Annotated in this window: 47 protein-coding genes (1 of these 47 running past the window's edge); 36 read left to right on the forward strand and 11 right to left on the reverse strand. The window is 38.6% G+C overall.

Annotated elements, in window-relative coordinates:
* The 3 genes from glsB to L2672_RS02295 form a co-directional block, all read left to right on the forward strand.
* Positions 1–441, forward strand: the 3' end of a protein-coding gene (gene glsB / locus L2672_RS02285; RefSeq protein ID WP_248994203.1) for a glutaminase B. It extends 474 nt beyond the left edge of the window; the window shows 441 of its 915 coding nt (coding positions 475–915); its start codon lies beyond the left edge, outside the window; its stop codon occupies positions 439–441.
* A gap of 272 nt (positions 442–713) precedes the next feature.
* The gene (locus tag L2672_RS02290; RefSeq protein WP_248994204.1) at positions 714–1,562 is read left to right on the forward strand and encodes a YggN family protein; all 849 of its coding nucleotides are present in this window, start codon (positions 714–716) and stop codon (positions 1,560–1,562) included.
* 437 nt (positions 1,563–1,999) lie between these two features.
* Complete coding sequence (locus L2672_RS02295; RefSeq protein ID WP_248994205.1) at positions 2,000–2,941, forward strand: LysR family transcriptional regulator; 942 nt, start codon at positions 2,000–2,002, stop codon at positions 2,939–2,941.
* Between the two features lie 428 nt (positions 2,942–3,369).
* Here the strand turns inward: L2672_RS02295 and L2672_RS02300 are convergent, their stop codons facing one another.
* From L2672_RS02300 to L2672_RS02330, 7 genes are all read right to left on the reverse strand, one after another.
* On the reverse strand, positions 3,370–5,223 hold the full coding sequence (locus L2672_RS02300; protein WP_248994206.1) for a DUF885 domain-containing protein: 1,854 nt from the start codon (positions 5,221–5,223) through the stop codon (positions 3,370–3,372).
* 167 nt (positions 5,224–5,390) lie between these two features.
* Positions 5,391–6,527 (reverse strand): radical SAM family heme chaperone HemW, encoded by a 1,137-nt coding sequence (gene hemW, locus L2672_RS02305; protein ID WP_248994207.1) that lies wholly within the window; start codon positions 6,525–6,527, stop codon positions 5,391–5,393.
* Positions 6,528–6,827: 300 nt separating this feature from the next.
* Positions 6,828–7,445 carry an RdgB/HAM1 family non-canonical purine NTP pyrophosphatase gene (rdgB, locus tag L2672_RS02310; protein ID WP_248994208.1) on the reverse strand — a complete coding sequence of 206 codons (618 nt, stop codon included), beginning with the start codon at positions 7,443–7,445 and terminating at the stop codon, positions 6,828–6,830.
* A 54-nt stretch (positions 7,446–7,499) separates the two neighbouring features.
* A complete protein-coding gene (locus tag L2672_RS02315; RefSeq protein ID WP_248994209.1) occupies positions 7,500–7,946 on the reverse strand; it encodes a DUF4426 domain-containing protein in 447 nt (148 codons plus the stop codon).
* A gap of 104 nt (positions 7,947–8,050) precedes the next feature.
* Complete coding sequence (locus tag L2672_RS02320; RefSeq protein ID WP_248994210.1) at positions 8,051–8,599, reverse strand: YggT family protein; 549 nt, start codon at positions 8,597–8,599, stop codon at positions 8,051–8,053.
* Between the two features lie 135 nt (positions 8,600–8,734).
* Positions 8,735–9,553: a pyrroline-5-carboxylate reductase gene (gene proC / locus L2672_RS02325; protein ID WP_248994211.1), complete on the reverse strand. Its 819-nt coding sequence runs from the start codon at positions 9,551–9,553 to the stop codon at positions 8,735–8,737.
* A 119-nt stretch (positions 9,554–9,672) separates the two neighbouring features.
* On the reverse strand, positions 9,673–10,362 hold the full coding sequence (locus tag L2672_RS02330; RefSeq protein ID WP_248994305.1) for a YggS family pyridoxal phosphate-dependent enzyme: 690 nt from the start codon (positions 10,360–10,362) through the stop codon (positions 9,673–9,675).
* Positions 10,363–10,389: 27 nt separating this feature from the next.
* On the opposite strand from L2672_RS02330, the gene L2672_RS02335 reads away from it, so the two are divergent.
* The 29 genes from L2672_RS02335 to galU all read left to right on the forward strand — a co-directional run bounded on the left by L2672_RS02335 (position 10,390) and on the right by galU (position 46,437).
* The gene (locus L2672_RS02335; protein ID WP_248994212.1) at positions 10,390–11,427 is read left to right on the forward strand and encodes a type IV pilus twitching motility protein PilT; all 1,038 of its coding nucleotides are present in this window, start codon (positions 10,390–10,392) and stop codon (positions 11,425–11,427) included.
* Between the two features lie 11 nt (positions 11,428–11,438).
* Positions 11,439–12,551 (forward strand): PilT/PilU family type 4a pilus ATPase, encoded by a 1,113-nt coding sequence (locus tag L2672_RS02340; RefSeq protein ID WP_248994213.1) that lies wholly within the window; start codon positions 11,439–11,441, stop codon positions 12,549–12,551.
* A 217-nt stretch (positions 12,552–12,768) separates the two neighbouring features.
* Positions 12,769–13,878 (forward strand): hypothetical protein, encoded by a 1,110-nt coding sequence (locus L2672_RS02345; protein WP_248994214.1) that lies wholly within the window; start codon positions 12,769–12,771, stop codon positions 13,876–13,878.
* A 69-nt stretch (positions 13,879–13,947) separates the two neighbouring features.
* The gene (locus tag L2672_RS02350) at positions 13,948–14,520 is read left to right on the forward strand and encodes a glutathione peroxidase (RefSeq protein ID WP_248994215.1); all 573 of its coding nucleotides are present in this window, start codon (positions 13,948–13,950) and stop codon (positions 14,518–14,520) included.
* Between the two features lie 274 nt (positions 14,521–14,794).
* Positions 14,795–15,808 carry a ferrochelatase gene (hemH, locus tag L2672_RS02355; protein WP_248994216.1) on the forward strand — a complete coding sequence of 338 codons (1,014 nt, stop codon included), beginning with the start codon at positions 14,795–14,797 and terminating at the stop codon, positions 15,806–15,808.
* 1,052 nt (positions 15,809–16,860) lie between these two features.
* On the forward strand, positions 16,861–17,190 hold the full coding sequence (gene yciH, locus L2672_RS02360; RefSeq protein WP_248994217.1) for a stress response translation initiation inhibitor YciH: 330 nt from the start codon (positions 16,861–16,863) through the stop codon (positions 17,188–17,190).
* Positions 17,191–17,247: 57 nt separating this feature from the next.
* Positions 17,248–17,868: a YqgE/AlgH family protein gene (locus L2672_RS02365; RefSeq protein WP_275974917.1), complete on the forward strand. Its 621-nt coding sequence runs from the start codon at positions 17,248–17,250 to the stop codon at positions 17,866–17,868.
* A gap of 149 nt (positions 17,869–18,017) precedes the next feature.
* Positions 18,018–18,443: a Holliday junction resolvase RuvX gene (gene ruvX / locus L2672_RS02370; protein ID WP_248994218.1), complete on the forward strand. Its 426-nt coding sequence runs from the start codon at positions 18,018–18,020 to the stop codon at positions 18,441–18,443.
* Between the two features lie 358 nt (positions 18,444–18,801).
* On the forward strand, positions 18,802–19,689 hold the full coding sequence (locus L2672_RS02375) for an HAD-IIB family hydrolase (RefSeq protein ID WP_248994219.1): 888 nt from the start codon (positions 18,802–18,804) through the stop codon (positions 19,687–19,689).
* Positions 19,690–19,691: 2 nt separating this feature from the next.
* The gene (locus tag L2672_RS02380) at positions 19,692–20,912 is read left to right on the forward strand and encodes a glycosyltransferase family protein (RefSeq protein WP_248994220.1); all 1,221 of its coding nucleotides are present in this window, start codon (positions 19,692–19,694) and stop codon (positions 20,910–20,912) included.
* A 116-nt stretch (positions 20,913–21,028) separates the two neighbouring features.
* Complete coding sequence (locus tag L2672_RS02385) at positions 21,029–22,771, forward strand: sugar phosphorylase (RefSeq protein ID WP_420833117.1); 1,743 nt, start codon at positions 21,029–21,031, stop codon at positions 22,769–22,771.
* Positions 22,772–22,902: 131 nt separating this feature from the next.
* Positions 22,903–23,460 (forward strand): DUF4136 domain-containing protein, encoded by a 558-nt coding sequence (locus L2672_RS02390; RefSeq protein ID WP_248994221.1) that lies wholly within the window; start codon positions 22,903–22,905, stop codon positions 23,458–23,460.
* A 320-nt stretch (positions 23,461–23,780) separates the two neighbouring features.
* Positions 23,781–24,284, forward strand: a complete 504-nt coding sequence (gene rfaH, locus L2672_RS02395) for a transcription/translation regulatory transformer protein RfaH (protein ID WP_248994222.1) — start codon at positions 23,781–23,783, stop codon at positions 24,282–24,284.
* A gap of 1,699 nt (positions 24,285–25,983) precedes the next feature.
* The gene (locus L2672_RS02400) at positions 25,984–28,719 is read left to right on the forward strand and encodes an SLBB domain-containing protein (RefSeq protein ID WP_248994223.1); all 2,736 of its coding nucleotides are present in this window, start codon (positions 25,984–25,986) and stop codon (positions 28,717–28,719) included.
* A 419-nt stretch (positions 28,720–29,138) separates the two neighbouring features.
* Positions 29,139–30,119 carry a Wzz/FepE/Etk N-terminal domain-containing protein gene (locus L2672_RS02405; protein WP_248994224.1) on the forward strand — a complete coding sequence of 327 codons (981 nt, stop codon included), beginning with the start codon at positions 29,139–29,141 and terminating at the stop codon, positions 30,117–30,119.
* Positions 30,120–30,333: 214 nt separating this feature from the next.
* Positions 30,334–31,464, forward strand: a complete 1,131-nt coding sequence (gene wecB, locus L2672_RS02410) for a non-hydrolyzing UDP-N-acetylglucosamine 2-epimerase (protein ID WP_248994225.1) — start codon at positions 30,334–30,336, stop codon at positions 31,462–31,464.
* Between the two features lie 9 nt (positions 31,465–31,473).
* Positions 31,474–32,739, forward strand: coding sequence for a UDP-N-acetyl-D-mannosamine dehydrogenase (gene wecC / locus L2672_RS02415; protein WP_248994226.1), 1,266 nt, complete (start codon positions 31,474–31,476; stop codon positions 32,737–32,739).
* The gene (locus tag L2672_RS02420; protein WP_248994227.1) at positions 32,736–33,584 is read left to right on the forward strand and encodes a dTDP-4-dehydrorhamnose reductase family protein; all 849 of its coding nucleotides are present in this window, start codon (positions 32,736–32,738) and stop codon (positions 33,582–33,584) included. Before wecC ends, L2672_RS02420 begins: the two co-directional genes overlap by 4 nt.
* On the forward strand, positions 33,577–34,575 hold the full coding sequence (locus L2672_RS02425; RefSeq protein WP_248994228.1) for a polysaccharide biosynthesis protein: 999 nt from the start codon (positions 33,577–33,579) through the stop codon (positions 34,573–34,575). The genes L2672_RS02420 and L2672_RS02425 overlap by 8 nt, the downstream gene beginning before the upstream one ends.
* Positions 34,576–34,623: 48 nt before the next feature.
* Positions 34,624–36,129, forward strand: coding sequence for an oligosaccharide flippase family protein (locus L2672_RS02430; protein WP_248994229.1), 1,506 nt, complete (start codon positions 34,624–34,626; stop codon positions 36,127–36,129).
* Positions 36,089–37,246: a glycosyltransferase family A protein gene (locus L2672_RS02435; RefSeq protein ID WP_248994230.1), complete on the forward strand. Its 1,158-nt coding sequence runs from the start codon at positions 36,089–36,091 to the stop codon at positions 37,244–37,246. The genes L2672_RS02430 and L2672_RS02435 overlap by 41 nt, the downstream gene beginning before the upstream one ends.
* Before the next feature lie 11 nt (positions 37,247–37,257).
* Positions 37,258–38,343, forward strand: coding sequence for a glycosyltransferase family 4 protein (locus L2672_RS02440; protein WP_248994231.1), 1,086 nt, complete (start codon positions 37,258–37,260; stop codon positions 38,341–38,343).
* A gap of 60 nt (positions 38,344–38,403) precedes the next feature.
* Complete coding sequence (locus L2672_RS02445) at positions 38,404–39,576, forward strand: O-antigen ligase family protein (protein WP_248994232.1); 1,173 nt, start codon at positions 38,404–38,406, stop codon at positions 39,574–39,576.
* The gene (locus tag L2672_RS02450) at positions 39,563–40,615 is read left to right on the forward strand and encodes a glycosyltransferase (protein WP_248994233.1); all 1,053 of its coding nucleotides are present in this window, start codon (positions 39,563–39,565) and stop codon (positions 40,613–40,615) included. The genes L2672_RS02445 and L2672_RS02450 overlap by 14 nt, the downstream gene beginning before the upstream one ends.
* A gap of 167 nt (positions 40,616–40,782) precedes the next feature.
* Positions 40,783–41,949 (forward strand): glycosyltransferase family 4 protein, encoded by a 1,167-nt coding sequence (locus L2672_RS02455; RefSeq protein ID WP_248994234.1) that lies wholly within the window; start codon positions 40,783–40,785, stop codon positions 41,947–41,949.
* Positions 41,942–42,892, forward strand: coding sequence for a UDP-glucose 4-epimerase family protein (locus tag L2672_RS02460; RefSeq protein ID WP_248994235.1), 951 nt, complete (start codon positions 41,942–41,944; stop codon positions 42,890–42,892). The genes L2672_RS02455 and L2672_RS02460 overlap by 8 nt, the downstream gene beginning before the upstream one ends.
* Positions 42,893–42,901: 9 nt before the next feature.
* Entirely contained in the window at positions 42,902–43,450 is a 549-nt protein-coding gene (locus tag L2672_RS02465; RefSeq protein ID WP_248994236.1) for a sugar transferase, read from the forward strand.
* A 123-nt stretch (positions 43,451–43,573) separates the two neighbouring features.
* Positions 43,574–45,505 (forward strand): nucleoside-diphosphate sugar epimerase/dehydratase, encoded by a 1,932-nt coding sequence (locus L2672_RS02470; RefSeq protein ID WP_248994237.1) that lies wholly within the window; start codon positions 43,574–43,576, stop codon positions 45,503–45,505.
* Between the two features lie 53 nt (positions 45,506–45,558).
* The gene (gene galU / locus L2672_RS02475) at positions 45,559–46,437 is read left to right on the forward strand and encodes a UTP--glucose-1-phosphate uridylyltransferase GalU (RefSeq protein WP_248994238.1); all 879 of its coding nucleotides are present in this window, start codon (positions 45,559–45,561) and stop codon (positions 46,435–46,437) included.
* On the opposite strand, the gene L2672_RS02480 is transcribed toward galU, so the two are convergent.
* The 3 genes from L2672_RS02480 to L2672_RS02490 all read right to left on the reverse strand — a co-directional run bounded on the left by L2672_RS02480 (position 46,409) and on the right by L2672_RS02490 (position 50,756).
* Positions 46,409–46,666 (reverse strand): hypothetical protein, encoded by a 258-nt coding sequence (locus L2672_RS02480; RefSeq protein WP_248994239.1) that lies wholly within the window; start codon positions 46,664–46,666, stop codon positions 46,409–46,411. The genes galU and L2672_RS02480 overlap by 29 nt on opposite strands.
* A 968-nt stretch (positions 46,667–47,634) precedes the next feature.
* Positions 47,635–50,187, reverse strand: coding sequence for a hypothetical protein (locus L2672_RS02485; protein ID WP_248994240.1), 2,553 nt, complete (start codon positions 50,185–50,187; stop codon positions 47,635–47,637).
* A gap of 2 nt (positions 50,188–50,189) precedes the next feature.
* Positions 50,190–50,756 (reverse strand): hypothetical protein, encoded by a 567-nt coding sequence (locus L2672_RS02490; protein ID WP_248994241.1) that lies wholly within the window; start codon positions 50,754–50,756, stop codon positions 50,190–50,192.
* Between the two features lie 494 nt (positions 50,757–51,250).
* Between L2672_RS02490 and rfbB the strand changes: the two genes are divergently transcribed.
* The 4 genes from rfbB (at position 51,251) to rfbC (ending at position 54,755) form a co-directional block, all read left to right on the forward strand.
* The gene (rfbB, locus tag L2672_RS02495; protein WP_248994242.1) at positions 51,251–52,303 is read left to right on the forward strand and encodes a dTDP-glucose 4,6-dehydratase; all 1,053 of its coding nucleotides are present in this window, start codon (positions 51,251–51,253) and stop codon (positions 52,301–52,303) included.
* Between the two features lie 81 nt (positions 52,304–52,384).
* Entirely contained in the window at positions 52,385–53,254 is an 870-nt protein-coding gene (rfbA, locus tag L2672_RS02500) for a glucose-1-phosphate thymidylyltransferase RfbA (RefSeq protein ID WP_248994243.1), read from the forward strand.
* A 2-nt stretch (positions 53,255–53,256) separates the two neighbouring features.
* Positions 53,257–54,210, forward strand: coding sequence for a dTDP-4-dehydrorhamnose reductase (rfbD, locus tag L2672_RS02505; RefSeq protein ID WP_338055582.1), 954 nt, complete (start codon positions 53,257–53,259; stop codon positions 54,208–54,210).
* Positions 54,207–54,755, forward strand: a complete 549-nt coding sequence (gene rfbC / locus L2672_RS02510) for a dTDP-4-dehydrorhamnose 3,5-epimerase (RefSeq protein WP_248994245.1) — start codon at positions 54,207–54,209, stop codon at positions 54,753–54,755. Before rfbD ends, rfbC begins: the two co-directional genes overlap by 4 nt.
* Positions 54,756–55,587: 832 nt before the next feature.
* Here the strand turns inward: rfbC and L2672_RS02515 are convergent.
* Positions 55,588–57,417 carry an ABC transporter ATP-binding protein gene (locus L2672_RS02515; protein ID WP_248994246.1) on the reverse strand — a complete coding sequence of 610 codons (1,830 nt, stop codon included), beginning with the start codon at positions 57,415–57,417 and terminating at the stop codon, positions 55,588–55,590.
* Positions 57,418–57,671: the final 254 nt, after the last annotated feature.

The following is a 57,671-nucleotide window of genomic DNA, read 5'->3' on the forward strand; positions in this document are numbered from 1 at the left end:
TTTGCCTTTAGTGCCCGCAATGCGGCAATTGCTTATTTGATGAAATCCTTTGGTAATTTTGAAGGGGAAGTTGAAAAGGTTTTACGCAACTACTTTCATTATTGTGCTTTAAAAATGAACTGTGCTGATTTATCAAAGGCAATGTTTTATTTGGCTAATCGTGGCAAAACGCTTACTGGAGAACAGTGGATATCACCTATTCAAACTCGACAGTTAAACGCATTATTGGCAACATCAGGCCTGTATGATGGAGCTGGGGAGTTTGCTTATCGAGTGGGAATGCCGGGTAAAAGTGGTGTTGGTGGGGGGATTATTGCCGTTATTCCTGGGGATATGTCTATTTGCGTATGGTCACCAGAGCTTGATAAAAATGGCAACTCATTAGCAGGCACTGCAATGTTAGAACATGTATGCCAGCAACTTGGCCGTTCGATTTTTTAATCAATTCTGCATATTAGTTAAAATCACTACTTACTTGTGATATTTACCAATTTTTAATTATTTGTAAGCCAAACTGATAAACGCCTTTCCTCCAATTTAGACTTTGGTTTTCATAAGTTATTTATAAGTAAGGTTTTTTTGTTTTTGGCACGCTTAGTGCTATTAAGCGTTAATGGTTAAGCATTCATGGTTTCGTAATAAACAGTTATTTATTGCGTATATAGTCACAGTGCTATTTAAGATTAATTAGTAAGTTTGAAAAGGATTTAAATATGACTCACCCTACCCACAACGCGCCGCAACTAAAAACAAGTAAAAAGTGGATCAATACCTTGGCTATTTCAACCGCCATTTTAGCCTTTAGTTCATTAACCCCTGCAATGGCTAAATTATCTTTAGAGGATGACCGCTGTAATTTCACACTTAATTATGATGTGACTGTTGAGCCAAAATCATTAAAAGTAAGTGACAAAGGCGAAGAAAAATATCGTGTTGAGTTAGGCCAACTATTTGTTGAAGGTAAGTCAATTCAATTAAATACACAGCAACAGCAAATACTCACAGAGTATTCTGATGAAGTGTCAAAGCAAGTCCCTGAAGTGATTGAACTTGTTGGCGAGGCGGTAACGATGGCAACTCAAGCGGTAAACATGGCGCTTACGCCATTGCTAGGCGACAGTGCGGGTAGCAAAATTGATGAGTTAATGGCAGGAATTCAAAAACGTGTTGACTCCATGGCATATCAACACGGGGATCAATTCTTTTTAGGTTCAACGGAAACATCACTTGAAGAAACCTTCAATGAAGAGTTTGAACAAGAAATGGAAGATATCATTTCAAGCTCAATTGGCAGTTTAATGATGAGTATGGGAAGCGAAATCATGTCTTCAGAAGGGGGTTCATTTGAAGAGAAAATGAATGCATTTGCCAGCAAAATGGAAAATGTGGGCAATGACATTGAACAACAAATGGAGTCAAAGGCTCAAGTACTAGAGTCACGTGCGAATAAAGTGTGTGATGACTTTGAGCGTCTAGTGGTTCTAGAGAGTAAGGTGAGAGAGGACATCCCGCAGCTTGCTTCTTTCAAATTAGTAAATCTTGAGCAGCCCTTAGCAGAATAACCTTTATTTTAAGGACAGATTACTACTATTGATGGCTAACTTTTACCTATCATTATGATTTAGATTGTTCGACATTATGCATGTCACCTGACCTTCCCCTGTATGTATTCTCGTACAGGGGCTTTTTGTTTGTGCTATTAAACGGTTTAATGACTTAAACTTTGTTCTGATAAAAAAATTGTCAATTATAAATATAGAGCAATGAAGGTTTTTTTTGTTATACTCATAAAAATTATAAGAAAAATGTACTTTATTTGAATTTTCGTGAGTTTTTCGGATAATTGGCGTAACTTTATAAATCAAGATGTTTCGATATTATTAATTCTATAAATCAAAATGTTAGTTGGTTTTGATATGACATTCATTACCAACCTAGTTTATAAAGAGATTGCCGAAAATCGATTTTTTAATGTCGTAAACAGCTTAAGGCGACTTTCATGTTAGAACTGTTAGAACCTATTGCCATTTTTACCCATGTCGCTCGAGCAGGTAGTTTCAGTGCTGCTGCTAGAAGATTAGGCATATCTAAGTCAAAAGTTAGCACTCAAGTTGCAGACTTAGAACACAAATTAGGCGTGCAACTGATTCAGCGAACCACCCGAAGTTTGAGCTTAACCGAAGCTGGTAACTTACTTTACCTTCAAGGTGAAGAATTGTTACGTGATGCAGAACAAGCCGTAGCCAGTGTTCATAATTTAAATGACGCTACTCGTGGGGTGCTTAAAGTGGGTATTTCACAGTCTTTCGGTACCATGCATATTATTCCTGCATTACCTGATTTTATGGCAAAGCATCCAGAGTTAGAACTGCAAGTGAGTTTGCTGGATCATAAAGTTGATGTTGTCAGCGAAGGGTTAGACTTACTGCTAACCATGTCTGAGCAATTGCCTTTAGGAATGGTTGCGAGACCATTAATGAAATGTCAGTTCTTACTAACCGCATCGCCAGAGTATATTGCTAAACATGGCAATATTTCTCGACCTGAACAATTGGTTGATCATAACTGCCTTGTGTATCAAGGTGAGTGGCATGAACACAGTATGTGGCAGTTTAGAAAAGGCGAAGATTATTGCGAAATTGGTGTAACAGGTAATTTCAGAGTCGATAATGCTCCTGCATTGAAGTCTGCAGCCGTAAGTGGCTTAGGCGTTGCTTATTTAGCGAGCTACCTATTTGAAGATGAAATAGAGAACGGAACTTTAGTGCCGCTTTTACCTGATTGGCAGTTGGCAAATAACTTACCTTTACAGGCAGTATATCCACGCCGTAAGCATTTAGCGCCTAAAGTTAGTGCGTTTATTGAATTCATAAAAGGTCATATTGGAACTACGCCATATTGGGACGCCAAATTTGATCATTTATATAAAATGCGTAAGTAAATTTGGAAACATTGTTTTCAAATAAGAATAAAGCCAAGCCTTAGAGCTTGGCTTTATTATTTGTTATTAATATCAGTATTTTATGTTTGTTTTGATTTGTTTCATTGTGTATCAGGTATCAACAGGTTAAGTAAATAGAAAGTTAATGTTGTTGAAGTCTGTTCTTATTTGAATACAATGATACACAGTTGATTCGAAATGATTTGAACTTGCATGTTATTGAGAAATGACCCCTTTTCATTAATGTGCTCAAATCAGCAACTTCGCAAGTTTTGAATCACGGTTGCTACTGTTTTCTATTTTACATTGTGGCAACTTTGAAACCATCATCCTAGTTTAATTGGTTTACCCCAGACTTTGTCTGGGGTTATTTTTTTGGGGTAGGCATAAAAAACAGACGCATTTCGCGTCTGTTTTGTTGGTAATCATTATTTAACCGAGTCTATCCATAGATGTACCTGCGCTTCCAATACATCTAATGGTAATGGGCCATTTTTCAAAATTAGAGTATGAAAGTCTCTGATATCGAACTTATCACCTAATTCATTTTTAGCGTGTTGGCGCAATTCAAGAATTTTTATCATTCCCACTTTGTATGCCGTAGCTTGAGATGGCATCACGATATGACGCTCTACCATTTTCACTGCATCTGACTTAGCATTTGGAGTATTTTCTAAATAAAAGTCTAGCCCTTGTTCTCTGGTCCACTTTTTAGTGTGAATACCTGTGTCGACAACCAAACGACAAGCACGCCATAACTCCATTGCTAGACGACCAAAATCTGAGTAAGGGTCAGCATACAAGCCCATTTCTTTCGGGAAGAATTCTGAATATAAACCCCAGCCTTCAATATAAGCGGTATAAGTACCAAACCTACGGAATTGAGGAATACCTTCAAGCTCTTGGGCGATGGCTATTTGCATGTGATGCCCCGGAATACCTTCGTGATAAGCCAAGGCTTCCATTTGGTACTTAGGCATAGCATTCATTTTATAGAGGTTAGCGTAATAAGTACCAGGACGTGAACCATCTGGAGCGGGTTGGTCATAAAAGGCTTTGCCTGCCGACTTCTCTCTAAATGCTTCAACAGGGCGAACAACCATGTTGGCTTTAGGTTTAATTTTAAACACTTCGTCTAAACGTGATTCCATATTATCAATTAACGCCGTTGCTTCTTTGATGTAAGCATCGCGGCCTGCTTGAGTGTCTGGATAGTAAAATTGTTTGTCGTCGCGCATAAAGTCAAAAAAGGCTTTTAAATCGCCTTTGAAGCCGACTTTTTTCATAATTTGACGCATTTCGTCTTGAATGCGAACCACTTCAGCAAGGCCAAGATCATGAATTTGATCTGAGGTCATATTGGTAGTGGTTGTGCGGGCGAGGGCGTTATTGTAAAAAGTATCACCGTCAGGTAGTTTCCAAGCACCGTCACGGGTATCGGCTTTTTTCTCTAAGGTATTTAAATAGCTAATTAAGCTAGTGTAGCCAGGTTGTACGCTATCAATTAATGCTGACTTAGCTTGGTCTAATAAAGCTTGTTTATCATTATCGCTAATCGTTAACTTCGCCACTTTTTTGTTAAAGTCGGCCCAAAGTGTGCTGTTTTTACCGCTATTATCAAATGGAGCACCGGTAATAATGTTTTTGCTATCAGAGATGATATATGGAAATACAAATTTAGGTGCAATAATGCCCTTGTCTGCACGAATAGTTAACTGTACTTCTAGTTCTTTGAGTAAGTCTTTCACACCCTGTAAGCGGCTAATATACGCTTTAGCATCATCAACACTGGTAATTTGATGTTGGTTAATTAAAAACGAGGCTACCATCGAGTGCAAACCGTACATTTGGTTTACCGGATAAGTATGGTAACGCCATTTGTCGTCTGCAATTGATTGCTCTAAGCGAGCTTTAAGTAACTGATAACTTAAGGTGGTTTGCTCGTCTAACTTTTTTACATCAAGTGTTAATAATTGTTTTAATTGTGACTTTGCTAACTCGAGCGTTTTATCTTGTCCAGCTTCAGAAATATCATTCCATTTGTCGTAATCTTGCTTTATACCCATATAAGTTTGGTTAACAGGGTTAGCCATAACACTTTGGATAAAAAACTCTTCAAACATGGCATTCGCTTTTGCTGATTCCGTTGCGTGCTTCTTTTCAACGTTGACACTTTCTTGAGCACTATACACAGGCATAGAGTGTGAATGGGCAATGGCTGAGCCATTGAACAGGCTTGAAAGAGTAAGGGCGAGTATGGTTATTTTCGTTGTTATTGTCATTACACATTCCGTCTGGTTTTTCAAAAGCGCTATCCTAATCAAGCCGGAACGAAAAGTGAAAATTGAAATGTTAGTAAGTGTGTCTAAATGAAGTGAATCTGTTAATTCATGGTGGAGCGTGAAAAAGCAGCATTGATATTGCTGCCTTATTTATCACTTTAGGTTAGTTACACAAATTGCGAAAGAAGATCATTAACAAACATATGGCCTTTTGGCGTGAGTTTCCAATGAGTGTCTGTTTCGGTCAGTAAGCCGCGCTGAATCGACTTATCCATGCCCGCTTTGACCACCGAAGCGCTTTTTCCTGTTCGCGCTTCAAATTCAGTCTTGGCAATGGGGGTCATTAACCTAAGACGGTTCATTAAGTATTCTAATGGACGATCTTCATCGGCAACCTCTGTGGTTTCAAAGGTATAGTCATTGGTGGCTAGATACCCCTTTGGATGTTTAATTTTAACCGTGCGAATAATCTGATTTGTTTCAGGTAAGGTGATCTTACCGTGAGCACCACAACCTATGCCTAGATAGTCGCCAAATTGCCAATAATTTAAATTATGACGGCATTGGAAACCGGGTTTGGCATAAGCGGATATTTCATATTGCTCATAGCCTAACTCCGCGAGCTTTTTCTGCCCTTGTTCATATATATGCCAAAGGTGCTCGTCATCCGGCAATTGAGGTGGCTTAGAATGAAATAGGGTGTTGGGCTCAATGGTTAATTGATACCAAGATAAATGGGGGGGCATTAGGGCCGCCGCGGTATCAATGTCGTTCATTGCTTCAGCAAAGCTTTGATTAGGCAAGCCGTGCATTAAGTCTAAGTTAAAACTTAAGTAGTTTGCTTCAACGGCTTTTTCAGCAGCGGTAACCGCTTCATGTTGGTCATGAATACGGCCTAATAGGTTAAGCTTTTCTTTAGAGAAACTTTGCACCCCCACCGACAACCGAGTGACTCCCGCTGCTCTGTAAGCGGCAAAATCATCATGTTCTAAGGTGCCAGGATTGGCTTCCATGGTGATTTCAATATCGTCTTCAAATGGAATTAATGCATTAACGCCATCAAGCAAGCGTTTGATTTGGCTGGCATCAAATAATGATGGAGTGCCGCCACCAATAAAAATGGTATGAACCCGCCTGTTTTGCACATATTTCAAATCATTGCGTAAATCATTTAATAATGCATCAACATATTCTTGTTGCGGTAAAACGCCATTTTGGCCATGTGAGTTGAAATCACAGTAGGGGCATTTTTGTACGCACCACGGAATATGGATATACAAACTAAGTGGTGGCAGTAACAACATGACGTTAAACCTTTCTGATACAAATATAAGTGTGGAACACTCGAAATAATAACTAACCTGAGCTGCGTATAAGAGATTAGCTAATATACTGACTCATATGATTTTTACTTTCAAATACATTTCTTGAGAGGTATTTTTGCTTAGAACAAGGCAAATTTGTGCGTCAATAGCTGGTCTCGGCTTTGGTTCCAACGTCGCCCTACCTCCCCCATCCATGGAGTCGTATTGCAAACAAATTTAACGCAGTTATCAGTACAAATAGCCTCTAGAAAGCAAGTTGTTATGCGCAGCTCAGGTTAATTAGCTTTGAATAATGCCTTTGGCTTTCATTGCTTCAACTAATAACGCTAATGCTTTACCACGGTGACTATGGGCATTTTTTTCATCACTCGTTAATTCAGATGCGGTTTTATCAAAGCCTTCAGGGATGAAAACTGGGTCGTAGCCATGGCCTTGAGTACCCTGTGGCGCATGGTTAATTGTACCTTCCCATGCCGCTTGGCAAATAATAGGAGTCGGGTCTTTAGCGTGACGCATATATACCAATACGCATTGAAAGCGTGCCTTACGGTCAGTGTGTAAAGTCATGGCATCAAGCAGCTTTTCATAGTTACTTTGCTCGGTGGCCGCTATTCCTGAATACCTTGCAGAATAAATACCGGGTTGGCCTTCTAAAGCATCGACTTCAATGCCAGAGTCATCAGCAATGGCAGGTAAGCCGGTTATTTGGGCTGCATGGCGAGCTTTAATGATCGCATTTTCAACAAAAGTCGTGCCAGTTTCAGGAACCTCAGGAACATCAAATTGGCTTTGTGCTAATACTTCAATGTTAAATTTTGCCAGCATTTGGTCAAACTCTTTCTGTTTTCCTTTATTGCCACTGGCTAATACAATTTGTTGATTTTTAGAGGTGCCCATAACATGTTCCCAAAGGTAAAATTGCCGCATTATAGCGCTAAAAAATATTGATATTTAATCGACGTAAAATTTCTGTTTGAATTTTAGTGACGTATTAAGTTTATTGCCACGTTTAATACCGATGTTGAAGTTGACCAATTGATCATCTCTATACGGCACTTGAGCAATATAATAAATGGCATTGCCTTCACGAATTTCTTTAAAGTTTAAGGTTTTCTTTGCATCTAAAAGGTTGTTAGCAATACCGGTAATTTCAACTGCTACCGGCGGATTGCCTGCTTGATTAGTATCTAAAACGGTGATGTTTACAATGCCGTTATAGCTACTGCGGTCAATCCCATAATTTTTGGCGACTTCAGGAGTAATAAAGGTGCTGTTTAACGCCATGTAATGAATTTCATAATGGCCCACTTGTTGTTTCTGTTCTGCATGTACTTGAGTGGTCACCAGTAATAAAGTGAGCGTTAATAATGCTAATGGTTTGAAAATGGCTTTAATCATAAGAAATTTCCATAGAGTAAGTGTTATTTGCTAAAGGTCGATAACAAAAGCGGGATAACAAAAAGGTAGGCGATAGGCCTACCTTAAATTAGCCAATCAATAACTTAAATCATTGCCCAGAATGGGATGTATTGTGAAAATAAAATATTGATAAAGTTCATCGCAATAAATAGCACCAGCACTGAAAGGTCAAGGCCACCAATCGCTGGAATAACGCGACGAATTGGCGCCAATAATGGCTCAGTTAATTGGGTCATGATCATTACAACAGGATTATAACCTTGGTTAAACCAGCTTAAAATTGCGCGAATCAATAACATCCAGAATAATAAGACACCGGCATTTTTAAAGACCGCTACCACTGAGAATAATAATAAGGTCACAATATCTATACCAGCACCTGCAATAAGAGTAAGTACTAACATTTTGACCAAGACTACAATAAATGCCAACACTAATGAGGCGGTATCAATACTGCCCATTGACGGTAAAATTCTTCTCATTGGGGCAATAATAGGTTGAGTGGCTTTAACAACAAATTGGCTGAATGGATTATAAAAATCGGCTCGAACCAGTTGTAGCCAAAAACGTAAAATGACCACCATTAAATAGAGATCGAACAGGGTATTTACTAAAAAACTAATCGCATTCATGATGTTGCCTTAATCACTTAATTCAATTTAACTGCCTTTGCTAATTGTTTTACCAAAGGCAGTGTTGTTCATTGGGGCAATTTTAGCACCCTAAACTGAGAAAACACTTAATTCATTGCTGAAATGAACCGTAAATTAAAATGTTTTCGCCATTTCTTCTGCTCTAGCAACACAGTTATGCATAGCGCTATCGACTAAACCTCGTAAGTTACCTTTTTCTAAGGTTTCAACAGCCTGTGCAGTCGTCCCTCCTTTAGAGGTAACATTATTACGTAAAGTTGATAATGATAAGTCTTGGTTTTGAATGACCATTTGCGCTGCGCCTAAGGCTGCTTGTTCAGCCAATGCGCGGGCTTTATCTTCAGCCATGCCCATTTTTATACCTGACTCAATCATTGACTCTATAAACAAGAAGAAATAAGCCGGTGAGCTACCTGCAAGCGCAATCACTTGATTAAGCTCGTCTTCTTGTTCTACCCATAATACTTTACCACCGGTTTCCATCAGCGTTTGGCATAGTGACTTCTGCTCATCGCTAATGCTGTCATCAGCATAAAGTCCGGTCATACCAACGCCTAACTGAGTTGGCGTATTTGGCATAGTACGAATAAGTTTGATGGGTTGGTTCAAGTACTCTTGATAACGTTTAGCAGGAATGCCTGCAGCGATAGTAATGACTAACTTATTGGAAAAATCCACATGTTGTAATTGCTCGCATACTTGTTGCATTAATTGTGGTTTTACACTGAGTACCACTACATCTGCGTGGGTCACACCGTCAATATTATTGTTAGTCACTTTAATGCCAAAGTCTGCCTGTAGTGCGTCTAGTTTTGGTTGACTAGGGTTGGTGGCACATACTTGCTCGCTTGGATAACCATTTTTAATGAGTCCACTGATAATACTGCGAGTCATATTGCCTGCACCGATAAAGCATACTTTTGCTTGTGGCATGTTTAATGTCCTTTGATTTTGTTTGCTAATTTATAATCAGATATAAGGGCTAAATATTAAAATTCAACGTGTATCCCTATCTGCTATTCAGATATTGACTAAACTGTCGCTTATTAGGATTAAGTTCTTGAGCCAAAAATAGCACTGCCCACTCTAACCATTGTTGAGCCGTTAGTTATCGCTATATCAAGATCACCGCTCATGCCCATTGATAATGTATCAACGGTGTCAAACTGCTGTTTTAATGTTTGGTACAGCGTATTTAAACGGCTAAATTCATCTTGTTGAAGATTTATGTCGTCAGTTGCGGTAGGAATTGCCATCAGGCCGCGTAATTTAAGCTTGGGCATTTGACTGATTTGTTGGGCAAGTTTAAACACCTCTTGCTCATCTACTCCAGATTTACTTTGCTCGTTACTGATATTAACTTGAATACAAACTTGTAAAGGCGGTAAGTGGGGAGGTCGTTGGTCATTTAACCTTTTGGCAACTTTCTCACGGCTTAATGTATGCATCCAGTCAAAATGCTCTGCAACAACTTTGGTTTTATTCGATTGTAACGGGCCAATAAAGTGCCATTCAATATCATTGAACTCTTCACCTAATTGGAGAATTTTTTGTTCGCCCTCTTGGACATAATTTTCGCCAAAAAGCCGCTGTCCCGCCAAATAAGCTTCTATAATATCATTAGCGGGCTTGGTTTTACTGACCGCCAGTAGTTTAACTTCATTTGGGTTACGTGCGCATTTTTGCGCCGCTTGGTTAATTCTGCTCTGGGCGATTGATAATCTGTCTGCTATTGTTGTAATCATGTTGATAAAATGGACATCTCTATAATGGAAATCACTGAGTTACTTGCCTTTAGTGTAAAGCATAAAGCGTCAGATCTACATCTTTCTGCAGGTGTATCACCTATGATCCGTGTTGACGGTGAAGTCAGAAAAATTAACTTACCTCCTTTAGATCATGCCGGCGTCCACAGTTTAGTGTACGACATCATGAATGATAAACAACGTAAAGACTATGAAGAACATCTAGAAATTGACTTTTCGTTTGAGGTGCCTAATTTAGCGCGTTTTCGTGTTAATGCTTTTAATCAGTCTCGTGGTGCGGGTGCAGTATTTCGTACTATTCCTTCTGATATTTTAACATTAGAGGAATTAGGTGCTCCGGAAATTTTCAAAAAAATATCGAGTTTCCCTCGTGGTTTGGTATTGGTTACAGGCCCAACTGGGTCGGGTAAATCAACCACTTTAGCGGCAATGGTCGATTACATTAACGAAAACCGCCATGACCACATTTTAACCATTGAAGACCCGATAGAATTTGTCCATCAAAACAAGCAGTGTTTGGTTAACCAACGTGAAGTGCATAAGCATACCCATAGCTTTAATGCGGCGCTTAGAAGCGCGTTACGTGAAGACCCTGACGTGATTCTAGTGGGTGAGATGCGTGACTTAGAAACCATTAGACTTGCGATGACCGCCGCCGAAACTGGTCACTTAGTCTTTGGTACCTTGCATACCACCTCAGCGGCCAAAACCATTGACCGTGTGGTTGACGTATTCCCAGCAGGTGAAAAAGACATGGTAAGAACCATGCTTTCAGAGTCACTTCAAGCGGTTATTTCGCAAACACTGATTAAAAAAGTGGGTGGTGGCCGAGTTGCTGCTCATGAAATTATGATGGGAACCCCTGCAATTCGTAACTTAATTCGTGAAGATAAAGTGGCGCAAATGTATTCAGCCATTCAAACGGGTATGGCCCACGGTATGCAAACACTTGAGCAGTGTTTACAAAATCTAGTCAACCGGGGCTTGATTACCCGTGATGATGCGATGTCGAAAAGCTCAAATAAACAAGCTAATTTCTAAGGAATAGTAAAATGGATGTACGCCCTTTTTTAGCCACAATGGTAGAGAAAAAAGCCTCTGATTTATTTATTACTGCTATGTTTCCGCCAAGTGCGAAAATTGATGGTGAGCTCAGGCCGCTAACGGAAACCAAGCTAACCCCAGCACAGTCATTAGAGTTTGTTGAAACATTAATGACCGATGTACAAAAAAAGGAATTTGCAGAAACGCGTGAATGTAACTTTGCTTATGCGGTTTCTGGCTTAGGGCGTTTTCGTGTTAGTGCATTTTGGCAGCGTGATTCAGCTGGTTGCGTTATGCGCCGAATTGAAACGACCATTCCTGAAGTTGATGACTTAAAGCTACCGCCTATTTTAAAAGATCTTGTAATGAGCAAGCGTGGACTTATCATTATGGTTGGGGGTACAGGTACGGGTAAGTCAACTTCGTTAGCGGCTCTGATTGGTTATCGTAATGCACATGCAAGAGGGCATATTCTTACTATTGAGGACCCTGTAGAGTTTGTTCATAATCACGGTAAAAGTATTATCACTCAACGCGAAGTGGGCATCGATACAGACTCATTTGATGCTGCGCTGAAAAGCTCTTTAAGGCAAGCGCCAGATGTGATTTTGATTGGTGAGATCCGTACTCAAGAAACCATGGAGTTTGCACTCTCATTTGCTGAAACAGGTCACTTATGTATGGCCACCTTGCATGCTAATAATGCTAACCAAGCACTTGATCGTATTATGCATTTAGTGCCAGAAAGTAAACATAATCAATTGCTGTTCGATTTATCGCTTAACTTACGTGGCATTGTTGCTCAGCAACTTGTTCCTAAATCTGATGGTTCTGGACGTCGTGCAGCGATTGAAGTGTTAATCAATACCCCGCGTGTTAGTAGCTTGATTGCTAAAAACGAGTTACACCTTTTAAAAGAAACCATGGCTAAGTCGAATGAGCAAGGGATGCAAACCTTCGACCAAGCTTTGTTAGGCCTATATACCGAGGGTGAAATTAGTTATGCCGATGCGCTTCACCACGCGGATTCGCCCAATGATTTACGTCTAATGATTAAGCTTAAATCGAATGATTCATCAAACTCAGGTTTCTTAGAAGGCGTCACATTAGATATGGATTAAGCCTGTTTGGTGTTGCTATTGTAATATCTTGTGTCAAACCCACCCTTATTGTAAGTAAGCCGTAACCAATGTTGCGGCTTTTTGTTATACTTCAGTTTCAATTTAAATCTACTGTGTTTTATCCCACATTTTAATCTTAGTGCTGCTTAAATATTTTTATCTACATATTAATTGCTTAGCAGTATTTATACGGACTCACTATTGTTAAGGATTTATCATGTCTTTTTGGCATAAACTACCATTTTTATTTATTCCTCTTGTTGGTTTTCAGACCCAGGCCGTTGAAGTTAGCGATGAACTAGATATAGGCGGGGCGGTGCGAGTTAATTATGGTTGGAAAGACTATGATGACAACGCCAAACTAGAATTCGAACTATTTAGGGCAGATGTAAATTATCAAGCCGATAATGGACTCTTTGCCTCAGCGCAGTATCGTTGGTATCAAGATATGGATGTGATTCATCATGCCTATATGGGGTACAAATTTGATGAGTCGAATTCAGTTCAAGTAGGGGTAACACAAGTGCCTTTTGGCTTATCACCCTATGCTTCTCATTCATTTTGGTTTGGTGCCACTTACTATATCGGTTTTGAAGATGACTATGATGCCGGTATTCATTACCAGTACCAACGTAACAATTTAACCATGGATTTAGCGTATTTTGTGAATGATGAATATGGTAATGGCAGCCGTTATGATCGCTATTCCTTTGATGTAGCCACAACCGAAGATTCTCCATACAAAGAAGCTGGGCAATTGAATGCCAGAGTGGAATATAAGGTTGAAGCGGGGAGCTTTAATCACCTCATTGGAGGCTCAATTCAATATGGTAATTTAGACTATGTTGCAGATGTGGTGAGCGACGAGACAATTCCTACCGACGACGTTAGTGCCATGGCCGCGGCAGCACATTGGCAAGCAGATTGGCAAACATGGCAGTTGCAATTACAGTACATTCATTATAATTATGACATAAAACATAGTAACCGTATTGCGTTGTCTGCTTTTTCATACCCATTTGAAATTGCAGCAAAAGCTGACGTAGTAACAGCTAATATTTCAAAGTCATTTGATGTTGACTGGGGGCCAGTAACTAATCTTAATTGTTATAACGACTACAGCACAGTTTTAGCCTCGGGTAACGGGTTAGCTGATTCTGCCCAAAATGTCACTGGCTGCGCCATTACAGCGGGTAAATTCTATTCTTATGTTGACTGGATTGCGGGTAACAACATGTACTTTATTAATGGTGATGGTGTTGGCATTGATAACGGCAATACCCAATGGCACTCGCGCTTAAATATTAATATTGGATTATATTTTTAGTCGTGATCAAATATTCAATACATTGCGTATAAAGCACCATTAAACCAAAAATAACAGTAAGGATTTTTTATGTTTTCCCTAAAACCATTATGCAAATTGTTCACTGCAACGGTCATTGGCTGTAGTGCTTTTTTGAGTGTGACTGCTAATGCTGCATCTTGCCCAGATTATTTGAATGTTGAAGCACGCAAATTGCATTCTGAAGAAAATGTTAATTTGTGCGAATTAACTCAAGGTAAGCCAGTGCTTATTGTTAATACCGCTTCAAATTGTGGGTTTACCCCTCAATTTGATGCGTTAGAGGCTGTTCATCAAGAGTATAAAGACAAAGGTTTAGTGGTCATTGGCTTTCCATCAGATGACTTTTTCCAAGAAGAGAAAGATGAAGCTAAAACTGCAGACGTTTGTTTTATTAATTATGGCGTTACTTTCACGATGATAGCGACTTCACCTGTTCGCGGCAGTGATGCAAACTCTGTCTTTGAACACTTAAATGCTAAAACCAGCGCGCCTAAGTGGAATTTTTATAAATATTTAGTGTCGGGTGATGGTGAAACTGTAACCCAATTTAATTCTAGAGTGAAACCAGACAGCAAAGAGATAAAACAGGCAATTGATAAGCAGTTGGCGAGCGAAATCTAACCAGTTAAAAATACCTTACTCAAGTTGAATAATGAGATTCAGACTGGTCTGAGTCTCATTTTTAATAAAAAAAGTAAGACAAATACAAATCGACAAAATATTATTAACATCAATAAAATGGATTCGAAAATATCTTGATAGAAGACATAGCTTTCTGAGTTGGTGATAGGTTATTTTTTAACTGCTTGTCGTTCGAGAGTCTATGGTCTTCGGTATTAGCTGTTCGGTATTCAAATAAGTAAAAACGATAATAATGGTTTTTTAGGAGTGAGTTTTGGCGCGATTCTCAGGGTTAGATAAAGAAACTGGTCATTCAGCACGAGGTAAGTCAGGCGTGTTATTGGTTAACTTAGGCACACCTGATGAGCCAACAGCACCAGCAGTGAGGCGTTATTTAGCCGAGTTTTTGGCAGACCCTCGTGTCGTCGAAATCCCTAAACTTGTATGGATGATTATTCTTCACGGTATTATTTTACGCGTTCGCCCAGCAAAATCGGCGGCATTGTATAAAGAGATTTGGACCGACGAAGGCTCGCCATTATTAGCTATTAGTGAGCAGCAAAGATCTAAATTGTCAGAGGTTTTAGCTGAGTCAGACAAAGAAGCCAGCGTACACCTTGCGATGCGCTATGGTAATCCGTCAGTCGCTTCAACTTTACAAGCTATGCACAAACAAGGTATTGATAACATTGTAGTGTTACCGCTTTATCCTCAATACGCTGCACCTACTACGGCTTCAGCATTTGACTCAATTGCTAAAGAACTATGTCAGTGGCGTTATATCCCAGCGTTACATTTTATCAATACTTATCATGATAACCCTGACTTTATCTCTGCTTTGGCGAATTCAATTGAGCAAGATTTTGCTAAAAATGGTAAGCCACAAAAATTAGTTTTGTCTTATCACGGCATGCCAGAGCGCAATTTGCATTTGGGCGACCCTTATTACTGTTTTTGTATGAAAACCAGTCGCTTACTTGTGGAAAAGTTGGGTTTACAGGAAGAGGATTACATAACCACTTTCCAATCTCGATTTGGTAAAGCCAAATGGTTACAGCCTTACACCGATGCCACCGTTGAAAGTTTACCTGCGCAAGGGGTAACAGATATTGCCGTTATTTGTCCTGCATTTAGCGCTGATTGCTTAGAAACCTTAGAAGAAATTCAAGGAGAGAATAGGCATATTTTTGAAGGCGCAGGCGGTAAAGACTTCCGTTATATTGCCGCGTTAAATGACAATGATGACCATATTCAAATGATGGCAAACTTAGTGAAGCCGTATTTATAAGGTTTCACTTTATGCTGTGGTTTAGGCAGATTAAAAAGCAGATCCCCGATAAGAGATCTCGGGGATGACGGCTCTTATCAACAAGTTTCGGGGATGACGACTCTTATCAATCGCTATCGTGGATGACGATAGTTATCAACCTCATTGCAACGATGCAGATTTTTTCACATCACTCCGCTAATTTCTTTTTCACGTCACTCCGTTAACTCCTTTTTCACGTCATTCCGGTAACGCTTTTGGGCCGGAATCTGCTTTTATTAATTAAAAAGCAGATCCCCGATAACAGATCTCGGGGATGACGGAAGTTATTAGCAGAGCGCTGGGATGACTGCTCTTATCAACAATTTTCGGGGATGACGACTCTTATCAATCGCTCTCGTGGATGACGATAGTTATCAACCTCATTGCAACGATGCAGATTTTTTCACATTACTCCGCTATTTTCTTTTTCATGTCACTCCGCTAACTCCAATTTTCACGTCACTCCGTTAACTCCAATTTTCACGTCACTCCGTTAATTCCTTTTTCACGTCATTCCGGTAACGCTTTTGGGCCGGAATCTGCTTTTATTAATTAAAAAGCAGATCCCCGATAACAGATCTCGGGGATGACGATAGTTATCAACCTCATTGCAACGATGCAGATTTTTTCACATCACTCCGCTAATTTCTTTTTCACGTCACTCCGCTAACTCCAATTTTCACATCACTCCGCTAATTCCTTTTTCAAGTCACTCCGTTAACTCCAATTTTCACGTCATTCCGGTAACGCTTTTGGGCCGGAATCTGCTTTTATTAATTAAAAAGCAGATCCCCGATAAGAGATCTCGGGGATGACGGAAGTTATTAGCAGAGCGCTGGGATGACTGCTCTTATCAATCGATCTCGAGGATGACGGAAGTTATTAGCAGAGCGCTGGGATGACGACTCTTATCAACCGCTCTCTGGGATGACGGTATTTATTCAACCTTAGTTGTCATGAGTCGTTTAGAGCCTAGCCTCGCTCTCAGGCATTTGATAAACTCAAACTATGTTAATTATTATTGAATCATTATGCGTATAGATCCCAATGTAGCTCTGGTATTTAGTACTGACAAAGGCCGAATTGAGCAAGAACAGCCGGTAGAAGTTGCCCCAGAAGGTGATGGCATTGTTAGAATACATAAAGACAGTAAAGGTCGAAAAGGCAAGGGCGTAAGTGTAATTAAAGGTTTAGGTTTAGATAAAGCCGAGCTTAAAACTCTTGCACAAAAGTTAAAAAAACAATGTGGTTGCGGCGGCACGGTAAAAGACTTTAATATTGAAGTACAAACCGACAATCGTGAACAGATTAAAACACTACTTGAAAAGCTTAATTACACCGTTAAGCTTGCGGGTGGATAACCTCAAACACAGTCTTAATTGATACTCTGCCGATTAGCATTCTTAAGGAGAGCTATTATGAAACAGTCTGATGCTATTATAGAAAATAAAGAATGCCAGCAAGACAACAACTTACAAGGTGATTGTTTACAAGGTCATTTATTGATTGCTATGCCATCTCTTGAAGAAACTTTTTTTGAGCGCAGTGTTATCTATATTTGCGAGCATGATGACAAGGGGGCTATGGGATTAATTATCAACCGCCCCATTGGACTAGAGTTGGAAGATTTATTAGATCAAATGGGCTTAAACCCTACTGAGGAAGTGGCTTTTAATATTAATTCACAAGTGTTAGTTGGTGGCCCTGTGGCCCCAGAGCGTGGTTTTGTATTACATAGCCCACAATCCAGTTGGATTAACAGTCATCAGGTGAGTGACTATTGTATGTTAACCACTTCAAGAGATGTTTTATCTTCAATAGGGACACCAAAATCTCCAGATGAATATTTGGTGGCTCTTGGCTATGCCGGTTGGGGGAAAGACCAACTTGAACAAGAACTTGCTGAAAATACTTGGCTTACAATCAAAGCCACTGCTGATTTACTCTACTCAAAATCTCCTGAAACACTTTGGGAACAGGCCACCAAACAATTGGGTTTTGATATGTGGCAGATTTCAACCCAAGTCGGTCATGCTTAATTGACTGTGGTGGTAGTGATGGCTGCTGACTCAATTAAGGCAGTAGTTAGTATTGCTGTTTTTAATCACCTAAAACCATTAAACATCTTTGATAAAAGTGGTTTTTGTCCCTTAGATCAATAATATCCTTAGTTAGGAATACGAAAAACATGCAGGCTCAAACAATTCTCGGCTTTGACTATGGAACCAAAAGTATTGGTATCGCCATAGGCCAAGCTATAACAGCAAGTGCTAGCCCGTTAATGTCGATAAAGGCTGTGGACGGTATTCCTAATTGGGATGAAATAGCTAAATTGCTGGCAGAATGGCAACCTGATCTTGTAGTGGTGGGCCTTCCATTAAATATGGATGGCACCGAACAAGACATTACTCAGCGAGCACGTAAGTTTGCTAATCGAATTAACGGTCGTTTTGGTGTGAAAGTGGCGACTCAAGACGAGCGCTTAACTACCGCAGATGCTAAAGCCAGGTTATTCGAATTGGGTGGGTTTAAAGCGTTAACTAAAGGCCAGGTTGACGCGGTTTCAGCGGTATTAATTGTCGAAAGCTACTTCGAAAACCAATTTGGCGATTAGCTCAATGCTAATTTTTTAGCTCCTATTATTGAACATTAATGCACCTATATGGTGCATTTTTTGTGCCTCAATTTGTATAGGGTTAACGATTAACGTGCTTGAAAACCCAGATGTAATATTTTCGTGCACAATGAACCTTGTTGGTAAGTGATTGTTATTTAATTAGTAAGTTTAAAATTACTGTTGGTATTGCACCATAACGATTAATTGTTTAATGCAGGTTGGCACATATAGTGAAACCTCCTCATAAATAGTGAAACAAACAAACCATTAGAGGGATGAAAGTGAGTGGTTAATTGATCTGATTAACTCTTGGTTCTCTTACTTTATCCATCACTAGGTTAATGAGGAATAAACGATGGCAGCTTTACCTGTGATTTTTACCGATATGGATGGCACTTTGCTTGACCATTTTGATTATAGTTTTTCAAGTGCTATCTCAGTAATTGAAGCATTAAATGAACGTAATATTCCTATTATTGCCAATACCAGTAAAACCTTTGCTGAAATGGAACGACACCAGCAAACCATTGGGTTTAATACCCCGTTTATTTGTGAAAATGGCGCAGCGATATATATACCAAAAGGGTATTTTGAAGCTCAGCCTACAGATACTGTTTCTCAAGGCTATTACTGGGTAAAAACTTTTTCACACCCCAGATCATACTGGTTAGATTTATTACAACAATCTGCCCAAAAATATGCAGAAGATTATGTCGGGTTTTCTTCGTTAACCGCTGAAGATTTATGTGAGTTAACCGATCTCTCTCCCGAAAAAGCTAAGCTAGCCTTAGTCAGACATTATTCTGAACCCCTTTTATGGCAGGGAAGCGATGAAGACAAGCAAGCTTTTATTAGTTTACTCACCCAAAAAGGAGCCACCATTTTGCAAGGTGGACGATTTATGCATGTGGGAGGTAAAACAGATAAAGGCTATGCCATGAAGTGGTTAGCGCAGCTGTATGCTAACGAGTATCAACAAGCCGTGCAAACCATTGCATTAGGCGACAGCGGTAATGATAACGCTATGCTAGAAGCGGCAGATATTGCCGTACAAATCAAATCGCCAGCGCATACATTCCCACAGCTAGAGCAAGCCAATTGTAAAATTAAAAGTACTCAGTTTGGTCCCAAAGGCTGGGCTGAGTGCTTACAAAACTTAATTCTATCGACCTCTTCAAACTTATCGAGCATGGCAGCTTCGATTTCCCCTTCAATCGTTCCAACAACTCAAAAGGAAGGTTAATCATGGCTGACTTTTATCAAAATGGCACAGTGACTACGTTACATAATCTAACTCGCAGAACTTATGACGAATTAGAAGATGATTTAATGAAATTTGCCAAAAAACGACCATTAGGCTTGATATTACCTTCGTTGTATTCAGAGCTTGAGGGCGAGGCGCTAAATCAAATAGTCGATAAATTAGTGGATGTGCCTTTTTTAAGCCAAATTGTCATTGGATTAGATAGAGCAGATAAAGCGCAATATCAAAAGGCGATGACATTTTTTAACCGCTTACCGCAACATCATCGAATTTTATGGAACGACGGCCCAAGATTACAAGCATTAGATAAAGAGCTTTCGGCACTTGGTTTAGCACCTAAAGAGTTAGGTAAAGGGCGAAATGTTTGGTACTGCATGGGCTATGTATTAGCTTCAAATAAAGCTGAGTCGGTCGCACTGCACGATTGCGACATTGTGACTTATGAGAAGTCATTACTGGCTCGTTTGTTATATCCGGTGGCTAACCCGCAATTCAACTATGAATTTGGTAAAGGCTATTACGCTCGTATTGCTGAAGGAAAGCTTAATGGTCGGGTATCACGATTATTAGTCACACCACTTATTAAAGCCCTAAAAAGAGTGGTTGGTTATAACGAATATTTAGAATACATGGACAGCTTTAGATACCCATTAGCAGGTGAGTTCTCGTTTAGACGTGACGTATTAAACGACCTAAGAATTCCCAGTGATTGGGGGCTCGAAATTGGCGTGCTGAGCGAGATGCAGCGTAACTATGCTCATAATCGAATTTGCCAAGTAGATATTGCAGATAATTATGATCATAAACATCAAGATTTATCGCTGCATGATTCGCAAGCGGGTTTGTCAAAAATGTCTATTGATATCACCAAGGCGTTTTATCGAAAGTTAGCCACCCAAGGCAACACATTTAGCACAGAAACATTCAGAACATTAAAAGCCACCTATTATCGTATCGCATTAGATTATGTTGAAACTTACCATAACGATGCATTAATGAACGGCCTGACAACTGACATTCATTTAGAAGAAAAAGCGGTGGAAATGTTTGCTCAAAATATTGTTACAGCCGGATGCAACTTTTTAGATAACCCGATGGAAACACCTTTTATGCCGACTTGGAGCCGAGTAGTGAGTGCAATGCCGGATGTATTAGAAAGATTAAAAGAGGCCGTAGAGGCCGATAACGCTGAGTTTGGTTAGTGTTCGCTAATTACTGTTAAGCACTTATTGTTAGGCGCAAAGTGATCAGTAGTTGCTTAAAAACGAAATCGAAATAGACACATAGACAGAGCTTAAATGGCTGCTTAGGGAGTACTATGGAAGGAATGACGGTATTAACGCAAAAAGTGATGGCTCACTTACAAGCGATTTATCACGAGGGACAAACTGAGCAGCAAATTGATCAATTAACTGCAACGCTGATTGAAACTATGCGCATTACTGAGTTTGCTGCCGATGTGGTTCCTTATCAGAATCATTGGTCGCAACAAGATGTCATTATGATCACCTATGGCGACAGTATTGTGTGTGATGATGAACGGCCTTTAGTGACATTATCAAAGTTTATTGATAGTTATTTTGCCGGTATCAATGGCGTACATATACTGCCTTTTTTCCCCTATAGCTCAGATGATGGCTTTGCTGTTATCGACTATTCCAGTGTCAATGAAGCATTAGGCAATTGGTCGGATATTAGCTCTATTGCTAGCAAACGTCGGTTAATGTCTGATTTGGTGATTAATCATTGTTCTAGTCGCAGTTTATGGTTTCAAAATTTTATTGAAGGTAAAGGTGTCGGCCACGATTATTTTTATACTGCAGAGCTAGATGATGATATTAGCAAAGTGGTGAGGCCTAGAACGTCACCATTACTTCGTGAAACGCCTACCGCAAATGGTATAAAACAAGTGTGGTGTACTTTTAGTCATGATCAAGTCGATTTTGACTTTAATAACCCACAAGTATTAATAGAGTTTGTAAAAATTATTCGCCATTACCTCGACGTTGGCGTGAATATATTTAGGCTAGATGCAGTGGCATTTTTGTGGAAAAAATTAGCCAGCCCTTCAATTAATTTACCGCAAACCCATGAAGTGGTTAGATTACTCAGAACCCTCATTGAACATGCGCAACATGATGCCATGTTAATCACTGAAACTAATATTCCCAACAGTCAAAACCTAACTTATTTTGGTAATGCTAATGAAGCTCATTGCATTTATAACTTTTCGTTACCCCCACTGTTAATCAATACCTTAATAACCGGCAGTTGCTTGTATTTAAAGCGCTGGTTGATGAGTATGCCGCCAGCCAGAGATGGAACAACCTACTTTAATTTTATTGCCTCGCATGATGGTGTGGGTTTAAGGCCTGCCGAAGGTTTGTTAGAACAAGATGAGTTAGCCACATTAATATCGACTATGGAGCAGTTTGGTGGGCAAATATCATGTCGAACAACAGATGATGGCCAACAAAAACCTTATGAAATGAACATTGCATTATTTGATGCTTTGCAAGGAACAACAGCAGGTAAAGATGAATTAGGTTTACAACGGTTTATTTGTGCCCACGCCATTATGTTAGGGTTAGAAGGCATTCCGGGGATTTATATTCATAGTCTATTAGGAACCAGAAACGATTATCTAAAGCTAGCAAATACTTCGCATAATCGAGCTATTAACCGTCATCGTTGGGACTATAACCAGCTGGTTGAGCAATTAGCTCACCCAGAGTCATTACATCATATCGTGCTTAAAAAGATGACCGAGTTAATCAATATTCGCACAGCTCAGAAAGCTTTTCATCCTAACGCAACCCAATTTACCTTACATTTAGGGTTAAAACTGTTTGGCTTTTGGAGACAAAGTCGAGATAGAAACCAAAGTATATTTTGCATCAGCAATATTAGTAACCAAGTGCAATTATTTAACGTGAATGAACTCAATTTGATTACTGATCAAACTTGGTTTGATTTATTAAGCCCACTTAAAATTGAAGACGTTAACCAAGAGATTACCCTAGAGCCTTATCAAACTGTTTGGATAACAAACCATGAATAAACCTAGAACCGTCTATTTCATAAAGCAGTAACGTCATGATAATAGCAAGCTTGTTAGCTTTGAATGAACTTGACAAACACCTTACTGTCTATAAGCTTGTGGTTAATTAATGAGACGTATTTGGAGTATTCATGAAACAGATTATTTTAGCGGTGGCCGTTTTAGCATTGAGTGCCTGCAGCACTTTAAAAACCAACTCTGATTTTGACCCAGAAGTATCTTTTGACCAATATAAAACCTTTGCATGGGTAGAGCCTAAAGCTAATGACGAAGGCTATCACTTAGATGGTTTACTTGATCAGCGTGTTCGTGACGCTGTAAGTAGTGAAATGGCAGCCAAAGGCCTAACCAAAGCTTCAATTGAAGAGGCTGACCTACTGGTAAACTATTTAACTAAAGTTGATAAAAAAATTAATGTAGACACGTTTAATAGTAACTTTGGCTACAACCCATACTATGGTCCACGTTGGGGGTGGGGTGGGTCTATGCAAACCCAAACGACAGTGCGTGAGTATGAAGTAGGGACGTTAATCATTGACTTAGTTGACAACAAAACAGACAAGCTAGTTTGGCGCGGAACGGTAGCCGATACCATTCGTGACAGAAATACCCCACAAGAGCGTGTAGAAGTGATTAATAATGCCATTAATCAAGTGATGGTTAATTTTCCACCACAAGCTGAAAAGTAATACATACGTAGTTTATATTCATTGGGGTTAAGGCGTGAGCCATAAACCAATGAGGGGCAAAAAGGCTCAAACTGATTACAGTTTGAGCCTTTTTTTGTATCCATGAATTATCAAAGTCTTTAAAAATGATTCTTATAGATATGGTCTGGTAGTAGATAGTTTTTAGGAATTCTTTTCTAATTAATAGGTTGTGTGCATAATTTTATAGCTAAAAGCTATTAAGAATTGATTTCAAGGTTAATTGCCTTTACCCGCTTTAGGGCATTTGGTAAAATTCGCGGCCGTGATAAGGACATTCGCCAGAGAGTAAGTGAGCATCAATGAAGTCTTGGTATCTTTTGTATTGTAAACCTCGTGAAGAGTTACGTGCGCAGCAAAACCTTGCGTTGCAAAATGTTGATAGCTATTTACCCATGATCAAAGAGTCAAAAGAATCTAAATCGACCACTAAACTGGTTGATGTCCCGCTTTTTCCCAACTATCTATTCATTCATTTCGATCCCGAAGTATTCAGTGTAAGCAAAATACATTCAACGCGTGGTGCAAGCCGTATTATTGGCTGCAAAGAAGTGATGACCCCCATTGACGATCGTCTAATTAATGAAATTAAACGCCGAGTGAATGAGTTTGTTCCTGAACCGGATAAAGGTTTAGAAAAGGGAGATAAGGTCAAATTTGTCGATGGCCCGTTTGTCGATTTAGAGGCGATTTTTGAAGAGCGAAACGCTGAAAAACGTTGTTATGTATTATTTAATATCATGGGACAACAAAAAAGAATTTTGGTTGATGAAGCAACAATAAAAAAGACACCCAAAGAAGACTAAAGGGTAATAGTTGCAATAAATAACCTGTTAGACATATAAAACCTGAAGAAAATAGAAATAAACCACAAAGCATGTAAGACATTTGCCATAGGGTGGTCTTGGTGTAGTACATTTGTTAATAAAAAGTGTTGCTTAAGCGCCTGCAAATCAAGTATTTGCATTTGCGAGGGTGAAGTTACTGATATTGCTCAGGCTATATGTGTAACAAATCTGCAATTTAAATTTAAACGGTGTATTTTTCTACATAATCGTTTAAAGGGTTAAGGTATAATACGCAACATTATTTTCAAGTGACGAAAGCTTAGGTTAATAATTTAACATCGACAAGCTATTAAGTCATACAAATCGCCAAGGCGATGGGCACTATAGAAGCCGAAATCTATGGGCGGTAGCGTGCCTGAAAGGCATCGAATGAACAATTTCATTCGTTAAGCGGACGCCGAAGGTCGTCTCGACTGCCACGCGGGTCGGTAGCGTGCCTGAAAGGCATTTTACTTTAGAAGTGTTCCTTAACTGTATCGCAGTATTTAACGTCATTATTTAGGTGTTGGCCCAAAACCACGTTAGTCCAGCGATAGCAAAAACCACGTCATTCCGGCAACGCTTTTGAGCCGGAATCTCGTTCGGTAAGGCGCTAATCGTGATAAAGCAGATTCCCGATAAAAGCACTCGGGAATGACGGTGGAATTAGAATTACGATGCTGTTGCAATAATTGGATTCACGTCATTCTGGTAACGCTTATGAGCCGGAATCTCGTTCGGTAAGGCGCTAATCGTGATAAAGCAGATTCCCGACAAAAGCACTCGGGAATGACGGTGGAATTAGAATTACAATGTTGTTGCAATAATTGGATTCACGTCATTCCGGTAACGCTTCTGAGCCGGAATCTCGTTCGGTAAAGCACTAATCGTGATAAAGCAGATTCCCGACAAAAACACTCGGGAATGACGGTGGAATTAGAATTACGATGTTATTGCAAAAACCACGTCATTCCGGTAACGCTTTTGAGCCGGAATCTAGAACGGTAAGGCACTAATCGTGATAAAGCAGGTTCCCGACAAAAGCACTCGGGAATGACGGTGGAATTTGAATTGCGATGTTGTAGCAATAGTTGGATTCACGTCATTCCGGTAACGCTTTTGGGCCGGAATCTCGAACGGTATAGCACTAACGTGATAAAGCAGATTCCCGATAAAAGCACTCGGGAATGACGGTGGAATTTGAATTACGATGTTGTAGCAATAGTTGGATTCACGTCATTCCGGCAACGCTTTTGGGCCGGAATCTCGATCGGTATAGCACTAACGTGATAAAGCAGATTCCCGATAAAAGCACTCGGGAATGACGGTGGAATTAGAATTACGATGTTGTTGCTATAATTGGATTCACGTCATTCCGGTAACGCTTTTGAGCCGGAATCTCGATCGGTATAGTACTAATCGTGATAAAGCAGATTCCCGATAAAAGCACTCGGGAATGACGGTGGAATTTGAATTACGATGTTGTAGCAATAGTTGGATTCACGTCATTCCGGTAACGCTTTTGGGCCGGAATCTTGCTCGGTAAAACAATAAAGCAATTAAAGCTGACAACATTCAGCAACTACGAATAAATATAAATTCCATAATTTCTGATAACCAAACTCAGAAATTTCAAACTATCAATAATAAAGTCAATCAATAATATCGGAGATAACTGGTGTTCCAGCAAATCAAAAAAATGTTCGTCGCAGGCTTATCTGCCTTTATTATCGTCAGCACGCCTGTTCAGGCGATTACCCCATCACCACAAATGATAGAGCAGTTTAAACAGCTGCCAAAATCTGAACAGCAACGTATAGCCAAACAATACGGTATCGACCCTTCAGTACTTTCTGGGGGAAGTGTGCAAAATGCTCCCGTTTCTTCTCCAGAAGTCGTCACTCAACGACAGGCCGAACAAGAAATTGAAGATGCGGATAAAAAAGCCAAGCAAGTCAACTTTACAGAAGACAACCAAAAGCATGAGTTAAAGCGTTTTGGTTACGATATGTTTGCCGGTGAACCTTCAACATTTGCCCCAGTTAGCGATGTACCTGTACCTAATGATTATCGCGTTGGCCCTGGGGATAGCATTAATGTACAACTTCACGGCAAAGAGAATAACGAGTTTACCCTAACAATTAACCGTGAAGGGGTTATTCAATTTCCTGAACTTGGCCCAATTACGACCAATGGTTTAAGTTTTTCTGAACTCCGTGAAGAAATACAGCAACGCGTTAAACAGCAAAAAATCGGCATTGAGGCCAGTGTCTCAATGGGAGAATTACGTTCAATTCGAATTTTTGTTGCGGGTGATGCTTATCGCTCAGGTTCTTACACTGTTTCTAGTTTATCTACAGTAACCCAAGCATTGTTTGTTGCTGGTGGTGTTAATGAAATTGGTAGTTTGCGCAATATTCAAGTTAAACGCAGCGGTAAATTAGTTGGCTCTTTTGACCTATATGATCTTCTTCTACGTGGCGATGCATCGGGTGACATCAGTTTACGCTCTGGTGATGTGGTATTTATTCCATCTGTCGGTGGCTTAGTAACCGTTTCTGGTGAAGTTCGTCGCCCCGCAATTTATGAGCTTAAAAAAGGTGAAACGATTGCCGATATGGTGCATATGGCCGCAGGTGTTACCAGTGATGCCTACGCCAAATCAACCAGTGTAGAACGCTATAACAAAAATGGCTTAAAATCGATTGTTAATGTTGACTTGACCAGTGCTAAAGGTAAACAGGTTGCTGCCAAGTCGGGTGACTTTATTCGTGTTAAAAATGCATCTATTCAATATGAAGATGCCATTACTGTTGTAGGTGCCGTAGTAAGACCAGGTCGATATCAATGGCAAGCTGGTCAAAAAGTGAGTGATATTGTCCCATCAATTTGGGGGGATTTATCAGCCTCTGCAGATTTAGATTATGCACTCCTAGTGCGTGAAAAAAATAAATATGGCGACATTGACGTTTATCAATTTGCAATAGGTAAAGCATTAACTGAACCTCACTCAGCAGAAAACCTCACCATTGAACCTCGCGATAAAATTGTAGTATTTAATTACAATGATAAAACTCAAAATAGATATGAATTAAACCGCTTGGTTAAAGACCGTGTGGCAAAAGTAGCTTCTTTAAAAGGCGAAGGGCTGGTATCAAATGATGCATTCGAATCAGGCTTTAACGCACTAAATGATTCGTTAGAAAATCGCTATAAAACTTCTATAGCTGGTGTAGCAATTACTGGCGCGCTCGAGCAAAAAGATAATTTAGTTAGAGATGAAGTTGAAAAAATGTTAGTTAACTTATTTCACGATAAAGAGTTAATTAAGCTTAGTACTTCTATGAAACGTAGCGAGTTACTTTATCCTATTTTAAATCGTTTAGCGGCACAAAAAGCCAGCATTGATGGGATTGACTTAGTCGCTATTGCGGGGAAGGTTCGCCACCCTGGTGTATACCCATTAACTCAAAATGCCAATATAGAAGACTTAATTAAAGCTGGCGGCGGATTACTGGAAGGGGCATATACAGAGCATGCCGAATTAACCCGCAGTAATAATACCTCCGAAATAGCAAGTATTATGCACGAACATGTAAACTTAAATGGTGTTTTACATGGTTTGCCTGAGCACAATATCAACTTAAAAAGCCGCGACATGCTTACCGTATTAACGACCCCTGAATGGCAAGAGCGTAAAATAGTTGAAATTCGAGGTGAAGTTAAATTTCCTGGCACTTATAACATTCGTCGAGGTGAGAAATTATCTGATGTTATTAAACGTGCAGGTGGCTTCACTGACTATGCCTTCCCGTCAGCATCTGTGTTTGTTCGTGATTCAATTAAAAACCAAGAACAGCTAGAAATTAAAAAGCTTGCCGACCAACTTCGACGAGATATTGCTACACGTGGTGTTTCAAAAGATGGCACTGTAGTGAATTACGCAGACGCTCAATTAATGTTAGATGATTTAGAAAACATTGAAGCAGTAGGGCGTTTAGTGGTTGACTTAAATGCCATTAATTTGGGAATTCCTGAAGCAGATATTCAGTTAGAACACAGTGATATTTTGTATGTTCCAACGCTTAAACAAACCGTTGCCGTTATGGGCGAAGTGCAGCATCAAGCCACCCATAGATACAAACAAGGCTTAACGTTAGATAATTACTTAGATATGTCTGGCGGCCCACGTGAGCGTGGTGATGATGGCCGAATTTATATCATCAAAGCTGATGGCTCTGTAGCGCTACCAACTGCAAGCTTGTGGTTTAATAGTAAAGTACAAATTGAAGCAGGCGATACCATCATCGTGCCGTTAGATACTGAGTACAAAGATAACTTAACCTTGTGGACTCAAGTGACACAAATTATCTATAACTCAGCAGTCGCACTAGCAACCATCTCAGGACTGTAAGTTAGCTTATAAAAAACATTGGAGTGACTTTATCAGTCACTCCAGCATAGATAATCTATCAATCACTCTGACAAAGCTTACCGACACGTCATTATGACAATATTAACTAGATCGTCATTTAGACAAAGCTAACTAGCACGTCCTTATTGCAATGTTTTTAAGTACGTCATTCTGGCAAAGCTTTTGGGGCAGAATCTAGGCTGTTAAAGCTTACCAAAGTGCAACTAAGACAATGCTAACTAACATGTCCTTATGACATATTTACTAGCACGTCATTATGACAATGTTGACAAGTACGTCATTCTGGCAACGTTTTTGAGCCAGAATCTAAAGATTCAAACATAACTCCGCTATAACTCAGCCGCGGCAGTAAAAAACAATTCGGTTATCTCTCATAAATAAATAGAGACAAGTATTCAATGTCTAACGAAATCAACAAATACCAGCAAGACGCTAATTTTCAAAACCAGCAATTTCCAAACCCAGCTCAAGATGATGAGATCGATTTACGTGAATTATTCTCGGTAATTTGGCAAGGGAAATGGCTCATCATTGCCATCACAGCTGTCTTCGCTTTCGGCTCAGTGATATTTGCTTTAAGCCAACCTAATATGTATAAATCAGAAGCCTTACTTGCACCCGCTGATGCAGAACAAAGCGGCGGTGGCCTTGCCGCTCTAGCAGGACAATTTGGTGGTTTAGCTTCAATGGCAGGTATCAATCTTGGTGGCAGTGCAGGAGTTGATAAAACTCAAATGGCTATAGAGGTATTAAAATCACGTCAATTCACCAGTGCATTTATTCAAAAGCATAATATCTTGCCAGATTTAATGGCTTTCGATAAATGGAATATGTCTGACAATACTGTCAGTTATGATGAAGAACTTTATGACGTTGCATTTAATAAATGGGTTCGCGAAGTTAAAGCACCTTTCAAGCCTGAACCGTCTATGCAAGAAGCTTACAAAGAGTTTAGTAAAATTATTTCTATAAATACCGATAAAGAAACGGGCATGGTTAAATTGTCTGTTGAACATCAGTCTCCTTATATCGCACAACAATGGGTTAATTTACTTGTTAAAGATATTAATGCAGAAATGAAGCTGCGTGATGTTGCTGAGGCCACCAAAAGCACCCAGTTTTTAGAGTCAAAAATTGCTGAAACCAATATTGCAGATATTAAAACTGTACTTTATAAGCTTATAGAAGAACAAGCCAAAACCATTATGTTTGCAGAAGTACGTGAAGAGTATGTTTTTAAAACAATAGACCCAGCATTAGTTTCAGAAGAAAAGTCTGGACCAAAGCGAGCATTAATTTGTGTACTTGGCACCATGTTAGGTGGGATGTTAGCAGTAATGTTAGTACTAATTAGGCACTTCGTCAGAAAAGAAGTTTAGTTGTTTTATGTAAATTTATAAGCTTATTGGGACTGTTTAAAGAAAAAAAAAACAGACAAACCCAGGGCTTACAAGGGATAGCGCTTACTTAGAAATAACAGCGATCGTCTCAAAATGGGTTAAAAGCGTCTCAGCTTAATTCTACAGGCCGAGACCGAAAGTATGATCATTTAATTCCTCTTTCAGAGGAAATACTCCAATCAGGTCGAATCTAATGACAAAAAAGAAAGTACTTACGGTATTTGGTACCAGACCGGAAGCTATAAAAATGGCTCCATTAGTTCATGCTTTAGCATCTGATGAGCGCTTTGAATCAAAATGTTGTGTGACGGCTCAGCATCGTGAAATGCTCGATCAAGTCCTTGAGCTGTTTGAGATCACACCTGATTATGACCTGAACTTGATGAAAGCTGGTCAGACATTAAATGACGTTACGGCTAAAATCATTCAGGAACTAAAACCTGTACTGGAAGATTTTAGACCAGATGTTGTACTTGTGCACGGTGATACAGCTACCACATTTGCGGCAAGTCTTGCTGCTTATTACGAGCAGGTCCCTGTAGGGCACGTAGAAGCAGGATTGCGTACTGGTAACATTTATTCGCCTTGGCCAGAAGAAGGCAATCGCCGCTTAACAGGTGCCTTAACAAAGTTTCACTTCGCTCCTACCGAAACATCTAAGCAAAATCTTTTAAAAGAAGACTTTAATCCTGTTGATATCACTGTCACAGGTAATACCGTTATCGACGCATTGTTAATGGTTAAAGATAAAATTGAAAGTGATGAAGACTTAAAGCGAACGCTTGCATCTCAGTTTCCATTCATAGATGAAGATAAGAAGTTGATTCTCGTTACAGGACATCGACGTGAGAGCTTTGGTGGCGGTTTCGAACGTATTTGCGAAGCTTTAGCGATAACAGCAAAAGAGCATCCAGATACGCAGATTTTATACCCAATGCACCTAAACCCAAATGTCCGCGAGCCAGTAAATCGCATTCTAGGTGCTATTTCAAACATTCATTTAATTGAACCTCAGCAGTATTTACCTTTCATTTATTTAATGAGTCGGGCGCACATTATTTTGACTGATTCCGGTGGTATTCAAGAAGAAGCACCATCACTGGGTAAACCAGTACTAGTTATGCGCGATACGACGGAAAGGCCAGAAGCGGTTGAAGCTGGCACTGTCAAGTTGGTTGGTACAGATATAGAAACGATTGTCTCTAATCTGAATGAGCTCCTTACAAGCGAAGCAGCTTATCAAGAAATGAGTTTTGCACATAATCCATATGGTGATGGTGAAGCTTGTCAAAGAATTTTAAACGAATTAGCGAAATCAAATTAGGGTTGAAAGATGTCATTTGAAACTATTTCAGTAATCGGTCTTGGTTATATTGGTTTACCAACAGCTGCAATGTTTGCTTCACGAAAAAAGAAAGTTATAGGTGTTGATGTTAACCAGCATGCAGTAGATACCATTAATCAAGGTAAGATTCATATTGTTGAACCGGACTTAGATATGATTGTGCATGCAGCAGTGGTAGAAGGTTACCTTAAGGCTGTAACTACCCCAGAAGCAGCTGATGCATTTTTAATCGCTGTACCTACGCCATTTAAGCCTTGTGATAAAGGTGCAGTACCAGAACCAGATTTGAGCTATATCGAATCTGCTTGCAATGGTATTGCTCCAGTACTAAAAAAAGGTGACTTAGTAATTCTTGAGTCAACATCTCCGGTAGGTGCTACGGAGCAGGTAGCAGAATGGTTAGCGACAGCTCGACCAGATCTGACATTTCCACAGGTAGCTGGGGAAAATGCAGATGTAAACGTTGCTCATTGTCCGGAGCGTGTTTTACCCGGTCACGTAGTACGTGAATTAGTTGAAAACGATCGTGTTATTGGTGGTATGTCTGCTGCATGTTCAGAACGTTCTGTCGAATTATATAAAACTTTTGTTCAGGGTGATTGTGTTATAACAAATGCACGTACTGCGGAAATGGCAAAGCTTACTGAAAATAGTTGTCGTGACGTTCAAATTGCATTCGCAAACGAGCTGTCAGTTATTTGTGACAAGTTAGATATCAATGTTTGGGAATTGATTTCATTAGCTAACCGCCATCCTCGTATTAATATATTGCAACCTGGACCTGGAGTAGGTGGGCATTGTATAGCCGTAGACCCATGGTTTATTGTCTCTAAAACTCCTGAACAAGCACAATTGATTCATACAGCTCGAAAAGTAAATGACGCTAAACCTGAGTGGGTTATTGATAAAGTTAAACTAGCTATAGCTGACTTCTTACAAGTTAATCCGAATAAGACAGCTAAAGATGTAACTATAACTTGTTATGGACTGGCTTTCAAACCTGATATTGATGATTTAAGAGAAAGTCCAGCTTTAGATATTACAAAGAAAATTGCTGAAATGCATTCAGGTAAAATTTTTGTAATTGAACCTAATATAGAAAAACTTCCTGAAAGTTTATCTAGCTATAATATAACATTATCCAAAGAAACTCTAAAATCAGACATTCACTTACTTCTTGTTAATCATAAAGAGTTTTATAAATTTAAACTATCAGATGAATTAGTTATTGATACAAAAGGTATTTGGCTATGAAAATATTGATATTAGGCTCTACTGGAATGCTTGGGTCCTCTTTATATAGAAACCTTAAATTGTATGGGCATGAGGTTTATGGGATACAGCGAAGTGTCTCGAATGATAACAATATTTATACAATAGAAAATGCAAATAACTTTCATCATTTAGAAGGCATTATTAAAAGCTTAGAGGCTCCTGTAGTTATAAACTGTATAGGGGTGATTAAACAAAAAGATGCATCGAAAAGTATTTTGTCCTCCTTGCCGCTAAATTCAATATTACCTCATCAGCTTGCGGAACTTGCAGATGTATTAAATTTCAAATTAATCCACTTTAGCACAGATTGTGTATTTGATGGTCTTAAGGGTAATTATATCGAATCCGATATACCTGATTCAAATGATGTTTATGGTTTATCCAAACGTTTAGGAGAAGTTAGTTATAGCCAAAATGTTTTGACCATCAGGACCTCAATTATTGGGCATGGTGTTAAACCAAACTCATCTCTGGTTGATTGGTTTTTAGCGCAAGATAGAAATGTTGAAGGATATAAAAATGCCATATTTTCAGGTATTCCTTGTTCAGAATTTGCATATATTTTAGATAAGTACATTTTAGAAACTCAAATAAGTGGTTTATACCATATATCTGCAAACGCAATAAGTAAGTTTGATTTGCTCACTATTATTAAAGAAGTTTACAATAAGGATATCGCAATCATCCCAAATACAGAATTCAAAATGGATAGAAGTTTGAATTGTGAATCATTTAAATCGAAAACTAATTTTATTTCTAAAGATTGGTTTGAGCTAATTGTTGATATGAAAAGAAAAGATTACACGGAGAATAAAAATGTTTAAAAATAAAACACTTTTGATTACTGGTGGGACAGGATCGTTTGGGAAAACAGTGTTAGATCGTTTTTTAAATTCAGATTTGAAAAAAATAATTATATTTAGTCGAGATGAAAAGAAACAAGAAGATTTAAGAATTAAATATAATTCAGAGAAACTACATTTTATTATTGGTGATGTCAGAGATTACAATTCTATTTATCAAGCTTTAAAAAATGTTAATTTTGTTTTTCATGCCGCGGCTTTAAAGCAAGTTCCTTCATGTGAATTCTATCCTTTAGAAGCAGTCAAAACTAATATTTTAGGAACTGAAAATTTATTACAGGCTGCAACTGAATGTAATGTAGAAAAAGTTATAGTACTTAGTACAGATAAAGCTGTGTATCCAATTAATGCCATGGGTATATCTAAAGCGATGGCTGAAAAAATTTCAATTGCAAAGGCAAGAGATAATGGAAATGAAAATACAGTTATTTGCTGTACTCGTTATGGCAATGTAATGGCTTCTAGAGGCTCAGTTATTCCATTATTTAAGCAACAAGCAATATCGGGAGAGGACTTAACAGTTACTGACCCGAATATGACACGTTTTTTAATGTCCTTAGACGAGTCTGTTGATTTGGTTATTCATGCATTTGCGCATGGAGTACAGGGTGATCTTTTTGTACAAAAAGCTCCTAGTTGTACTGTCAAAGATTTAGCCCAGGCAATAATAGAACTAGAAAATTCGAGTTCAAAATTAAAAGTAATTGGCTCTAGGCATGGAGAAAAATTATTTGAAACACTTATTTCGAGAGAAGAAATGTCCAAAGCTGTCGTGATGGATAGATATTATAGAATCCCATCTGACAATAGAGATTTGAATTATAATAAATTTGAAACTGAAGGTGATAAACAGATAAACACAAATGAAGACTATACTTCGCATAATACTCATTCATTAGGTGTTGCCGAGATAAAATCTCTGTTGAAAAACCTTACAAATATAAATTTTTGATTTAATGATATACGGCTATGAAAATGGCCGTATGTAAGAAGTTATTTTATGAAAAACATATTGGTAAATCTATTTGGAAAGGGATTATCTGCATTATTAAGTTTTGCTTTTATACCAATTTATATTAATTTACTAGGGAAAGAGTCTTTTGGTTTAATCGGCTTTCTAGCCACAATTCAAGCTGTGTTTGTGCTTTTAGACGGTGGTTTCTCTACTGGTTACATGAGGCAGGTCTCAAAGTACTCTGTAAATGTCAATGACAATTTAAAAAAGATTGTAGACTTAACTCGTGGTGTAGAGCTTATATTTTTTGTTTTATCATTGTGCATTCTAATTTTGATTTTTAATTTATCGAGTGTAATCGTTAATGATTGGTTAGATATACCATATTATTTAGTAAGTGAGTCTATAACGTGCATTAAAATTGCTGCTTTTATTATTTCTTTTCAGTTCTTAGTGCTATTTTACCAATCGGGAATGATCGGTTTTCAAAAGTTTATTTCAATAAATGTTGTTAATTTGTGTTGCAATGTTTCAAAACTGCTTTTAGCTTTGATTTTTATGTATTTTTTTGAAAAGAAAGTTATATATGTTTTTTATTCATATTTAACTATCACTGTTTTACAGACACTTATTTATGCATACATTTTAAAAAAAACAATAAGTTATAACAGAATTAAAATTAATTTTTCTGATTCTATTCTTGAAGTTAGTAACATTAAATCTTTTATTGGTGGTATGGCTTTTATTTCACTAACCTCTGCAGTAATATCTCAAATAGACAAATTATTAGTCAGTGGAATGTTAAGCATTTCTAGTTATGCTAATTATATAATAGCAGCAACGCTTTCAACAATTCTGCTCACCGTCTCCTCTCCAATAGCATCGGCAATATACCCTAAACTTATACAAAAAATTACAGATTCAGATATAGCAAAGTATTACCATGACTCATGTCAAACAGTCTCAATATTTATATATCCGCTATCTATGACAATGTTCATATTCGTTGATAAAATATTGGAAATATGGTTAAGCAGTACTTTTATTGAGCATGAGATTGTTATAGTTTCTAAAGTGTTAATATTAGGAACTACAATATTAGCTATTATGGCAATGCCTCATTTTCTCGCTCTTGCCAATGGTAATACAAGTATTTCAATAAAAGTCAACATCTTAAATATTATAATTATTATTCCGTTGATGATAGTTCTTGCTAAAAAGTTTGGTGTATTTGGTGTTGCTATATCTTGGTTGGTAATGAATGTAATATTTTTATTCATTTACATCGTATACGTTCATAAGTTATATCTGAAGGGGGAGATGTTTAAATGGTATGTGTATGATAATTTGAAGTTTCTTATTATATGCCTTGTTATTAGTTACTTTTTTTATTTTTCAATGAATAAATACAATGTAAATTCTTATTTTTGTATAATTATCTCGTTAATAATGTCTTTTATTGTAAGTGTTAAGTTTTCAAATTTGTTTATTTTATTAAAAGGAATATCTTATGCTTCTTTCTGTAGTAATACCAACAAAGGGAAGAACTGAATACGCTTTTAAATCAATTAAATATATACTGTCCCTTAAGCTATCTTCATTACAAATTGTTGTGCAAGATAATAATGAAACAGATGACTTGTATGGTTTGTTGAGTGAGTTCATTGAGTGTGAAAATATTATATATAATCATACAAAAACTCCTCTTTCATTTGTTGATAATTTCGAAGAAGCTATATCCCATGCAACAGGAGAGTATATAACTGTAATTGGTGATGATGATATTATTAATCCAGAAATAATTAATGTTTTAAGCGTTTTTTCTAAATTTAATATAGATTCTATAGTGCCGTCTACGAATTTATTTTTTTTATGGCCCGAATCTGGAGTTACTAACAAGGTAACATCCGGTAATGAGTTCTTTACTTTTAGTGTTAAGCCTTTCTCTGGTCAGTTGAAGTATGTGAATAGTAGAGTTGAATTACAGAAATTACTAAGTAATGGTGGTGTAGACTATCTATCTTATAATATTCCACGTTTATATCATGGGATAGTAAAGAAATCATTATTGGATAAAATAAAGTCTAAATATGGTAGGTTATTCGAAGGCTTAACACCAGATATCTACATTGCCTGTTTGATTGCTGCGGAATCAGAAACGTGTATAAGATTGGATTATCCTTTGACAATACCTGGTGCTTGTAAAAGTAGTGGTTCGGTAGCAAGTGACACAGGTGCACATACAGGTGAGCTTTCGCAAGCTCCTCATTTTAATTATCGTGGCACATATTCATGGAATAACTTAGTTCCTAAATTTTACTCTGTGCCAACTATTTGGTCTGACTCTGCTTTTGCTGCAGCACAAAAAACTCAATTGGAATGCTACATTAATAATAAATTGTTATTTGCAAAATGCTATTTTGAATATCCAAAATACAGGGCTGATTTTATTAACTTAAATCCTTTCAGTAATATGATTTCTTTATATTTAACCTATTTTAAATATAAAATTTTAGGCTTCAAAAGTAAGATCTACAATAAGTTTAAAGTAAGTACCTCAAGTTTTTATGGTATCTATCATTTAAACAATTTAGATGATATTGATAATAAGTTTAAAAAGGAAAACAAAATAGATATTCATAGTAAGGTAAGAGGGTTTTTATTATGAGGAAAGTGTTAATGTGTAGTGATGAGTTCCCACCAGAAATAGGAGGCTCTGGAAGCGTTGCATTTACATTGCTTAACTCAGGATGCTTAAAATATAATGATATTGATTTGTTAACTAAAAATAGAAAGTCGGTTGTTAATGGAGTTGGTAAAACGTATTTATATCCTAAAGCTTTTTTATCCAAAACAATTTGTTGTTTGTTTTTTTTTATTGCGTTAGTAAAGTATGATTATATTTTGATTAATGACCGTAGGTTTCATTTACTCAGTTGTTTTTTGCCACAAATAGCATTAAGAAAAATAATATATATATTTCACGGGCAAGAACTCGAAACTTTCTATTTTAATAACTCTTTTTTTATGAGGATTTTAAACGTAAAGAATAGATACTCAAGGAATATACGTCTTTCATCAGCTAATGTTTTTGTTAGTAAGTTCATAAAGGATAAAATCTCAAAACATATTGCAGTTTCTAAAAATATAGTTGTTATTAATCCATCAATTAGCCCTTTTATTTGGAGTAACCGAAAAATAAATGGTCAGAATTTATCTTATAAAACAGATATCGTTTTCTGTTCTGTTTGTAGACTGGTTGAAGAAAAAGGTCTATTTACTATGTTAGACTCCTTTCGTGACTTAGTGAGTCACTATCCGGAACGAAATTTTACCTGGAAAATAGCAGGTGATGGACCAGATTTAAAAAAGTTTTCTTCCAAGGTAAAAGACTATGGATTAGAAGACTCTGTTATTACGATGGGATCTCTGTCAAAACTCAAGCTTTCAAACTTCTACTGTTCTAGCGACATATTCTGGCTTTTATCCCATTTTGAAGAGTCGTTTGGTTTAGTTTTCATAGAGGCTGCTTCTTTTGGATTGTATACAGTTGGTTATAAAGGCGATGGAGTTAGTGAAGCTACTTTTGAAGATAATAGAACACTGTTTTCAAGAGGCAGTATACCGTCAGCAATACAGTTGAATGATGTTATATATTCCAGTATGAACAGTAGTAAAACTGATTTGAATAATTTTTTGTGTCAATTTTCACCTGAGACCTTCAAAGATAATCTTGACACATTCATACACGAATTGGTTAACTAGATTATGAGTTTTAGTTCCTTTCTATATGTATTTTTAATAAGCTTATCATTAGGTTCTTCTTTGTTTTTTATTCCTTTATTGGGAGTAAAAATACAAATAATAGATTTTTATGTGTTTATTTCAATTTTATTTAGCATTATTTTTGTAAGATCTTTTAGGCGTGTTAACTCTCTGTTATTCTCAGTTTGTTTATTATACTTTTTAGCTTTAATACTCTCAGCCTTTTATGGTTTTTTTAGGACGCTTAATATTGGTGATGCAGTTTTATCGTTTAGATTTATCCTTATATTTTTATTTGTATTATTTTTCACTTTAGAGAAATCAGATGTTAAATTTGATTTAGATTCTTTTTTTTTGAAAGTTTTGTGTTTTTGGTCCTTATTTTCAATTTTTTATGGGGTTCTTCAGTTAGCAGAGTTCTACTCATTTATCCCTTACGGGGATTTACCACATCATTATTTATTAACTCAGCATATGGAAGATTTCAAAGAGGACTGGGGTCGTGCTAGTGGATTTTTTAAGGGGCCTAATGAGTTGGGGTGGTTTGGAGTTCTAGCCACATGTTTTATCTTACCTAAAGTATTAAATGGCGACTTAAAATATCTTTTATTTTTTATTTCGTCAATATCATTACCATTCATATCTAATTCAAGGTCCGCTATAGCATCGTTAGTTATAGTTTTTTTCTATCTGTCTGTAAGTCAAGTTTTTACTGTTATGAAATTAAGAGTTAGTCATAGTAAATTAAGAAGCATATTAATATTTGTTATGCTAACAATAACTATAATATTTCTTTCTTTTTTATTCAGTGACTACCTGAAATTTGAACGAGTATTTTCTGCTGTCGAGGCTATACTATTTAGTACAAACGATTCTTCTTTAAGCGAAAGATATCGTCTATGGTCAGTAGCCTATTCTGTTTGGGTTCAATATCCTTTATTTGGGGTTGGAGGAGACCCTTCTCATTATGCTCCAGTAGTCGATTCTGGTTGGTTATCTTATTTACTACGTGGAGGGGTGGTACTTTTTTTAATTTATACTACCTTTTTGTTGATGTTGCTTTATTATTCGTTGAAGTTTTATTTACATTCAAATAAAGACAAGTATATATCTATCTTCTTATTTACACTTTGTATTATTTTTGCCAATTTTTTTGTTAGTATTCAACATTTCATTTTCATATTTATTTTCATTGCTTATGCTATAAGGAACTTGGTTTATGAACGTAACTAAATCTTTAGTTGTCGGGAATTTTGGTGGTACAGATGGTGCTAAATGTGGACAAACAATAAAAACACATAATTTTTATACTTTACTTAATCAAGACCCTGATAGGGATTTATTTAAATTTGATACATGTTGTTTAAGAAACAAACCCTGGTTAGTATTTTACCTTGTATATCTAATTTTTAAGGTTAATAAAGTTATTATTTTACCTGCACAAGGTTTTTTACCGTTGTTGACGTCATTATTGTTTATTCTTAGGGTTAAAAGTGACTATATTGTCATTGGTGGCTGGTTACCTGAATATATAAAGCATTCTAATATTTGCACCAGAAGTTATTTAAAGTCTCATTGTCGTATTTTCGTTGAAACAAATGATATGCTAAATATGTTATCAAACTTTTCGGATTATGTTTATTTATTTCCAAACTTTAAAGAAATAAAAAAGCTCTCAATTGAAGATGTCAACCTTGATTCTAGAGGGATATATGGAGGTGATATAAAGTTTGTTTTTATGAGTAGAGTAGAGAGAACAAAAGGGGTTTTAATAGCTATAGATGCAATCATAGCAATCGCTTCTAAACGTATCGAACGTAATTTTAGTTTAGATATTTACGGTAAAGTTGAACCAGATTTTGAAAACGAATTATTAAGTTATATTAACAATTCATGCTCTGGCAATTTAACAGTTGTATACAAAGGGTTTATTCATTCTGATGAGGTTCAATCTAAATTAACAGAATATTATGCTTTAATATTTCCTACTTATTATGCTGGAGAGGGGTTTCCTGGAGTTCTTGTCGATGCATTTAGTGCTGGGTTACCTGTTATTGCCAGCGATTGGAAGTATAACAGTGAACTAATAAAAAATAACCGTAATGGTTTTATTTTTAGTCCAATTAATGCTGAGTCCTTAGTCAATACCTTAGATTGTTTTTTAAGTATTGAAAAAAGTCTATACAAAGAAATTGCAATGAATAATTTAAATGTTTCAAAATGTTATAGTTTTGCGAATGCCAAACTCATTGTTTCTGAGTATGGGATTTAATTTTTATGTCGTTGTTTATAGTAAGTATAATTAATCCAGGTTTTTCTCAAATTTACAATGTCGAAATTTTTAATTTTTCTTTTAATTTAAATGTTTTAGTGAACTTTGTCGGATCATGTTAGATATTTGCATTCCATATTCATTTTTACTGTCTTACAGAGGTTTTTGTGAAAATTTTGTTTCTTTCATTTTATTATTCGCCTGACTTATGTGCAGGATCTTTTCGTTCGACTTCTTTAATTAAACAACTCAAGTCAATTAAGGGAGTCGAAGTAGATGTTATCACAACAATGCCTAACCGTTATGCTTCTTTTGATGTTGGTGCTTTATCCCAAGAGTCTGTAGGTAATGTTAAAATTAGACGAGTACAGTTACCACGCCATAAAAGTGGAATGCGTGATCAGATCCATGCATTCTACGCCTATTATAAAGCAGTTCAGAAGCTAGTTAGAAACGAAAATTATGATATGGTTTTTGCAACTAGTTCTCGTTTATTTACCGCTTTTTTAGGTGCAAGAATCGCTAAATCTAAACAAATACCTTTATATTTAGATATTAGAGATATCTTCGTTGATACAATTAAAGATGTGTTACCTTCAAAACTGGCAAAAGTAGCTAAACCTTTTTTAACATTTGTTGAAGATTATGCGTTTAAAAATGCATCTCATATAAATCTAGTCTCTAAAGGGTTTGAAGATTACTTTAGATGTAGATTTCGTCAGCCAAGTTATTCATGGTTCACAAACGGTATCGATAAAGAGTTTTTAGAGCTTGATAAATTGAGCGTAAAAGTAATAACTGGCAAGGTTAATATTCTTTATGCTGGAAATTGTGGTGAAGGGCAAGGATTGCACAATATTATTCCTGCACTTGCTGAGAGTCTTTGTTCGAAATACCAAATAACCATAATAGGTGATGGGGGAAGACACTTCCAGCTAAGAGATAGTGTTGCCGGAATGTCTAATGTGATATTGCTACCTCCTGTTAAGCGTCATGAATTGGTTGAAAAGTATTTAGCAGCAGATATTTTATTTTTACACCTTAATGACTATCCTGCGTTTGAAAAAGTGCTACCTTCGAAGATATTCGAATATGCAGCGGTAGGGAAACCTATTTTGGCTGGTGTTAGTGGTTATTCAGCGTCATTTATTCGTGATGAAGTTCCTAATGCTGAAGTGTTTTACCCAAACAATGCTATTGCTGCAGTTGAGGCGTTAAATCGACTTGATATGAAAAGTCATGATAGAAGTGAATTTATTAAAAAATATCAGCGTTCGAATATTATGTCTGAAATGGCCAAATCTATAATATCTGTAGGTAAAAAGCATGAATAAAATTCTACTTACTGGTTACACGGGGTTCGTAGGCTCAAATGTTTTAGACTTATTTAAGGACCAACCAGGCTCAATAAAATGCTTGGGTAGAAGGAAACCTCTATTTGGAACTTTCTACCAAGGTGAGTTAAGTCCGTCATCTGAATATAAAGATGCGCTCGATGGAGTAGATGTTGTTATTCATTGTGCAGCACGTGTCCATGTTATGAATGACTCGTCAATTGATCCTCTTGCGGAATTTAGAGAAGTAAATTCATTTGCTACGTTAAACCTAGCAAAGCAAGCTATAACATCAGGTGTTAAACGCTTCATATTTGTTAGTAGCATCAAAGTTAATGGCGAGTCTACCCTAAGTGGCATGCCTTTTACTGCGGCTGATACAAGAAAGCCTGAAGACTTTTACGGGATGTCTAAATCGGAAGCTGAAGAACAGTTGATACAACTTGCTAAAGAAACGGGGTTAGAGGTCGTTATTATACGACCAACATTGGTTTACGGACCTGGAGTTAAGGCTAATTTTGCTTCACTAATGAAATTAGTTTCAAAAGGTTTTCCGTTGCCTTTTGGTAGCATAAAACATAATAAGCGTAGTCTAGTTTCAGTGACAAACCTTGTTGATCTGATTAAAACCTGTATTGACCATCCAAAGGCCATAAATCAAGTATTCTTAGTTTCTGATGATCATGATGTATCTACAGCCTCGATGGTAGAGCATATGTCATATGCACTTGGAAAATCTATTAGATTATTACAGGTGCCTTTATGGTGCTATCGCTTAGTTGGTAAGTTAACTGGCAAGTCCGATGTAGTTGATAGGCTTGTTGGGTCTTTACAGGTAGATATATCACATACAAAAGATACGTTAGGCTGGGTTCCTCCACAAACGCTTGAGCAAGGCTTTAAAGAAACCGCAGATTATTTTCTTCTCAATAAAAATAAATAGAGTATTTACATGATTCGTTTTATCGATTTTTTTGCAGCCTTCTTTGGCCTGTTGTTACTTTGGCCAGTGCTATTTATTGTCACTATTATTGGTATGTTTGATACTGGTTCGCCTATTTTTGTTCAAACCCGTGTTGGCCGTAATAAAAAGCCATTTAAATTGATTAAGTTTCGCACTATGTCTATTGAAACAAAATCAGTAGCAAGCCATTTGGCAAGTAATACTTCAATTACTAAACTTGGTAATTTTTTGCGCAAAACTAAGATTGATGAGTTACCGCAACTAATTAATGTGATTAAAGGTGAAATGAGCTTGGTTGGTCCGCGTCCAAATTTATTTAACCAGGAGGAACTGATTAAAGAGCGTGATGCGTTAAGTGTATATGATGTTTTACCTGGTGTTACAGGTTTAGCGCAGGTTCAGAATATTGATATGTCTACGCCTGCTTTATTAGCTAAAACTGATAAGCAGATGATTGATAGCCTAACTGTTAAAGATTATTTTAAGTACATAATTATGACTGTATCAGGTAGTGGTTCGGGGGATGCTGTAAAGTAAGAAAGTTGAATGATCGCACTACAACAGTGCAAAGCTCACTTTGTGCTACTATGAGCTATGCTGCTAACCTACCTGTATTTTAAGATGTAATACACTATGAATTTTTTTAATTTGGAGCGGAAAATGGATTTTTTGCAAACTCTTTTTGGTTTAAAACGTACTCATAAACGTTTAGTTAGTTTAGTTATTGACTCTATTTTTTTATGCTTTGCATTTTGGGCTGCATTACTCGTTAGGGTTGATGATATTAGTGTGCTATCTGATAGCCGTCATTGGTCTTTAATACTAATGGTTATTCCATTTAGTTTATTTTTCTTTACTAAACTGGGTTTATATCGTGCAGTGCTTAGATATATGGGGCTTCAAGCATTAACGGCTATTTTATTAGGGGTGTTGGCTTCCACAATAACGTTAGTCATTATCGCATATTACACTGAAGCACTACTTCCTCGTACTGTTCCCGTTATTTATGCCGCGTTTGCTGTTGTTTTTATTGGTGGAACCCGCGCAATTATTCGTTCAATGGTGGGCTCTGGAGTCAAGCGTGTCGGTGAGCCAGTGATTATTTATGGTGCAGGGGTTAGCGGTCGTCAGTTACTCACATCTTTAGTATTAAGCCATGAATATCATCCATTTGCATTTGTTGATGATGATGAATCGTTACACGGAACAGTCATTCAAGGGGTGCATGTTCATTCTCCTTCCATTATTAGAAAGTTAATCAAACAAAAGTCGGCCACCAAAGTGTTGCTGGCTATACCTAGTGCCTCGCGAGTAAAACGCCAAGAAATTCTAAACCGACTCGAGCCACTGTCGGTTCAGATTTTGACCATTCCCGCTATGGCCGATTTAGTCAATGGAACAAAGCTTTATAGTGATATTAAAGAAGTTGAAATTGATGATTTATTAGGGCGTGATGCTGTTGCGCCTAGGCAGGATTTATTAACGGCAAATATTACCGGTAAAGTGGTCATGGTCACAGGTGCAGGTGGCTCAATTGGGTCTGAGCTGTGTCGTCAAATTTTAAAACAGTCACCTAAAAAGTTAGTTTTATTTGAACTTTCAGAATACTCACTTTATGCCATTGAACGAGAGTTGAATGCTACAGCCGCAGAGTTAGGTTTAAATGTTCGCATTTTACCAATGATGGGGTCAGTGCAACGTGAAAATCGTGTTCAAGCTATTATGGAGTCATTTGGTGTGCAAACGGTTTATCATGCCGCGGCTTATAAACATGTTCCTTTAGTTGAGCATAATGTTGTTGAGGGTGTCCGAAATAACGTATTTGGCACATTGTATACCGCAAGAGCTGCGATAGCGGCTAAGGTTGAAACCTTTGTATTGGTTTCAACTGATAAAGCGGTTCGTCCCACTAACGTAATGGGTACCACTAAGCGTATGGCTGAACTTGTTTTGCAAGCTTTTGCTAAAGAAAACAACAATACACGTTTTTGCATGGTGCGATTTGGTAATGTTTTAGGCTCTTCTGGTTCTGTTGTGCCATTATTTAGAAGCCAGATAGCCAATGGCGGCCCAGTTACTGTTACTCATCCCGAAATTACCCGTTTCTTTATGACCATTCCTGAAGCTTCACAACTTGTTATTCAAGCTGGTGCGATGGGTAAGGGCGGTGATGTATTTGTATTAGATATGGGTAAGTCAGTAAAGATTGTTGATTTAGCCAGCAAAATGATTCGTTTAAGCGGTTACGAAGTTCGTGATGAAAATAACCCTGACGGTGATATTGCAATTGAGTTTAGTGGCTTACGCCCTGGCGAAAAACTGTATGAAGAACTGCTGATTGGTGATGATGTTACAGGTACCGAACATGAGCGGATTATGACGGCTAATGAACTGCATTTATCATGGCAAGAATACGCAAAAATTTTAGAAAGATTAGATTTAGCATGTCATCAGTTTGACCATGAAACAATTCGTGAAATATTATTAACAACTCCTACAGGGTTTGCGCCAACAGACGGTATTTGCGATCTGTTGTATCAACAAACTGAAAAAAATTCTGACTCTGCAAAAAATGTTATCAAATTAGCGTAATAGAATACTTAGTAAACCTTAAAAATGTGGTTTATTTTATTAAAGGATTATAGATGAAAGTTGTTATCCCTGTTGCCGGGCTTGGCACGCGTATGTTACCAGCTACTAAAGCTATTCCTAAAGAGATGTTGCCGATAGTGGATAAGCCACTTATTCAATATATCGTTAATGAATGTGTTGCTGCGGGTGCTAAAGAGATTGTTTTAGTGACTCATGCCAGTAAAAATGCCATTGAAAACCACTTTGATAAATCTTATGAATTAGAGTCGACCCTTGAGCAACGTGTGAAGCGTCAACTGCTGGAAGAAGTGCAAAATATTTGTCCTAAAGATGTAACTATTTTGCATGTGCGTCAAGGTGAAGCTAAGGGCTTAGGGCATGCGGTATTGTGTGCAAAACCTTGTGTTGGTAATAACCCTTTTGCAGTGGTTTTACCTGATGTTATTTTAGATGAGTATACCGCTAACCAAAACACTGATAATTTAGCGGCAATGATTGCCCGTTATGAGCAAACTCAGGCTAGCCAAATTATGGTTGCACCGGTGCCAGATTCTGAAGTGCATAAATACGGTATTGCAGATTGTAACGGCGTTGATATTCAGCCAGGGGCATCGGCTAAAATTAACGCTATGGTTGAGAAACCTGAGTTGGGTAAGGCTCCATCAAACTTAGCGGTTGTTGGCCGTTATGTGTTATCTGACAAAATTTGGCCATTACTGGCGAAAACCCCTGCTGGTGCAGGGGATGAGATTCAGCTAACCGATGCTATTGATATGCTAATTGAGCAAGATACTGTTGAAGCTTTTAATATGACAGGTAAGTCCCATGACTGTGGCGATAAGCTGGGTTATATGGCAGCTTTTGTTGAGTATGGTTTGCGAGACAAAAAGCTTGGTGAGGACTTTAAGAAGCGTATTGCCAAGATGCTTTGATACGATTGGTTTTTATTGATGATGAAATGCCAGTAAATTTATTTTGCTGGCATTTTTGTTTTTTGGGATAGTGAGAGTAGATCCTGGCCCAAAAGCGTTGCCAGGATGACTGGTAGAGGGTGTTGCCAGGATTGCGGTTGAATAGAACATTGCCGGGATGACGGGTAAAGGGCGTTGCGACAACGTCGGTAGAATAGAACGTTGCAGGATGATGTTTAGGTTTTGTCATCCTCGAGTGCTTTTATCGAGGATCTGCTTTTTGTACTAAAGCAGGTCCCGGCTCACAAGCGTTGCCGGGATGACGAGTAGAGGGCGTTGCCGGGTGACGGGTATAGGGCGTTGTCGAGTGACGAGGATAGGGCGTCGTCGGGTGATGTTTTGGTTTTATCATCCTAGAGTGCTTTTATCGAGGATCTGTTTTTTGTATTAAAGCAGGTCCCGGCTCAGAAGCGTTGCCGGGATGACGGGTAGAGAGCGTTGTCGGGGGACGGTAGAATAAAGTGTTGCAAGGATGGCGGTTGAATAAAACATTGGCAGGGTGATGGTGTTTTGGTTTTGTCATCCTCGAGTGCTTTTATCGAGGATCTGTTTTTGTACTAAAGCAGGTCCCGGCTCAGAAGCGTTGCCGGGATGACGGGGAGAAGGCATTGCTGGGATGACGGGTAGAGGGCTTTGCCGGGATGACGGGGAGAGGGTATTGTCTGGTGATGTTTTGGTTTTGTCATCCTTGAGTGCTTTTATCGAGGATCTGGTTTTTGTACTAAAGCAGGTCCCGGCTCAGAAGCGTTGCCAGGATGACGGGGAGAGGGCATTGTCGGGTGATGGTGTTTTGGTTTTGTCATCCTCGAGTGCTTTTATCGAGGATCTGTGTTTTTGTACTAAAGCAGGTCCCGGCTCAGAAGCGTTGCCGGGATGACGAGTAGAGGGCGTTGTCTGGTGATGTTTTGGTTTTGTCATCCTTGAGTGCCTTTATCGAGGATCTGTTTTTTCTACTAAAGCAGGTCCCGGCCCAAAAGCGTTGCCGGGATGGCGGTGTTGTATTTCATATGAAAAAGCCGATACTTTATGGTTAAAGTATCGGCTTTTGACTGTATGGTAAATTCAATTAGATGTAATAGCTCAGGTGTACTAGCTCAGACTTCAGCTGAATTAGTACATTTTACAATAATAAGCCTGCGATGATCTTATGGCCGCTAATTAAAACTGGTCATTTAAATGTGCACAGCGTCCAAATTCAGCGCCTTTTTTCACGGCTTGAATGACTTGTTTAGGGAAGCTTAGCTCAACATCTTGGCCACCTTCACAAACGTAGGCTCTGTCTGCGTCAACATCGAAGGTAATTCTTGCACCGGCAATACCACCATAGATTTCAGAGCCATTTGCGCTGATACCAAATGGAGAATCCATCATTAATGATTGAGCCTCTGCTACACCTTGCTTAGCAAAGAACTTACCCGTACTCATCCAACCTGCACCTTCAAGATAGAAGCCGCCTGTTATGCCTGTTCTCACCGTACCACTTCGAACAGAGATAAGTGATAAATCATCGTTAGCATCCATTGCTAGTAATAGTGAGTATTTACCAAATGAATTCCACAGCATCTCTTTTGGATAAAGGTCACAATAATTATTTCCTACACGATCCAGTAGCGGAACATCTTCACAATGAACCAATCCACCGATATTTGTCACTTCGTCCGTTTTGGTATTCCAAATTTTAAAGCCTTCTCTTTGAGTGCCAAATCCAACAAATTGACCATCGGCTGAAATAACAGACGTTCCGTAGGCACCAAATTCGGTGTAAGTATCACGTAACTTACCGTTTACCCAAGCCACCTGGCCAAAGTTATTTGTTGTGCCGGTGATGACGCTTGAATCTTCTGAAATACGATCTGCTCGTACCCAAATTGTTCTACGGCCTTCTTGGTCACCATCCATCAAGATAACGTCTTTACTATTTCCCCATGAAGCGTCAACATATTTTAACTCTTCATTGAGTAATTTGGCTTTTCCTGTAATGGTGCTCCAAACAGTTGGTACACCAATAGTTCGGTCACTTAACGTTAGGCACTCATTTTCACCATTTAAGGGTAATTGAGAGGTACCAACTGCAAATTCGCCTTTACCATCTAAGCCCCAAATACTGGCAGATGATCTACCACTAGCGGTATTAATATTACAAGTACCGTTACTTACATCTTCAAGCGGAGTGATTTTTTGGTTATTTATGTGCCAAACAGCAGGGGTTTTAATACCACTTGCATTAAAGTCAGAAACTCCCACAGCTTTAGTGGCTGTTTTGTTCATCGCGGTATTAGCCGCTGATATCATTGGCACACCATTAATATCTTGAGGGAAGTTAATGATTTCTTTTTTGGTACTATCGTACATAAATAAGTATTCATTAATTGTACCCAATGCCTGTTTGCCATTTTTAGAGTGGTCAATAACAGTGGCATTGACTAAAGGGGTATATTGAATGCCATCGGTATAACCATTAAAGTGCATTTCTAGCTCTTTGGTTTGTCCTGCTTCAACAATAATCTCGGTAAAAGCACAATTGTTATCTTGAGAAGGCGACGATGACTCTCCTTCATTCCAATATTCTTGAACAGAAAGCACCGGTGTTGGCTCTGTTGGGTATCCGCCAGCTTTTATTGATTCAATATACAAGACATAACGCCCACCAGGAGTCAGTCCGTTGATGGTGAATTTACCATCAGGCCCAACCATTCCTTGAGTCATATTACCTGCTTGCTGAGTAATGACGTCTTCATAAGGGTTATCTAAGTTACGTGCAACAAGGTTAATACCTGAGAACTCAACACCTTCTTTGGTATATAAGGTGCCCGATATGCTGCCATATTCAGCTTTATAAGCTGGGGTAGGGTACAGGTCTGAAATATTAACGATATCATCTTTAATATTGACTGTGGCTTGCTCAGTACCTGCTGAAGAACGAGGGTTGATATAAGGGAACATGGTTTCTAACCATTGAGGGTTAGCTAATGCACCTTCCCACTGATTATTTTTATAGGTATTTACGCCCTCACAGCCTGGTACACCATCAAATTGAGGGTTAACGTAATTCGCTATATAGTACAAATGTCCATTAGCTTGTGAGTGAGACATGTTAATGGCATGACCAAACTCATGGGTAAATACACCGGCAATCATGTCACCTTGGGTATCTGTATCATCAACAAACCAGCCATTCATTAATGCGGTTGCTTCGGTAATTTCTCCCGTTTCTTCGTTAGCCCACTCTGGGAATGCGATACCCAAAACTGCATCACGTGGTACACCAAAGTATTGCTCAAGAATTTGTCCATCTGTGTCATAGTTCACCCAAAAACCATAACCATTTTCAACGTAATACACTTCGTCTACGTTAGTTTCATTCACATCGGCAATACCAATTTGGCTTTCAATCGTGCCTTTAATTTCCATTTGGAATGTTGAGGTTTCTACGTTAGTCCACTCAGCAATGGCCTTGGCAGTGATTAAGTTTGCTTGCTCGATTGATAGAAAAACGGTGCCATCGTAATCAACGGTATAAGCTTGGGCTTCACCACCGTCTTTTGTGGGATATATTGGCCCACCATCAGTCCAAACCGGAATTGGCCCTTTTGATGTGTCCCATTTGTAGGGTTCCATGGTTTTTTCATTGATAAACAACGGACCTGCGGCCAACGTGCTGGCTGAGAATAAGGTCAGGGCTAGACTTGCTGCAATTTTAGAGTATTTCATTATTATTGTGCTCCTGCTAATTTACCGACTAATCCCATGAATGCTGAATAATCTAATGCTTCAGAAGATGTAAGTAGGTTTTGTTGCTCAGGAGATAAAGCGGTCGCGTCCATTTCATCAAATAACCCTAAGTTTCCAAATTGATTACTGACATGACCATTGCTCACAACAAACTTTCCTTGAGCCAAACCAACGGTGGTTTGAAAACCAGTCATGGATGCTGGTTTATACATAAAGGCGACTACATGCTCACCTTTATTCCATTGGGCAAAGCCTTGAGGTGTCACACCCAGATAAACTTTACCATTGCCCATTGAACGAGGTTTTAATAAACCAAACTGACGAAAAGTATAGGTTGAATCCTGTTTTACCTTTCCTTTAGTGTCACTTGACACTTTTAAAGTCACTTCAGTGTAAGGACGTTTATTATCAAAACCATCGGTAACACTGAGCACTTCACCCACTAAAATACTTTGTGAGCTTTGAACTAATTGTTGTAAATTTTGCTTTTTCAACTTCATTGCTGAGGCTGATGAAGCTACGCATAGCGCGGTCAGAACAGTTAACACTGTTGTAACCTTTTTGAGTAGTCTTGTTGTTCTCATTAAACATGCTTCCTTGAGTATTATGATCATTTTCACCTGAAGATAGCGGTGAGTTTAAGCAGCGAATTAATCCAGTTGTATTCACTTAATTTATTATAATCAACAGCTTTTAAGCGATCGCCTTGTAATATCACATCAAGTTAAAGCCAAGATGCTGATGACGGGCTTTTTTATTGGTACAGCATTCGGTGCGGGTTTATAAAAACAATATAGAAACACTTTCGCAACAAAATAATGCCTTTGGATACACTTTGATACAGGTGGGGGAGGTGTCAGCTTGTTGATTATGTTGATTGAGAGGAATGAAAAGTAAGGACAAAATTGTCAAAAATGTCACCATGATTAGGTGGTTTGCATTTGTCAGCGCGTGATAGAGCTTTTATCACTAAAGCTTGGTAGAGTTTCTGTTGTCATTTACAATTACACTTTCATTTTTTATTAATGTTAGGTCGTTGTCTTTGAATATTTTAGTGACAGGTGGAGCAGGCTTTATTGGTTCAGCATTAGTCCGCTTTTTAATAAACAACACCCAGCATACGGTCATTAATGTCGATAAGCTTACTTATGCCGGTAACTTAGCTTCCATAGCTTCAGTGAGCGAAAACGTTCGTTATCATTTCGAGCAAGTGGATATTTGTAATCGAGAGGCAATGGTTGATATTTTTGCGCAGTATCAACCTGATTTAGTTATGCATTTAGCGGCTGAAAGTCATGTAGACCGTTCAATAACCACTTCAGCTGATTTCATTCAAACCAATATTATTGGCACCTACACTTTGCTTGAGGTGGCTCGGCATTATTGGCAAAACTTACCCGAGTCGAGGCAAAGTCAATTTAGATTGCATCATATTTCTACTGATGAAGTTTACGGTGATTTAGTTCATCCGGATGATATTTCCGATGACGCTACAGATAAACCACTTGCTTTGTTTACGGAACATACCCCATATCAACCCAGTAGCCCTTATTCAGCCTCAAAAGCATCAAGTGATCATTTAGTGCGAGCATGGCATCGCACTTATAATTTACCTATTGTTATTAGCAACTGCTCAAACAATTATGGCCCATATCATTTTCCTGAGAAGTTAATTCCATTAGTCATTTTAAATGCATTAGCAGGTAAGCCATTACCCATTTATGGCAAAGGTGAGCAAATTCGGGATTGGTTGTATGTTGACGATCATGTGCGTGCGCTATACAAAGTGGCGACTCAAGGGAAAGTCGGTCAAACCTATAATATTGGTGGCTATAATGAAAAGCGTAACATAGAAGTGGTTGAGTCAATTTGCCATATTTTAGATAAGCTTGTACCAAAATCATATTCATATTCAACGTTAATTACTTTTGTTGATGACCGAGCCGGCCACGACAAGCGATATGCCATTGATGCGTCTAAAATTCGTGATGAGTTACAGTGGCAGCCAGAAGAAACATTTGAATCAGGTTTGCTCAAAACCATTGAGTGGTATTTAACTCACCAAGACTGGTGTGAAAGCGTGCTGAGTAATTAAAAAGCTAACAGGTATTAAGTGTTAATTGACTCATTACTTACATTGAAATTTATTACTCAACATTAAGTTTATCGAGGGGCTATGAAAGGAATTGTTTTAGCGGGCGGAACGGGTTCTCGGTTGTATCCTATCACTCGAGGAATTTCTAAGCAGTTGATTCCTGTTTACGATAAGCCGATGATTTATTACCCGCTTTCAACCTTAATGCTTGCGGGTATTCAAGATATTTTGATTATTACTACAGCAGATGACCAAGCAAACTTTCAACGGTTATTGGGTGATGGTGCTGATTTTGGTATTAACATTACCTACGCGGTGCAGCATGCCCCCGAGGGGATTGCACAAGCGTTTATTATTGCTGAATCTTTTATTGGTCAAGACAATGTGTGTTTAGTGTTGGGCGATAACATATTTTACGGTCAATCATTTAGTCAAACACTGCATAAGGCGGTTCAGAAACAACATGGTGCGACCATATTTGGTTATCAGGTTAAAGATCCACAACGTTACGGTGTGGTCGAGTTTGACCAACAAATGAATGCACAATCAATTGAAGAAAAACCATTAAAGCCCAAGTCAAATTATGCAGTCACGGGGTTATATTTTTATGATCATCGTGTGGTGGAGTTTGCCAAAAAAATCAGCCCATCTGCTCGTGGAGAGCTTGAAATTACCGACTTAACGCAGCAGTATCTGCAAGATAAATCTTTAAGTGTTGAAGTGCTGGGCCGAGGCTTTGCTTGGCTAGATACCGGTACCCATGAAAGCTTGCATGAAGCCTCCTCTTTTGTACAAACTATTGAAAATATTCAAGGGTTAAAAATTGCTTGTTTAGAAGAAATTGCCTGGCGAAATGGCTGGTTATCTAATGCTGATGTACAACGCATTGCTCAGCCTTTGCTTAAAAATGATTATGGCCAGTATCTGCTTCGTTTGATTGAGGAAGCCTAAAGGTGAAGATTTTAATAACCGGGGCGAATGGTCAGTTGGGGCGGTCTATAATGGCGTGTTTTAATCAGCAGTTCCAAACGCATTCAAGCTTTGTAAATTGCGAAGTATTGGCTTTAAACCAACAGCAATTAGATATTACAGACTGTGATGCAGTTGAGCGGGTAATTAAGCAACTTCAACCTGACTACGTGATAAACACTGCGGCTTATACGGCGGTTGATGAGGCAGAAGAACATATTGATTTAGCTTATGCGGTGAATCATCAAGGTGCGCAAAATCTTGCTATCGCATGTAACAATATTGGTGCGACTTTATTTCATTTGTCTACTGATTATGTTTTTTCTGGCAATAAGTTAACTGAATATGTTGAAGATGATATTCCCGCGCCTGTAAACGTTTATGGTGCTAGTAAGTTGGCTGGTGAAAATGCGGTAAAACAACATAACCCAAAACATATTATTGTGCGCACAGCTTGGCTTTTTAGTGAGTATGGCGACAATTTTGTGCGCACGATGTTGAAGTTGGCTGGCCGCGAGAATCTTGATGTTGTTGATGATCAAATGGGCAAGCCAACTTATGCAGGGGATCTTGGTGTTGCGATATTTCAAATGATAATTCAGCTTAATAGCAACACTAATGCGCAGCAACAGAGTTTAATTAAGCAAAATAATGATTTGTATGGTGTGTATCATTTTAGCGGCTTACATCAGGTGAGTTGGTATCAGTTTGCTCAATGTATCTTTGCGAAGTTGGCTGAAGTAGGGAGTACTTCTCCTAGTCAACTTAACCTACCGAAAGTTCAACCTATTGATAGTCGTCATTATCAGACTAAAGCGGTTAGACCCAAAAATAGTCGATTAAATTGTGACAAAATAGCTAAGCACTTTGGAATACTCCCCAATGATTGGTCGTTAGCATTAACTCGAGTTGTCACGGCAATCTGGACTCAAAAATGAATGTGATAGATACCCAAATAGCAGATGTAAAAATAATTGAGCCGACCGTTTTTGGTGATGGAAGAGGCTACTTTTGTGAAACATGGAATCAACGCCAATTTGAACAGCGAGTAACGGGACAAGCGACGACATTTGTTCAGGATAATCATTCTAAGTCTGTCAAAGGCACGTTAAGAGGGCTTCATTTTCAACGTCAACAAACACAAGGGAAGCTGATAAGGGTTGTTTCAGGTGAGGTATTTGATGTTGCAGTGGATATTCGCCTTAATTCACCTACATATGGCCAATGGGTTGGGGTGCAACTTTCGTCAGACAATAAGCGCCAACTATGGGTGCCAGCCGGTTTTGCCCATGGTTTTTATGTATTAAGTGATTCTGCTGAATGTGTGTATAAATGCACTGATTATTATCATCCCGCATCTGAAGAAAGCATCGCTTGGAATGATGCTGATTTAGCCATTGAATGGCCACTTGATAACGTACCGCTGCTTTCAGCCAAAGATATGCAAGGGCAAGCTTTTGCGCAGGTTCAACCGCTTGTTTGATTAAAGCAGATCCCGGCTCAGAAGCGCTGCCGGGATGACGGGGTAAGAGGGCGCTGCCGGGATGACGTTTAATTCTAGTATTGCCAGGTTGACTGTGGAGAGCATAGCCGAGATTACGGTTTTTGTGGTTTTTTTGATTGTCATCCTCGAGGGCTTTTATCGAGGATCTGCTTTTGGGGTGATACCAAAGCAGATCCCGGCTCAGGAACGCTGCCGGGATGACAGTGGGAAGCGCTGCCGGGATGACGTTTAATTCTAGTATTGCCAGGTTGACTGTGGAGAGCATAGCCGGGCTTACGGTTATTGTGGTTTTTTTTAATTTGTCATCCTCGAGGGCTTTTATCGAGGATCTGCTTTTGGGGTGATATCAAAGCAGATCCCGGCTCAGAAGCGCTGCCGGGATGACGTGGTAGAAAGGCTTTTATCGAGGATCTGCTTTTGGGGTGATATCAAAGCAGATCCCGGCTCAGGAACGCTGCCGGGATGACGTTTAATTCTAGTATTGCCAGGTTGACTGTGGGAAGCATAGCCGGGCTTACGTTTTTTGTGGTTTTTTTGATTGTCATCCTCGAGGGCTTTTATCGAGGATCTGCTTTTGGGTGATACCAAAGCAGATCCCGGCTCAGAAGCGTTGCCGGGGTGACGGTCTTTGTGGGCTTTTTTAATTTGTCATCCTCGAGGTCTTTTATCGAGGATCTGCTTTTAGGGTGATTTTAAAGCAGATCCCGGCTCAGAAGCGCTGCCGGGATGACTGGGGGGAGCATTGCCGGGATGACGTGGTTGAAAGGCTTTTATCGAGGATCTGCTTTTCCACTACAGACAGTGCTGTAACTTAATCAATCCCTAAAAAGCCGCCGGTTTGATGGGCCCATAATTGACTGTAAATGCCTCCGCTGGCAATTAACTCTTGGTGTGTACCTTGCTCGACTATTTTTCCTTGGTCTAACACGATTAATCTATCCATGGCGGCGATGGTTGAAAGCCTATGGGCTATGGCTATAACGGTTTTGCCTTGCATGAGTTCATATAACGACTCTTGTATTGCGGCTTCTACTTCTGAGTCCAGTGCTGAGGTGGCTTCATCTAGAATCAAAATGGGGGCATTTTTTAATAACACTCTGGCAATGGCAATACGTTGACGCTGGCCACCTGACAGTTTTACGCCACGCTCACCTACCTGCGCATCTAAGCCTTTGTTCCCGTGAGGGTCTGTTAACTCGGCAATAAAGTCAGCTGCTTGGGCTTGTTCAATGGCTGCTAATAACTGTTCTTCGGTGGCATTAGGGTCACCGTATAGAATATTTTCGCGAATAGAGCGATGCAGCAATGAGGTATCTTGAGTCACCATGCCTATGTGGGCACGCAATGAGTCTTGCTGAACATCGGTTAGCTTTTGCCCATCAATTAAAATCTCGCCTTGTTCAACATCATGAAAACGCATTAATAAATTTACTAAGGTGGATTTACCGGCACCTGAACGACCCACTAAGCCGACTTTTTCGCCGGGTTTAATGTGTAAGTTTAATTGGTCAATAACTCCTGACTTTTCACCGTAATGAAAACTCACTTGTTTGAAGTCAATAGTCCCCTTATCAACGACTAAGGTTTTAGCATCGGTTTTATCTTCAATGGTAATGGGCTTTGATAGGGTGTTCATGCCATCGGTTACTGTGCCGATGTTTTCAAACAATGAGCTGATTTCCCACATGATCCATTGTGACATACCGTTTAACCGCAGGGCTAAGCTCACTGCAATCGCAATGGCACCAACGCTAATGGCATCGTCTGCCCATAACCAAATTGAAACCGCGGCTATGGTAAATGCCAGCAGGTAATTAATAATTTGCACCGATACATTGATCACCGTGACTAAGCGCATCTGACCATAAACAGTTTTTAAAAAAGACGTCATACTGTCTTTTGCGTAATCCGCTTCTTGTTGGGTGTGGGCAAACAGTTTGACGGTGGAAATATTGGTGTAACTGTCAACAATTCGGCCGGTCATACTTGAGCGTGCATCGGCTTGTTTAGCTGATATGGCTTTGAGCTTAGGAACCAGTTTCCATTGAATGGCCACATAAGCGAATAACCAAATTAGCATAGGGAGCATAAGCCGCAAATCAGCACTGGCTATCATGACTAGCATTGAGGTGAAATAGACCAAGATGTACATCAATACATCTAATAACTTCATAACCGTTTCACGCACGGCCAATGCAGTTTGCATGACTTTGGTGGCAACTCGTCCGGCAAAATCGTCTTGATAAAATGAAATACTTTGTTTGAGTAAATAGCGATGCGCCATCCACCGAATCGCCATTGGATAATTGCCTAATAAAGTTTGATAAACAATTGAGGCATGCAACCATACTAGAAAAGGAATAATGACTAATACAATAACCGACATACTGATAAGCGTGTCTGACTCTTCTTGCCATAAGGTGTCTGGGTTTTTAGTGACTAACCAATCAACTAGTTGCCCCATAAAGCCAAATAACGACACTTCTAAAATGGCCAGTAAGGCGGTTAACACCGACATCATAATTAAAGGTGCGCCAAACCCCTTGGTATAATGGCGGCAAAAGGCATACAGCCCTTTAGGCGGCTGGGTTGGCTCTTCAGGAGGCAGTGGTTTTACGAGTGATTCAAAAAACTTAAACATTTAAAACTCTAATTATTCAGTCAATATTCCGCTTAAGGATACCTTAACTGTCCAGATGGTTTGTAATTAAATTGGCAGCGTTTGTAAAAAATTGTATTAATTTATTGGGGGCGTTGAATATGTCTCGAGCCATACTAGGTAATTAACTAAGCAATAGGCAGCACAGTTATAACCAGTCAAACTATTGCGTTAGATTTAGTTTTTATCACTTTTTTATCTAGCGACTTAGTGATTAAAACGCATCAGAGCAGTGT

Origin of the sequence: Shewanella gaetbuli (assembly GCF_023284065.1) — a bacterium.
In the GTDB taxonomy this organism is placed as follows: domain Bacteria; phylum Pseudomonadota; class Gammaproteobacteria; order Enterobacterales; family Shewanellaceae; genus Shewanella; species Shewanella gaetbuli.

Coding starts and splice junctions, on each gene's coding strand:
- L2672_RS02290 (WP_248994204.1), top strand. CDS start 714: ATGACTCACCCTACCCACAACGCGCCGCAACTAAAAACAAGTAAAAAG.
- L2672_RS02295 (WP_248994205.1), top strand. CDS start 2,000: ATGTTAGAACTGTTAGAACCTATTGCCATTTTTACCCATGTCGCTCGA.
- L2672_RS02300 (WP_248994206.1), bottom strand. CDS start 5,223: ATGACAATAACAACGAAAATAACCATACTCGCCCTTACTCTTTCAAGC.
- hemW (WP_248994207.1), bottom strand. CDS start 6,527: ATGTTGTTACTGCCACCACTTAGTTTGTATATCCATATTCCGTGGTGC.
- rdgB (WP_248994208.1), bottom strand. CDS start 7,445: ATGGGCACCTCTAAAAATCAACAAATTGTATTAGCCAGTGGCAATAAA.
- L2672_RS02315 (WP_248994209.1), bottom strand. CDS start 7,946: ATGATTAAAGCCATTTTCAAACCATTAGCATTATTAACGCTCACTTTA.
- L2672_RS02320 (WP_248994210.1), bottom strand. CDS start 8,599: ATGAATGCGATTAGTTTTTTAGTAAATACCCTGTTCGATCTCTATTTA.
- proC (WP_248994211.1), bottom strand. CDS start 9,553: ATGCCACAAGCAAAAGTATGCTTTATCGGTGCAGGCAATATGACTCGC.
- L2672_RS02335 (WP_248994212.1), top strand. CDS start 10,390: ATGGAAATCACTGAGTTACTTGCCTTTAGTGTAAAGCATAAAGCGTCA.
- L2672_RS02340 (WP_248994213.1), top strand. CDS start 11,439: ATGGATGTACGCCCTTTTTTAGCCACAATGGTAGAGAAAAAAGCCTCT.
- L2672_RS02345 (WP_248994214.1), top strand. CDS start 12,769: ATGTCTTTTTGGCATAAACTACCATTTTTATTTATTCCTCTTGTTGGT.
- L2672_RS02350 (WP_248994215.1), top strand. CDS start 13,948: ATGTTTTCCCTAAAACCATTATGCAAATTGTTCACTGCAACGGTCATT.
- yciH (WP_248994217.1), top strand. CDS start 16,861: ATGCGTATAGATCCCAATGTAGCTCTGGTATTTAGTACTGACAAAGGC.
- L2672_RS02365 (WP_275974917.1), top strand. CDS start 17,248: ATGAAACAGTCTGATGCTATTATAGAAAATAAAGAATGCCAGCAAGAC.
- ruvX (WP_248994218.1), top strand. CDS start 18,018: ATGCAGGCTCAAACAATTCTCGGCTTTGACTATGGAACCAAAAGTATT.
- L2672_RS02375 (WP_248994219.1), top strand. CDS start 18,802: ATGGCAGCTTTACCTGTGATTTTTACCGATATGGATGGCACTTTGCTT.
- L2672_RS02380 (WP_248994220.1), top strand. CDS start 19,692: ATGGCTGACTTTTATCAAAATGGCACAGTGACTACGTTACATAATCTA.
- L2672_RS02385 (WP_420833117.1), top strand. CDS start 21,029: ATGGAAGGAATGACGGTATTAACGCAAAAAGTGATGGCTCACTTACAA.
- L2672_RS02390 (WP_248994221.1), top strand. CDS start 22,903: ATGAAACAGATTATTTTAGCGGTGGCCGTTTTAGCATTGAGTGCCTGC.
- rfaH (WP_248994222.1), top strand. CDS start 23,781: ATGAAGTCTTGGTATCTTTTGTATTGTAAACCTCGTGAAGAGTTACGT.
- L2672_RS02405 (WP_248994224.1), top strand. CDS start 29,139: ATGTCTAACGAAATCAACAAATACCAGCAAGACGCTAATTTTCAAAAC.
- wecB (WP_248994225.1), top strand. CDS start 30,334: ATGACAAAAAAGAAAGTACTTACGGTATTTGGTACCAGACCGGAAGCT.
- wecC (WP_248994226.1), top strand. CDS start 31,474: ATGTCATTTGAAACTATTTCAGTAATCGGTCTTGGTTATATTGGTTTA.
- L2672_RS02420 (WP_248994227.1), top strand. CDS start 32,736: ATGAAAATATTGATATTAGGCTCTACTGGAATGCTTGGGTCCTCTTTA.
- L2672_RS02425 (WP_248994228.1), top strand. CDS start 33,577: ATGTTTAAAAATAAAACACTTTTGATTACTGGTGGGACAGGATCGTTT.
- L2672_RS02430 (WP_248994229.1), top strand. CDS start 34,624: ATGAAAAACATATTGGTAAATCTATTTGGAAAGGGATTATCTGCATTA.
- L2672_RS02435 (WP_248994230.1), top strand. CDS start 36,089: ATGCTTCTTTCTGTAGTAATACCAACAAAGGGAAGAACTGAATACGCT.
- L2672_RS02440 (WP_248994231.1), top strand. CDS start 37,258: ATGTGTAGTGATGAGTTCCCACCAGAAATAGGAGGCTCTGGAAGCGTT.
- L2672_RS02450 (WP_248994233.1), top strand. CDS start 39,563: ATGAACGTAACTAAATCTTTAGTTGTCGGGAATTTTGGTGGTACAGAT.
- L2672_RS02460 (WP_248994235.1), top strand. CDS start 41,942: ATGAATAAAATTCTACTTACTGGTTACACGGGGTTCGTAGGCTCAAAT.
- L2672_RS02465 (WP_248994236.1), top strand. CDS start 42,902: ATGATTCGTTTTATCGATTTTTTTGCAGCCTTCTTTGGCCTGTTGTTA.
- L2672_RS02470 (WP_248994237.1), top strand. CDS start 43,574: ATGGATTTTTTGCAAACTCTTTTTGGTTTAAAACGTACTCATAAACGT.
- galU (WP_248994238.1), top strand. CDS start 45,559: ATGAAAGTTGTTATCCCTGTTGCCGGGCTTGGCACGCGTATGTTACCA.
- L2672_RS02480 (WP_248994239.1), bottom strand. CDS start 46,666: ATGACAAAACCTAAACATCATCCTGCAACGTTCTATTCTACCGACGTT.
- L2672_RS02485 (WP_248994240.1), bottom strand. CDS start 50,187: ATGAAATACTCTAAAATTGCAGCAAGTCTAGCCCTGACCTTATTCTCA.
- rfbA (WP_248994243.1), top strand. CDS start 52,385: ATGAAAGGAATTGTTTTAGCGGGCGGAACGGGTTCTCGGTTGTATCCT.
- rfbC (WP_248994245.1), top strand. CDS start 54,207: ATGAATGTGATAGATACCCAAATAGCAGATGTAAAAATAATTGAGCCG.
- L2672_RS02515 (WP_248994246.1), bottom strand. CDS start 57,417: ATGTTTAAGTTTTTTGAATCACTCGTAAAACCACTGCCTCCTGAAGAG.